Annotated in this window: 42 protein-coding genes, 1 tRNA gene, 1 other RNA gene and 3 pseudogenes (1 of these 47 only partly in view); 31 read left to right on the forward strand and 16 right to left on the reverse strand. The window is 64.8% G+C overall.

Going from position 1 to position 46,823, the window contains the following annotated elements:
• The 3 genes from XBLMG947_RS05600 to XBLMG947_RS05610 all read right to left on the reverse strand — a co-directional run.
• On the reverse strand, window positions 1-111 hold the beginning of the coding sequence (locus XBLMG947_RS05600) for a cupin-like domain-containing protein (RefSeq protein WP_065466773.1). The gene continues 903 nt to the left of window position 1, outside the view; only the first 111 of its 1,014 coding nucleotides appear in the window; its start codon is at window positions 109-111; its stop codon lies beyond the left edge, outside the window.
• Complete coding sequence (locus tag XBLMG947_RS05605; RefSeq protein ID WP_065466774.1) at window positions 101-802, reverse strand: SapC family protein; 702 nt, start codon at window positions 800-802, stop codon at window positions 101-103. Before XBLMG947_RS05605 ends, XBLMG947_RS05600 begins: the two co-directional genes overlap by 11 nt.
• Window positions 803-993: 191 nt before the next feature.
• Complete coding sequence (locus XBLMG947_RS05610; RefSeq protein ID WP_065466775.1) at window positions 994-4,008, reverse strand: TonB-dependent receptor; 3,015 nt, start codon at window positions 4,006-4,008, stop codon at window positions 994-996.
• A 388-nt stretch (window positions 4,009-4,396) separates the two neighbouring features.
• Here XBLMG947_RS05610 and XBLMG947_RS05615 point away from each other — a divergent pair, with 388 nt between their 5' ends.
• Together XBLMG947_RS05615 and XBLMG947_RS05620 are read left to right on the forward strand one after the other, a co-directional pair.
• Window positions 4,397-5,086, forward strand: coding sequence for a glutathione binding-like protein (locus tag XBLMG947_RS05615; RefSeq protein WP_065466776.1), 690 nt, complete (start codon window positions 4,397-4,399; stop codon window positions 5,084-5,086).
• Between the two features lie 473 nt (window positions 5,087-5,559).
• The gene (locus XBLMG947_RS05620; RefSeq protein ID WP_065466777.1) at window positions 5,560-7,797 is read left to right on the forward strand and encodes a S9 family peptidase; all 2,238 of its coding nucleotides are present in this window, start codon (window positions 5,560-5,562) and stop codon (window positions 7,795-7,797) included.
• A 4-nt stretch (window positions 7,798-7,801) separates the two neighbouring features.
• On the opposite strand, the gene XBLMG947_RS05625 is transcribed toward XBLMG947_RS05620, so the two are convergent.
• Window positions 7,802-7,877, reverse strand: a non-coding RNA gene (locus XBLMG947_RS05625) — sX9 sRNA.
• Window positions 7,878-8,187: 310 nt separating this feature from the next.
• On the opposite strand from XBLMG947_RS05625, the gene XBLMG947_RS23495 reads away from it, so the two are divergent.
• Together XBLMG947_RS23495 and XBLMG947_RS05635 are read left to right on the forward strand one after the other, a co-directional pair.
• Window positions 8,188-8,349, forward strand: coding sequence for a hypothetical protein (locus XBLMG947_RS23495; protein WP_245228108.1), 162 nt, complete (start codon window positions 8,188-8,190; stop codon window positions 8,347-8,349).
• Between the two features lie 187 nt (window positions 8,350-8,536).
• The gene (locus XBLMG947_RS05635) at window positions 8,537-10,321 is read left to right on the forward strand and encodes a DUF885 domain-containing protein (protein ID WP_065466778.1); all 1,785 of its coding nucleotides are present in this window, start codon (window positions 8,537-8,539) and stop codon (window positions 10,319-10,321) included.
• A gap of 210 nt (window positions 10,322-10,531) precedes the next feature.
• Here the strand turns inward: XBLMG947_RS05635 and XBLMG947_RS05640 are convergent, their stop codons facing one another.
• Both XBLMG947_RS05640 and XBLMG947_RS05645 read right to left on the reverse strand, forming a co-directional pair.
• A complete protein-coding gene (locus XBLMG947_RS05640) occupies window positions 10,532-10,885 on the reverse strand; it encodes a hypothetical protein (protein ID WP_065466779.1) in 354 nt (117 codons plus the stop codon).
• Between the two features lie 259 nt (window positions 10,886-11,144).
• Window positions 11,145-11,591: a hypothetical protein gene (locus XBLMG947_RS05645; protein ID WP_065466780.1), complete on the reverse strand. Its 447-nt coding sequence runs from the start codon at window positions 11,589-11,591 to the stop codon at window positions 11,145-11,147.
• A 338-nt stretch (window positions 11,592-11,929) separates the two neighbouring features.
• Between XBLMG947_RS05645 and XBLMG947_RS05650 the strand changes: the two genes are divergently transcribed.
• The 3 genes and pseudogenes from XBLMG947_RS05650 to XBLMG947_RS23500 all read left to right on the forward strand — a co-directional run.
• Window positions 11,930-12,172 (forward strand): hypothetical protein, encoded by a 243-nt coding sequence (locus XBLMG947_RS05650; protein WP_181093127.1) that lies wholly within the window; start codon window positions 11,930-11,932, stop codon window positions 12,170-12,172.
• Window positions 12,173-12,398: 226 nt separating this feature from the next.
• A complete protein-coding gene (gene hemB, locus XBLMG947_RS05655; protein ID WP_065466782.1) occupies window positions 12,399-13,391 on the forward strand; it encodes a porphobilinogen synthase in 993 nt (330 codons plus the stop codon).
• Window positions 13,392-13,444: 53 nt separating this feature from the next.
• A pseudogene (locus XBLMG947_RS23500) lies at window positions 13,445-13,687 on the forward strand (LysR family transcriptional regulator); the annotation flags it as partial.
• Between the two features lie 113 nt (window positions 13,688-13,800).
• Here the strand turns inward: XBLMG947_RS23500 and XBLMG947_RS05665 are convergent.
• Window positions 13,801-14,553 carry a DNA/RNA non-specific endonuclease gene (locus XBLMG947_RS05665; protein WP_065466784.1) on the reverse strand — a complete coding sequence of 251 codons (753 nt, stop codon included), beginning with the start codon at window positions 14,551-14,553 and terminating at the stop codon, window positions 13,801-13,803.
• Between the two features lie 232 nt (window positions 14,554-14,785).
• Here XBLMG947_RS05665 and XBLMG947_RS05670 point away from each other — a divergent pair, with 232 nt between their 5' ends.
• Window positions 14,786-17,320, forward strand: a complete 2,535-nt coding sequence (locus XBLMG947_RS05670; RefSeq protein ID WP_065466785.1) for a PepSY domain-containing protein — start codon at window positions 14,786-14,788, stop codon at window positions 17,318-17,320.
• 753 nt (window positions 17,321-18,073) lie between these two features.
• Here XBLMG947_RS05670 and XBLMG947_RS05675 read toward each other — a convergent pair.
• The gene (locus XBLMG947_RS05675; protein ID WP_065466786.1) at window positions 18,074-18,955 is read right to left on the reverse strand and encodes a TolB family protein; all 882 of its coding nucleotides are present in this window, start codon (window positions 18,953-18,955) and stop codon (window positions 18,074-18,076) included.
• Between the two features lie 52 nt (window positions 18,956-19,007).
• Here XBLMG947_RS05675 and aroE point away from each other — a divergent pair, with 52 nt between their 5' ends.
• From aroE to dinG, 4 genes are all read left to right on the forward strand, one after another.
• Window positions 19,008-19,859 (forward strand): shikimate dehydrogenase, encoded by an 852-nt coding sequence (gene aroE / locus XBLMG947_RS05680; RefSeq protein ID WP_065466787.1) that lies wholly within the window; start codon window positions 19,008-19,010, stop codon window positions 19,857-19,859.
• Window positions 19,860-19,869: 10 nt separating this feature from the next.
• On the forward strand, window positions 19,870-20,223 hold the full coding sequence (locus XBLMG947_RS05685; RefSeq protein WP_065466788.1) for a hypothetical protein: 354 nt from the start codon (window positions 19,870-19,872) through the stop codon (window positions 20,221-20,223).
• On the forward strand, window positions 20,220-20,447 hold the full coding sequence (locus tag XBLMG947_RS05690; RefSeq protein ID WP_065466789.1) for a hypothetical protein: 228 nt from the start codon (window positions 20,220-20,222) through the stop codon (window positions 20,445-20,447). Before XBLMG947_RS05685 ends, XBLMG947_RS05690 begins: the two co-directional genes overlap by 4 nt.
• A gap of 269 nt (window positions 20,448-20,716) precedes the next feature.
• Window positions 20,717-22,852, forward strand: a complete 2,136-nt coding sequence (dinG, locus tag XBLMG947_RS05695) for an ATP-dependent DNA helicase DinG (RefSeq protein WP_065466790.1) — start codon at window positions 20,717-20,719, stop codon at window positions 22,850-22,852.
• 127 nt (window positions 22,853-22,979) lie between these two features.
• On the opposite strand, the gene XBLMG947_RS23140 is transcribed toward dinG, so the two are convergent.
• A complete protein-coding gene (locus tag XBLMG947_RS23140) occupies window positions 22,980-23,201 on the reverse strand; it encodes a hypothetical protein (RefSeq protein ID WP_167352004.1) in 222 nt (73 codons plus the stop codon).
• A gap of 143 nt (window positions 23,202-23,344) precedes the next feature.
• Here XBLMG947_RS23140 and katB point away from each other — a divergent pair, with 143 nt between their 5' ends.
• The 9 genes from katB (at window position 23,345) to XBLMG947_RS05740 (ending at window position 33,860) form a co-directional block, all read left to right on the forward strand.
• On the forward strand, window positions 23,345-24,850 hold the full coding sequence (katB, locus tag XBLMG947_RS05700) for a catalase KatB (protein ID WP_181093113.1): 1,506 nt from the start codon (window positions 23,345-23,347) through the stop codon (window positions 24,848-24,850).
• Between the two features lie 57 nt (window positions 24,851-24,907).
• Complete coding sequence (locus XBLMG947_RS05705; RefSeq protein ID WP_065466792.1) at window positions 24,908-25,483, forward strand: ankyrin repeat domain-containing protein; 576 nt, start codon at window positions 24,908-24,910, stop codon at window positions 25,481-25,483.
• A gap of 926 nt (window positions 25,484-26,409) precedes the next feature.
• Complete coding sequence (locus tag XBLMG947_RS05710) at window positions 26,410-26,634, forward strand: hypothetical protein (protein ID WP_065466793.1); 225 nt, start codon at window positions 26,410-26,412, stop codon at window positions 26,632-26,634.
• Between the two features lie 352 nt (window positions 26,635-26,986).
• Window positions 26,987-27,991: a tRNA dihydrouridine(20/20a) synthase DusA gene (gene dusA / locus XBLMG947_RS05715; protein ID WP_065466794.1), complete on the forward strand. Its 1,005-nt coding sequence runs from the start codon at window positions 26,987-26,989 to the stop codon at window positions 27,989-27,991.
• Between the two features lie 336 nt (window positions 27,992-28,327).
• Window positions 28,328-28,630, forward strand: a complete 303-nt coding sequence (locus XBLMG947_RS05720) for a hypothetical protein (protein ID WP_065466795.1) — start codon at window positions 28,328-28,330, stop codon at window positions 28,628-28,630.
• Window positions 28,631-28,701: 71 nt separating this feature from the next.
• Entirely contained in the window at window positions 28,702-29,385 is a 684-nt protein-coding gene (locus XBLMG947_RS05725; protein WP_002808458.1) for a response regulator transcription factor, read from the forward strand.
• Between the two features lie 74 nt (window positions 29,386-29,459).
• A complete protein-coding gene (locus XBLMG947_RS05730) occupies window positions 29,460-30,830 on the forward strand; it encodes an ATP-binding protein (protein WP_065466796.1) in 1,371 nt (456 codons plus the stop codon).
• 120 nt (window positions 30,831-30,950) lie between these two features.
• On the forward strand, window positions 30,951-32,540 hold the full coding sequence (locus XBLMG947_RS05735; protein WP_065466819.1) for a DUF1800 domain-containing protein: 1,590 nt from the start codon (window positions 30,951-30,953) through the stop codon (window positions 32,538-32,540).
• Window positions 32,541-32,675: 135 nt separating this feature from the next.
• Entirely contained in the window at window positions 32,676-33,860 is a 1,185-nt protein-coding gene (locus XBLMG947_RS05740) for a DUF1501 domain-containing protein (protein ID WP_065466797.1), read from the forward strand.
• Between the two features lie 142 nt (window positions 33,861-34,002).
• On the opposite strand, the gene XBLMG947_RS05745 is transcribed toward XBLMG947_RS05740, so the two are convergent.
• Window positions 34,003-34,758: a M90 family metallopeptidase gene (locus XBLMG947_RS05745; RefSeq protein WP_065466798.1), complete on the reverse strand. Its 756-nt coding sequence runs from the start codon at window positions 34,756-34,758 to the stop codon at window positions 34,003-34,005.
• 8 nt (window positions 34,759-34,766) lie between these two features.
• Window positions 34,767-35,084: a hypothetical protein gene (locus tag XBLMG947_RS05750; RefSeq protein WP_065466799.1), complete on the reverse strand. Its 318-nt coding sequence runs from the start codon at window positions 35,082-35,084 to the stop codon at window positions 34,767-34,769.
• Between the two features lie 356 nt (window positions 35,085-35,440).
• On the opposite strand from XBLMG947_RS05750, the gene birA reads away from it, so the two are divergent.
• The 4 genes from birA (at window position 35,441) to XBLMG947_RS05770 (ending at window position 38,187) form a co-directional block, all read left to right on the forward strand.
• Complete coding sequence (birA, locus tag XBLMG947_RS05755; RefSeq protein ID WP_065466800.1) at window positions 35,441-36,406, forward strand: bifunctional biotin--[acetyl-CoA-carboxylase] ligase/biotin operon repressor BirA; 966 nt, start codon at window positions 35,441-35,443, stop codon at window positions 36,404-36,406.
• Window positions 36,403-37,131, forward strand: coding sequence for a type III pantothenate kinase (locus XBLMG947_RS05760; protein WP_065466801.1), 729 nt, complete (start codon window positions 36,403-36,405; stop codon window positions 37,129-37,131). Before birA ends, XBLMG947_RS05760 begins: the two co-directional genes overlap by 4 nt.
• A gap of 9 nt (window positions 37,132-37,140) precedes the next feature.
• Window positions 37,141-38,079 (forward strand): SPOR domain-containing protein, encoded by a 939-nt coding sequence (locus tag XBLMG947_RS21170; RefSeq protein ID WP_083992884.1) that lies wholly within the window; start codon window positions 37,141-37,143, stop codon window positions 38,077-38,079.
• 32 nt (window positions 38,080-38,111) lie between these two features.
• Window positions 38,112-38,187, forward strand: a tRNA-Thr gene (locus XBLMG947_RS05770).
• Between the two features lie 402 nt (window positions 38,188-38,589).
• Here the strand turns inward: XBLMG947_RS05770 and tmk are convergent.
• The 5 genes and pseudogenes from tmk to XBLMG947_RS05795 all read right to left on the reverse strand — a co-directional run bounded on the left by tmk (window position 38,590) and on the right by XBLMG947_RS05795 (window position 42,047).
• A complete protein-coding gene (gene tmk, locus XBLMG947_RS05775) occupies window positions 38,590-39,273 on the reverse strand; it encodes a dTMP kinase (protein ID WP_065466802.1) in 684 nt (227 codons plus the stop codon).
• Between the two features lie 461 nt (window positions 39,274-39,734).
• A pseudogene (locus tag XBLMG947_RS05780) lies at window positions 39,735-40,261 on the reverse strand (GTP-binding protein).
• A pseudogene (locus XBLMG947_RS22490) lies at window positions 40,258-41,075 on the reverse strand (hypothetical protein). The pseudogenes XBLMG947_RS05780 and XBLMG947_RS22490 overlap by 4 nt, the downstream one beginning before the upstream one ends.
• A gap of 96 nt (window positions 41,076-41,171) precedes the next feature.
• Window positions 41,172-41,531, reverse strand: a complete 360-nt coding sequence (locus tag XBLMG947_RS05790; RefSeq protein ID WP_065466803.1) for a hypothetical protein — start codon at window positions 41,529-41,531, stop codon at window positions 41,172-41,174.
• Between the two features lie 63 nt (window positions 41,532-41,594).
• Window positions 41,595-42,047 (reverse strand): roadblock/LC7 domain-containing protein, encoded by a 453-nt coding sequence (locus tag XBLMG947_RS05795; RefSeq protein WP_065466804.1) that lies wholly within the window; start codon window positions 42,045-42,047, stop codon window positions 41,595-41,597.
• Window positions 42,048-42,368: 321 nt separating this feature from the next.
• On the opposite strand from XBLMG947_RS05795, the gene rocF reads away from it, so the two are divergent.
• The 6 genes from rocF to XBLMG947_RS05825 all read left to right on the forward strand — a co-directional run bounded on the left by rocF (window position 42,369) and on the right by XBLMG947_RS05825 (window position 46,745).
• Window positions 42,369-43,292, forward strand: coding sequence for an arginase (gene rocF / locus XBLMG947_RS05800; RefSeq protein ID WP_065466826.1), 924 nt, complete (start codon window positions 42,369-42,371; stop codon window positions 43,290-43,292).
• 108 nt (window positions 43,293-43,400) lie between these two features.
• Window positions 43,401-43,553: an entericidin A/B family lipoprotein gene (locus XBLMG947_RS05805; protein WP_065466805.1), complete on the forward strand. Its 153-nt coding sequence runs from the start codon at window positions 43,401-43,403 to the stop codon at window positions 43,551-43,553.
• Window positions 43,554-43,626: 73 nt separating this feature from the next.
• Window positions 43,627-43,761: an entericidin A/B family lipoprotein gene (locus XBLMG947_RS05810; RefSeq protein ID WP_065466806.1), complete on the forward strand. Its 135-nt coding sequence runs from the start codon at window positions 43,627-43,629 to the stop codon at window positions 43,759-43,761.
• A 240-nt stretch (window positions 43,762-44,001) separates the two neighbouring features.
• Complete coding sequence (locus tag XBLMG947_RS05815) at window positions 44,002-44,211, forward strand: CsbD family protein (RefSeq protein WP_065466807.1); 210 nt, start codon at window positions 44,002-44,004, stop codon at window positions 44,209-44,211.
• A gap of 169 nt (window positions 44,212-44,380) precedes the next feature.
• A complete protein-coding gene (locus XBLMG947_RS05820) occupies window positions 44,381-45,670 on the forward strand; it encodes a tryptophan--tRNA ligase (RefSeq protein WP_065466808.1) in 1,290 nt (429 codons plus the stop codon).
• 130 nt (window positions 45,671-45,800) lie between these two features.
• Window positions 45,801-46,745 (forward strand): MBL fold metallo-hydrolase, encoded by a 945-nt coding sequence (locus XBLMG947_RS05825; RefSeq protein ID WP_083992885.1) that lies wholly within the window; start codon window positions 45,801-45,803, stop codon window positions 46,743-46,745.
• Window positions 46,746-46,823 lie beyond the last annotated feature (78 nt).

Genomic DNA, 46,823 nt, shown 5'->3' on the forward strand with positions numbered 1-46,823 from the left:
GCGCACCAGCCCGCGCAGGACCAGTGGCGTGGTGGAGCGAAGGATGGCCGGGTCCAGCTGTTGCGGGTCCAGACCGTGGCGTTCCTCGATGGCGCGCGGCTCAGCCAGCATGACGGCGATTCATGCGTTCGAGCAGATGACGGAATTGCGCGATCGAGGCCACCGCCATGTACAGCGGTTCCAGATCGCCATGCCGGTGCAGTTCGAGCAGCGCGGCCTCATCGAGTGTGCGCAGGCGTTCTTCATGCACGACGTAGAGCCCGGCCAGTCGGCATTCCAGGCCGTTGTTCAAGGTGGCTTCGAACACGAAGGGTTCGAGCAGGTCGTAACCCAGCACACGGTCGACGAACGCATCGCTGGCTGCTACTCCATCGTGCAGCGTGCGCAGCACCTGGCTGATGTGGTCGAGAAAGTCGGTGGTGCCGCCGTGTTCGCGAAACAGCAATTCGCCATCAGTGCGACTGGCGCGTGGGCTGTCCAGATCCACGTGCACCATCGGCCCGTCGGGCTGCTCGCCGATCAGGAACGGTTGGCGCTGAATCGACAGCGGGATATAGGGCGCATCCCAACGCGCACCCTCCAGGAACAGGTTTTCGCCCAGGCGCAATCCCAGCAACGCCAGTGGCTGAAAACTGCGCTCGCCACTGCGATGGAACACGATGGGGTATTGCGCCTGCAGCTGGCGAAATTCCTGTGGAAAGGTCGCAGCCGACATCACGTCATCGCCGTAGGCGGCGCCGTGCGCGGTGATCACGCGCAGATCGCGATGATCGAGATTGTTCAATAACACGGCATTGGTCATGGGGGATTGGCACAGCACGCAGGGCGCGTGGCCCATGCTTCAACGAATCGCCACTGCACGGCAAGCCCTGGACGCAATCGCGTCGTCGGGTCGAGCGCAAGGGCCGTGTCCGTTCCCCGGCAGCCACGCTGCCGGGGAACGGATGGGGTTACTGCAGCGATGCAGTCACGCGTGCATCGCCACAGCGGGTATCACCAGAACTTGTAACGCAGGCCCAGCATGTAGCGCGGGCCGGTCTGGGTGGCATAGATAATCTCGTTTTTCTGCCGGCCATGCTGACGCTGGATTTCGTTGGTGAGGTTAATTGCCTCCAGGCTCAGCGACAGGTTCTCGGTCCACTGGTAACCGATGCTCAGGTCCAGCTGACCATAGGCTTCGGTGTAGACCGGGTTGGGCTGGCCGCTACCGTCGAAACGTGCGGCCAGGAATTGGTCGCGCCAGTTATAGGCCGCACGTACCTGCCACTTGTCCTTGTCGTAGAAGCCGACCAGGTTGGCCGAATCGCTCAGACCTTCCAGCGCGAACTGCTCGCCGATCACATCGTTGTTGTAAGTCAGCCCGGAATCGACCTTGGTGTAGTTGGCCGACACGCCGAAACCGCTGGCGCCGAACATGTGTTGCAGATTGAATTCCCAGCCGTCCAGCGAGGCCGAGCGCTGGTTGGCCGGCGCGGTGATGGCGAAGTTGGCCACCGGGTCGCCCGGCTGCCCACTGATCACACCGGTGGCGTTGCCGTTGGCATCGTCGGCACCGCGCACCACGCCCGGCGAACCGCCGCGGTTGCGGAAGATGTAGTTGCGGATACAGGTCAGGTCGGCCGAGGCGCAGCCATTGCCCAGCGCTTCGTTCCAGTACGTGCCGCCGATCGGCGTGTTCAAGCCCAGCGCCGTATCGTTACGCGTGGTCACGCCGATGTAGTTGTCGATGTTCTTGCGGAAGAAGCCCACCGACGCGTAGCTGGCATCGCTGTAGTACCACTCCAGCGAGACATCGATGTTGTGCGAGAGCAGCGGCTTCAGGCCCGGATTACCTGCCTGTCCGGTGCCGCCTTCGATGCGCGCGATCTGGTTGAGCGTCTGCCCGCCCTGGATATCGCCCCAGCCCGGACGGCCGATGGTTTCGCCGTAGCTGCCGCGCAGCACCAGATCGTCGGTGAGCTTGAAGCTCAGATCCAGGCTGGGCAGCCAGTATTCGTACTTGCCGCTACCACCGGCAAACGCCGAGTCGGCCAGACGGATCGGCAACTCGTTGTTGGCGACCCAGTCGATGCCCACGGCCACCGGCACCAGCGCCTGCGCCTCCACCTTGGTTTCTTCGTAACGCACGCCGGCGGCCAGGCTGATCGGCACGCGCAGATCGTCCCAGCTGTTGTTCCACTGCAGGTAGGCGTTCTTGGACTTTTCGGTCACGCGGCGGTCGGTGGCGAACACCGGCGAGATGCGGTACAGCGCCTCATTGCCAGCGGCTTGCGCGGCGGCCTGACGCACGCGCTCGAAGTCGAACAGGTACAACTGGTTGAACTGCTGTGGATTGCCGCTGCCGTCGATCGCATCGAAGTACTGCGCGAACGAGCTGGGAATCCACAGGTCGTCCGGATAGTCGGCCGCAGTGCCGTTGCCGCCCCAGGTATCGCGCTGCACGTTTGAGAACGCCGAACGGTTCTTGACCTCGGTGCTGCCGATGCCGAACTTCAACTGCGAATAGTTTTCGAAGGTGAAGTCGCCGTTGACCTGCGCCTGATCGATTTCCGACTTCATGTAGCTGTTGCGGAACGCCGAGCCGGTGACCAGCGTGCGCGACGGATCCAGACCGTTGAGCCCGAAGCCCAGTTGCTGCTGCAGCACCGGGAAATCCTTGCTGAAATCCACCACCGAGGTGCCGCGGTAGAACCCGGACACGCCCAGCGAGTTGCTCGACCCGTACGGGCTGTCCGCGCCGGCTTCGGCGGTGGAGCGGTGGATGTCGAAGTTGAGCTTGAACTGATCGTTCACCGCCCAATCCACATTGAAGCCCAGCGACTTGTTCTGGTTGCGCGTGGCGGCATTGGAGCCGGCAGTCGCCAGATCGCTGGTCGCCGGATTGACGATTTCCGAATAGGTCATCGGGCCGGCGACCGGCCCCTTGGTCCAGGCGCTGGCCGACGGGCCATAGTTGAACCACACCGACATTTCGTTGCGCTGCTGCTGGATCTTGTTTTCCGAGTAGGTGTAATCCAGCGTGGTGGTGATGTTGTCCAGCGGCTTGTACTGCAGCACCAGCTGACCGTTGGTGCGTTGGCGTTCGACGCCGACCACGCGGTAGTTGAGGTTCTGCGGCACCGAATAGATATCGTTCGGACCGGGGCGGTTGACGATGTTTTCCGAACCCGGCGCACCCGGCTGCGGGATGGTGCCGTAGGCGGTGGAGTCGCCACGGAATGCGCGCCAGCCATTGGGCACGCCGACCTGGCTGTAGCCGAAGTCGCGTTCCTGGTAGCTGCCGCTCAGCGACACGCCGAAACGTCCATCGGCCGAGGTGGTGCTGAAGATGCCGGAGATTTCCGGCGTCAGCGCATCGCCCTGCAGGGGGCCCGGCAGGTTCTCGTTGGACGCATCGTGCACGCCCTTGAGGCCCACATTGGCATGCATGCCAGGGTTATCTAGCGGACGGGCGGTCTTGATGTTGATGGTGGCACCGATGCCGCCGGTGGGCGTGCTGGCACGGCTGGTCTTGAACACCTCGATACCGGAGATCGACTCGGACGCCAGGTTGGCGAAGTCGAACGCACGCGAGTTGGAGGCGTTGGATTCCTCGATGCTGGCGCCCGGCATCTGCCGTCCGTTCAACAGCACCAGGTTGAAGTCCGGGCCGACGCCGCGCACGGTGACGCGCGAGCCTTCGCCCAGCGAGCGGTCGATTGACACACCGCTGATGCGCTGCAAAGATTCGGCCAGATTGGTATCGGGGAACTTTCCGATGTCCTCGGCCACGATGCCGTCGACGATGCCTTGCGCATCGCGTTTGACGTTCATCGACGAGGTGAGGCTGCCGCGGATACCGCTGACCTGGACGGTATCGAGGGTGGCGGGATCGGCTTGACTGGCGCCCGGAACGGTGGATGCGGACGGCGGTGCCGGCGCGGTCTGCGCAGCCAGCGGAGTCGACAATGCGAACAGCAGGGCAGACGTCAAACGCCGCGTACGCGGCAGGGTGCGAGTCTCTCTCACGGTAGTTGCTTCCCCAAACAAAAAATAAGGCCTGCCCCAGGCGGGACAGGCACAGGTCGATCGAACAATCGAGCATTTGTTAGTGCGGCCTTAACAAAGTCAATTTGCACTGCAGCATCTGCCGCGACCAAAATCGCCTCACACATCGTTCCACTGCGTTCGATATGCAGCCTATGCGCGTGCAATCGCTTGCCCGTACCATCGTGGTTCGATGGCAACGTCTGCATATGCGATGCCACCGACACAGCGAACCCAGGTGGTTGAACGCGCAATGGCAAGCGGATTCGGCAGTGCAGGAGATGTGTTGCCGGCTCCGATGCCTGCCTGCCCGAGACCGCTCATCTGGTTGTGTCTGGCGGTACGACCCTACCTTTGACTGGAGCGCGCGATGATCGATCTGTACTACTGGCCCACGCCCAATGGCCACAAAGTCACCTTGTTCCTGGAAGAAGCCGGGCTGAAGTACACGCTCAAGCCGGTCAACATCGGCAAAGGCGAACAATTCGAGCCGGCGTTCCTGCAGATTTCGCCCAACAACAAGATGCCGGCCATCGTCGACCATGCACCGGTCGACGGCGGCGGCGCGCAGAGCGTGTTCGAATCCGGCGCGATCCTGCTGTACCTGGCCGAGAAGACCGGCCGCTTCCTGCCGCGCGATGCCCGCGGCCGCATCGCCGCGTTGGAATGGCTGTTCTGGCAAATGGGCGGGCTGGGCCCGATGAGCGGCCAGATGGGCCACTTCAACGTCTATGCGCCGGAAAAGATTCCTTACGCGATCGAGCGCTACAACGCCGAGGTGCGCCGCCTGCATGGCGTGCTCGACAAGCGTCTGGCCGACCATGCGTTCCTGGCCGGCAACGACTACGGAATCGCCGACATGGCCAGCTATCCGTGGATCGAAGTGTATGGCGACCTCAAGCCGGACTACGCCGCCTTCCCGCATCTGAAGCGTTGGCACGACGCCGTCGCCGCCCGCCCGGCCACCCAGCGCGCCTACGCGCTCAAAGAACAGGTCAATCCCAATGCCGGCAAGCCGCTGAGCGATGAAGAGCGCAAGCACCTGTTCGGCAAGCGCTGAGGCAAAGCGGTAGGAGCGGTTGCGCAACAGTACACGCGGCGAAAGCTGCTGCTGTTGCGACTGCGCAGCAACAGCAAGCAGCAACGCCAAGCAGCAACGCCATCATCATTCGCAGTAGTAGCAGTAGCGGTTAGCGAGCGCAGTAACCGCACGCGACATCATCGCGGCGGCTCAAGCCCGTCTCCCTCCGGGAGAGGGGTTGGGGTGAGGGTACGCACGTAGCGCCAGACCCACCGCGCCCTGCAATCCGCTTCGCATGAAATGCGCATGCACCATCCGCACCGCGCCCCTTGCAACCAACTCGCGCGCACTGCTGCCCGCCCAAAGCAGTGCGGCCACACCCTCAGTACACCGCCTGTCTCACACGCACGCAACCACGCGCCCGGCGCTGATCGCGCACATGCACCATCGCCACACTTCTCAAACACTCTACGCACCCGCATCCTGTGCGCAGCCTTCAGACAGGACCATCGATGCGCGCCCTGTTCGTCGCCCTAGCCCTCATGCTCAGTACCGTTCCCATGGCCCGCGCCGAAAAACTCACCCTGGAAGCCATCACCGGCCCGTTGCCGCTCGCCGGCCCCACGCTGATGAAGCCCAAGGTGGCGCCAGACGGCTCACGCGTGACCTTCCTGCGCGGCAAGGACAGCGATCGCAATCAGCTGGACCTGTGGGAATACGACATCGCCAGCGGCCAGACCCGCTTGCTGGTCGATTCCAAGGTGGTGCTGCCCGGCACCGAAACGCTCAGCGATGTCGAAAAAGCCCGCCGCGAACGCCAACGGATCGCCGCGCTCACCGGCATCGTCGATTACCAATGGGCGCCGGATGCGCATGCGCTGCTGTTCCCGCTCGGTGGCGAGTTGTATCTGTACGACCTGCGCAAGACCGGTGCGGCGGCGGTCCGTCAACTCACCCACGGCGAAGGCTTTGCTACCGACGCCAAACTCTCGCCCAAGGGCGGCTTCGTCAGCTTCGTGCGCGAACGCAATCTGTGGGTGATCGATCTGGCCAGCGGCAAGCAGGTGCAGCTGACCCACGATGGCAGCGAGACCATCGGCAATGGCGTGGCCGAATTCGTCGCCGACGAAGAAATGGATCGCCACACCGGCTATTGGTGGGCGCCGGACGATTCGGCCATCGCCTTCGCGCGCATCGACGAAGCGCAGGTGCCAGTGCAAAAGCGCCCGGAAGTGTATGCCGACCACACCGAGGTGATCAGCCAACGCTATCCGCAAGCCGGCCAGCCGAATGTGGTGGTGCAACTGGGTGTGATCGCACCGCGCCCCAAGGCTGCCCCGCGCTGGATCGACCTGGGCAAGCACCCGGACATCTATCTGGCAAGGGTGGACTGGCGCGATGCGCAGCGCTTGACCTTCCAGCGCCAGTCGCGCGACCAAAAGACCCTCGAACTGATCGAAACCACGCTGGCCAGCGGCGCGCAGCGCACGCTCATCACCGAAACCTCGCCCACCTGGGTGCCGCTGACTCACGATCTGCGTTTTCTCAAGGACGGCCGCTTTCTCTGGAACTGCGAACGCAGCGGTTACGCGCATCTGTATCTCGCATCCGAAGACGGTCGCACGCTGACGCCGCTGACCTCCGGCAACTGGGTGGTCGATGCCTTACTCGCCGTCGACGAGCAGGCTGGCATGGTGTATTTCGCCGCAAGCAAGGACGCGCCCACGCAGACCCACATCTACGCCGTGCCCCTGGCCGGCGGCACGATCGAAAGGCGTTCCAACATCCACGGCACGCATGCAGCGAGTTTTGCCACCAACGCTAGCGTGTACGTCGACACCTGGTCCAACACCACCACGCCGCCGCAGATCGAGTTGTTCTTCGCCAGTGGCGAAAAAATCGCCACGCTACTGAAGAACGACCCGAGCGACCCGCAGCATCCGTACGCCAACTACCGCCACGCACAGCGCCCGATCGAATTCGGCACGCTCAGTGCTGCCGACGGCAAGACACCGCTGCACTATCGCCTGACCAAGCCGGACAACTTCGACCCGGCCAAGCGCTATCCGGTGATCGTCTACGTATATGGCGGCCCAGCGGCCCAGACCGTGCTCGATGCCTGGCCCAGCCGCGGCGATGCCTTGTTCGATCAATATCTTGCGCAGCGTGGCTATGTGGTGTTTTCGCTGGACAACCGCGGCACCCCGCGACGCGGCCGCGACTTCGGTGGCGCGCTGTACGGCAAGCAGGGCACGGTGGAAGTGGACGACCAGCTACAAGGTGTTGCCTGGCTCAAGCAACAACCTTGGGTCGATGCCAAGCGCATCGGCGTGCAGGGCTGGTCCAACGGCGGCTACATGACGCTGATGTTGCTGGCCAAACATAGCGATGTCTATGCGTGCGGCGTGGCCGGCGCACCGGTCACCGATTGGGGCCTGTACGACACGCACTACACCGAGCGCTACATGGACTTGCCGGCTCGCAATCCTTCAGGCTATCGCGACGCACGCATCGCCACCCATCTGGATGGTCTGCACGCCAAGCTCCTGCTGATCCACGGCATGGCCGACGACAACGTGTTGTTCACCAATTCCACCGCGCTGATGAGCGAGCTGCAGCAACGCGGCACTGCGTTCGAATTGATGACGTATCCAGGCGCCAAGCACGGCTTGTCGGGCGCCACCGCGCTGCATCGTTACAAGACCGCAGAAGCGTTCTTGCAGCGGTGCCTGATGCCGATGCACGACTGAGAGTGGCTAGGACACCGTAGCCGTCAGTCGACAGATGGATGTGGATAGCGCGGACGCACCGGAGTGTGCGAGTGGTGCATGCCGATACCGGGCCAGGCTTCCCGTGCATGCGGCTACGCAAGCGGATTTTCGTTGCTCTACGCCCAGGCAGGCGTTGCACCGATCACCCACTCTTCCAGGTGTTCGCACAAGGAGTGCCATGTCCCTGCCGCCATCGATTCCCGCCGCCTCACCGCAGCGCCAGCATGCGGCCGACCTCTGGAGCCGGCACTGGAAGTGGGCCGTCCCAGGCACCGGCATCGCGCTATTTCTGCTGCTGGCGCTGCTGATCGGTGGCGTGCTCTACGCGATCACTGCAGCGATGAAACCAGCGATGTCTATCGCAACGCGTTGCAGATCGCCAAGAGCGATGCGCAGGTCGTGCAACGGCTTGGCACGCCGATCACCGAGGACTTCCTGCTCAATGGCAGCCTCAGCTATTCGGTCTTACCGGCTAGGCGCATTTCAGCGTTGGGCTGCAGGGCCGGCGCGGTAGCGGCAGCGTCCAGGTGAATGCCGCGCGCAGGCATGGCTGCTGGACCTACCAGACACTGACCTTCGCCGGCATCTCTGGCGAGCCGATCGATGTGTTGCCCGCCACGGTATCGCCCCCGCAGCCCCACATGCCATGACCTAAGGCGGATTGCCGCGGCCGTTGCAGATGGGTAGGGTCGCGCTACTCACTTCGCGGATCCGCCTCATGAAGCCACTCGTTCTCGCCGTTGCGCTGGCGCTCGGTTCCTCGTTGCCGTTGCAGGCACAAACCGGCAAGGCAGCACCGACACAACCCGCCAGCCCGGCCTGGGTGCAGACCAGCAACGGCTATGCGCAGATCCTGCTCAACGCGCAGGCACCGTTCCAGCCCGAATACGCCAGCTTCTTTGGTGTACCCGGCTATGACGATCAGGTCGTCGATCTGGGTCCCGACAACGCCGCACGCTATCGCGATGCCATGCGCAATGCGCGCGCCACGCTGCAGACCAAGCTGGCCACCGAGCGCGATGCCAACGTGCGCCAGGACTTGCAGATCATGATCGGCGCGGCCGAGCAGAACATCGAAGGCAGCGAGCTCAACGAGCGTTATCTGCTGCCGTGGAGAGACGCCCCGGAGGCGGTCTTCAGTGGCCTCAATGGTCTGTTGTCCGACCAGACCGTGCCCGAGCGCCGCGCCAAGGCGTTGGACCGCCTCAAACGTTACGTTGGCCTGGTGCCGGGCAGCGCGCCGACCACCACGCTGGCGCGCCAGCGCTACGAGGAAAAGCTGAGCAACAAAGCGCTGCTGCAGCCGACCCAGCGCGAAGTGGAGCAGGCGCTGGCGAATGTGGACACCTACGTCGCCGGCATCGGCGAGTTGTTCGCCAAGTACAAGATCGCCGGCGCCGACGAAGCGCTCAAGGCCATGTCCACCCAGCTCAAGGACTACGCCAACTGGACCCGCACCACCGTGCTACCCAAGGCACGCAAGGACACCCGCCTGCCGGAACCGCTGTACGCGTACCAACTCAAGCAGGTGGGCATCGATATCGCCCCGCAGCAGCTGATCCAGCGCGCGCAACTGGAATTCATGGAAACCCGCTCGGCCATGCGCCAGCTGGCCCCGCTGGTGGCCAAGGCCAAGGGGGTGAAAGGCGATGATTACGTGCAGGTGATCCGCGCGCTCAAGGGCAACACCATCGCCGACGACCAGCTGGAAACCCACTACCGCGGCGTGATCGATCGGATCGACCCGATCATCCGCAGGCAGCGCATCGTCGATGTGCCCAACCGCCCGATGCAGATGCGCCTGGGCAGTGCCGCCGAAAGCGCCGCGCAACCGGCGCCGCACTTCCTTCCCGCACCGCTGATCGGTAACACCGGCCAGCAAGGCCAGTTCGTGCTGCCGTTGGGCAATCCGACCGCCGACGGCGCCAAGAAGGAGCAGTACGACGACTTCAACTTCGGCTCGGCCGCCTGGACGCTGAGCGCCCACGAAGGCCGCCCCGGTCACGAACTGCAGTTCACCGCCATGGTCGAACGTGGCGTCTCGCTGGCGCGCAGCATGTTCGCCTTCAACTCGGTCAACGTCGAAGGCTGGGCGCTGTATGCCGAAGCGGAAATGGTGCCGTACGAACCGCTCGACGGTCAGCTGATCGCCCTGCAGTTCCGCCTGCTGCGCGCCGCCCGCGCCATGCTCGACCCGATGCTCAACCTGGGCCTGATCGACCGCGAACGCGCGCGCCAGGTGCTGGAAGACGATGTCGGCCTTTCGCCCGCCATGACCCGCCAGGAGCTGGACCGCTACACCATCCGCGCGCCCGGCCAGGCCGGCAGCTATTTCTACGGCTACACCCGCATCCTCGAACTGCGCATGCGCACCGAACTGGCCCTGGGCAAGAAGTTCGACCGCCTGGCGTTCAATAACTTCCTGCTGGACCAAGGCCTGCTCCCACCGGATCAGCTGGCCAAGGCGGTGGAAACGCAGTTCATTCCCGCGCATGCCAAGTAGAGGCAGAAGCGGCCGCCGGGTTCAGCTGCTCAGTACCCTGGTGCACTCTCCAAATTAGCTGGAGTATCGAATGCTGTAGTGCGTCAGCATTGCGACATCAAACAGTCGATGGGGGTGCGTTTGCGCAAATATGCGTTAACGCGCCTTCGTCAGCGTTGTTTTCTGGAGTAGGTAGGCAAGGTTTTTGGGCTCATACCGCCCGGGTTGAAATCAATGCTTGAACGGAACCATGTCCGCAGGCTTTTTACCGGTCCAGTCGCCCGTCTTTTTAGCCTTTGGGCAGACATCGACGTACTGGAAATACGCTGTGAAGGCACGTTGCGACCAGCCCTTGCAGTAGTTCGTATCCGCAGTCGTCGGAAACGGGCAATAGGGCGCAACGGGCTTTATGGTGGCCTGGATTGGGTCCAGCGGTGCCCAGTGGTGGTCTGGGTCTGCACAGCCGTCCGAGCAGAAAAGGAAAGGATCGTTCATGCGACATACCAAAGTCACACCCGTGGTCTCTGCTGCCGCCTGTCCAGCAAAGCATCCCGCCAACATCAATATCCCTATCCAGCTTTTCATGGCTATTCCTTAAGGTGATTGAGATCAAGGTTGTGCTTTGCCAAGTGCGAGTGATGTCTTGCGAGTCAGCAGCAACCCTCTGGTGAACTATCGCCTGGCCAGCTCAACCTGTCCGCCGGCGGAGGATACTGCATCCGATTTGGCGTTTCACTACAAGCTGGCCTGGAGTGCTTTCCGGCTAAAAGCAGCAAAAAGGCTGGTCTCTAGTTTGGTACTGGCCTCTTGCCGGTCGAAAGCGTCCGAATCCAAGTCGAGCGGTTTATTGGTTAGGCGGTGAGCGAGAGGCATCGCTCGCCCCCGCCGGCACCCAGATCGCCACACCTGCCGCACGCTTCTGGGTGGTCGGGATACCAATACCCAGGCCGCCGCCGACGTGGCCGCCGTAGCTGCCACCGCCGACCGACAGGCCGCCGCCGGAGCGTTCGGAGCCCACGCCGACGATGACCACGCCGTTGGCGCCCAACTTTGCGGCTTCGCGCTTGAGGCGTTGCACGGCGGCGTCGGTCTGGCCCTGGGTGCCGAAGCCGGCGGCGCTGGTCGATTCGAGCTGGGCGATTTCCACCGAGCCAACCGGGGCGTGGGAATACACCTGCACTTGCGCGGGGTTGATCGGTGCGCGTGCCTGGCCGAGCATCACCTTGGAGCTGCTGGCGCAACCGGCCAGCAGCAGGGCCAGTGCGGCGCCGACGACAAAATGCCTGTTCATGATATGGCCCCCTTGGATGATGGTGATGACGGCGATGATCCTGCGCCCGGACTGAAGAGCGGCTAACACGCGGTAGCGCGCCGCCGTCAGGCCAGTACTGGCGACGCGGAGTAGCCGCGATGTACGAACGGTCCAGTCCGCGCGAGCACCCGCCGCGCCAACTGGCGGCGGCTGCGCAATGGGTCGCACTGCGTCGCCCCGGACCTTGTCGCACCCTAGCCACGCCCATGTGAGGCTGCCGCCAAACCGCCATTGGTCACGATGACCACCCGCCCACGGCGTGAGGACGGCCGCGCCGGTAAGCTCGTGCTTTCTTCAAGACGAGGTGGCACGTGGGAGTGATCAGTCTGTTGTGGGGCATCGTGGCGTTGCTCTGGATGGTCCTGGCCTTCATCCCGCTGCTGGGCTGGGGCAATTGGTTCCTGATTCCGTTCGCGGCGGTGGGTGCTGTGATCGCTGCCATCGCGCTGTTGTTTACCTCGGCCGGCAATCGCGGTCGGGCCAAGACCGGTTTGCTGCTCAACGGCTTGGTGATCGTGGTCGGGGCGATTCGCCTGAGCCTGGGCGGCGGCATCGTCTAGGCTAGGACGCCTTCGATAAGGCGGCGATGCGTACGTGCGTCTGCGGGTGTCGGGTGCGCGCGTCGGGCAGGGTCGGCCTCGCTAGCCTTGGATGCGCTGTGCGGCCTGCCGTTGGCAGGACGCAAGCAGCAGCCCTCGTTCCGTTGCAACGCTGCGACAGTGCGTCGCAGCGCGCTCTGCGTGGGATGGCGGCGTAGACTGATGCGCTGTCTAAAGGAGCCTTGTCATGGCCCATCCGCACTACCGCCCCCGCCGCATGCGCCACGACGCGTTTTCGCGTCGGTTGATGCGCGAAAACACGCTGACCACCGATGACCTGATCTGGCCGGTGTTCGTGCATGAGTTGTCCGGCCGCGCGCCGATCGCGTCGATGCCGGGCGTGGAACGGCTGTCGCTGGATGAGCTGCTGCGCGAGGCAGAGAACGCGCTGGAATTGGGCATCCCGGTGATCGATCTGTTCCCGGTCATCGACCCGGCCGGCAAAAGCCTGGATGCGGCCGAGGCCTGGAATTCGGACGGTCTGGCGCAGCGCGCGGTGCGTGCGTTGAAGTCGCGCTTCCCCGAACTGGGCGTCATGACCGACGTGGCGCTGGACCCGTACACCACCCACGGCCAGGACGGCATCATCGACGACACCGGCTATGTGCTCAACGAGATCACCGTCGAGGCGCTGGTCAAGCAATCGTTGTCGCATGCGCAGGCCGGCGTGGACATCATTTCGCCGTCGGACATGATGGACGGCCGCATCGGCGCGATCCGCCGCGCGCTGGATGCCGACGACCATCTCAACGTGCGCATCATGGCGTATTCGGCCAAGTACGCTTCGGCGTTCTACGGCCCGTTCCGCGATGCAGTGGGCAGCGCCGGCAATCTGGGCAAGGCCGACAAGACCACCTACCAGATGGATCCGGCCAACGGCGACGAGGCCATGCGCGAGATCGCGCTGGACCTGGAAGAGGGCGCGGACATGGTGATGGTCAAGCCGGGCATGCCGTACCTGGATGTGGTGCGGCGGGTGAAGGAAGAATTTCGCGTACCGACCTTTGCGTATCAGGTCAGCGGCGAGTACGCGATGCTCAAGGCGGCAGCGGCCAATGGCTGGCTGGATGAGCGCAAGTGCGTGCTCGAGGCGTTGATGGCCTTCAAGCGTGCCGGTGCCGATGGCGTGCTGACCTATTTCGCCCCGCAAGTGGCGCGCTGGTTGCGCGAAACGCGCTGAGTGCGAACGCCTGCGGCCACCTCGCCGCAGGCGCCGCTGCGTGCTGACAGCGTCTGGCACAGCTGGCGCTGATCCGTGCCGGATGCGGCATCGACTTCTGTCAGGCCGCGCTGGCGCAACGCACGCTATGCCTGCTGCCGGTGTTGCCACGGCAGGTTGGCATTGCCCTGGACGTCTGGGTCACGATGCATCAGGACGTGCGCGCCAGTGCCGCCTGCAGTGCGGTGTTCGCGGCCCTGGCGGAAGGATTGGCCACGCACTGCGCCGCGCCAGACGCTGGCATCGGCAGCAACTGACAGCGGCAGTGTGCGTGCGCCCCGCATGCACACTGCCGCTGCGATTGCCGTCTGCATGCCACGTCCACCAGCTTGCTGCGCGTGCAGCGGCCTGCTGCGCGGCAGCGTGGAAGTTACGGCAGCACCAACGCGATCGCCTGCGACTTCATGCTCGCGTTGAGCGACGGGAACGGGTCGACGTTGGTCATCATGACCAGGTCGTTGATCGACACCACGTCGCAGCTGATGCTGCTGTCGTTGACGCACAGATACGCGCCCGCGCCCACGCCCGGCTCGTAGATCGCTTTCCATACATACGCCGGCACGGCGACCTTGTCGGTGCCGACGGTCGGTGCGGTGCCGCTGTCGAACGCCGGGCCGGTCACCACATACAACTCGCCGTGCTGCTTGGCCAACTGACGTACCTGTTCTTCGATGTGCGCCCACTCGCCGGTGTTGAGCTTGTGGTCCTGCGGGACGACGTTGGCCATGGAAAAGGTCTCTTTCTCCGAGCTTTCGGTCGATGCATCGCCGGCCGGCGTCATGTGCCCGCGGTCGTAGCCGGTGTTGGTGTAGTCGGAACTTTTCGAACGGTCGGCGGCCGGGATCCCGGTTTCGTCGTGAAACGAGCCGACCCGGCCGATCGCCTCGGCGCCGGCAACCTGCTGGTCGGTCAGATGCTCGGCCGAATACACCGGGTCCTTGGTCACGCCCAAGGCCAGCAGCACGTATTCGGTGTGGCACACCTCGGTGGTACGACTGGTGGCGCTGCTCACGGCAGGCGGGGTGCCGTTTGCGTAAAGCGTGGGACAACGGCTGGCGGCCACCGCCACGGAGGTGGTGCACAACACTGCCAGGGCCACACAACCGCGCAAGAAAAAGGACATTGCAGAGCTCGCTTGCCTAAGGGAGCGAGGAAGGTGGCAAGGTGCGATGTCCAAACGATGACCGCGCGATGTGCGACAGATGACGGTGCGCTGCAGGCGCATGAGACAGGGCGGGCCGTTCCGAGCACGCGGCACGTGAGGCTGCCGCAGAACGCCATCAGCGGTGGCGACGCGCGGTTGCGAGACTCATTCTCATCTACAATGGTCGGCCGCCCTGTTTCGTGTCCAGGTCTTGATCAAGACGCTCCTGTTCCAGCTGCACTGGCTGCTCGGCATCACAGCCGGGCTGGTGCTGTCGGTGATGGGCCTGACCGGCGCGTTGATGTCCTTCGAAAACGAGATCGTACGCATGGCCAACCCGGCCATTGCACAGCTGGCGCAGCGGCATGCGGCGGGAGAGCGGCCATTGCCCGTGGACGTGTTGCTGCAACGGCTCGCTCTGGCCCCAACCGATGGGCGGCAGAAGCCGGCGGTCACGCGCCTGTTGATCGACCCCACCGGCGCGCGTCCATCCGCCGCCCGCCTCCCCGGCAAGGGCGTTGGCCGGGTGTACTTCGATCCTTACACCGGTGAGCGGGTCGCGCCGCCACGGCTGAGCGCTGCATTTGCCTTCATCGAAGACCTGCACCGCAATCTGACGGCCGGCAAGCGCGGGCAGGCGGTCACCGGTGCGTGCGCCTTGATTCTGCTGTTCTTTTGCGCATCCGGGCTGTATCTGCGCTGGCCGCGTCGGTGGTGGAGCCCACGCACCTGGTGGGTGGTGGAATGGCGACGGCAGGGGCGCAGTTTTTTGTGGAGCCTGCATGCGGTGTTCGGTACCTGGTGCCTGCTGGTGTATCTGCTGGTCGCACTGACCGGGCTGACCTGGTCCTACACCTGGTATCGCGATGGCATGGTGGCCTTGCTCGGCAGCGCGCCGACGATGCGCGGCAACGGACACGATAACCGCCCGGCCACCGTGGATTTCGCACACGTGCAACGCACGCTCGATGGCATTCCGGCCACGCACAGCGCTGCCTTGGATCTGCGCATTCCCACGCGCGCCGGGCAGCCGTTGAATGTACGGTTCCTGCCTGACAATCCCGATCACGATCGCGCCTACAACAGTCTTGATATCGCGCCGGACAGCGGAGCACTGCTGCAGCGCCAGGACTACGCGCTGCTGCCGCGCGGACAACAATTGCTGGTGAGCATGTTCCCGCTGCACTCGGGCAGTTTTTTCGGGCTGCCCGGGCGCATCGTGGTGATGTTGGCCAGCCTTGGCATGTCGGTGTTTTTCGTCACCGGCTGGATGTTGTATCTGGATCGGCGCCGCAAGAAACGCGAGCTGCGTGCCGCGCGGATGGTCTTGCAGGGCGCAGCGCCGGCGTCGCAAGCCGCACCGTGGTTGATTGCGTTTGCCAGCCAGAGCGGTTTTGCCGAACGGTTGGCCTGGCAGGCCGCTGGGCATCTGCAGGCCGCTGGCTTGTCGGTGCAGGTGCGCTCGCTGGCGCAAGTGGATGCGCAGGAACTGCAACGCGCGCGGCACGCGCTGTTGGTGATCAGCACCTTCGGTGACGGCGAGCCACCGGATGCGGCACGCGGCTTCGAGCGCGAACTGCTGCGGCAACGCCTGGAACTGCCGCAATTGACTTACGCGGTGCTGGCGCTGGGCGACCGCCAATACGCACAGTTCTGCGGATTCGCGCGGCGTGTCGAACAGTGGCTGGAGGCACAGGGCGCACGTGCGCTGTTTCCCGCGGTGGAAATGGACAACGGCGATCCGCAGGCGCTGGCGCAATGGCATGCGCAGCTGGGCCAGATCGCCGGTGCACCAGTGAGCGCTGCGCCCCTGGCACGGCCCATGTTGAGCGAATGGATGCTGTCCTCGCGCACGCATCTGAATCCGGGCAGTGAGGGGGCGCCGATCTGGCGCATCGATCTGCAGCCGCCGGCTGATGCGCAGTGGCAAGCCGGCGACATTCTCGAAGTGCAGCCTGCGCATGACGCAGCGCAGGTGCGAGCTTGTCTGGCCGCCTGGGGCCTGTCGCCCGACGTGCTGGTGCACGTGGACGCGCAGTTGCTGCCGCTGCAGCAGGCCGCCGCCGAGCGCCTGCTGCCGGAGCCGCCCGCAACGCCGCCTGCCGATCCCCCGGATCCGCAGAGCTGGCTGGACGCCTGCGCCTGGCTGCCCACACGCGATTATTCGCTTTCCAGCGTGCCGGCCGATGGGACGGCGACGGTGGTGGTGCGCCTGACCGCGCGTATTGATGGCAGCCCCGGTCTGGGCTCAGGGTGGTTGATCTGCCATGCGGCGATCGGCACGCCGGTGCGCGCGCGGTTGCGCACCAATCCCGGGTTTCATCGGGTCGAAACAATGCCGATGGTCTTGATCGGCAATGGCACCGGCATTGCCGGCCTGCGCGCGCTGCTACGCGAAGCCGAGTTGGCCGGCGTGCATGGGCACTGGTTGTTGTTCGGCGAACGACAGGCGATGCATGACCGTTTGTTCGCAGAGGAGTTGCAGGCCTGGCAGGCGAGCGGGCATCTGCAGCAACTGCACTGGGTGTTCTCGCGCGATCAACCGCAAAAACGCTACGTGCAGCATCACCTCCGCGACGCAGGCGACACGCTGCGGCACTGGATCGACCGCGGCGCCGTGATTTACGTCTGCGGCAGTCTGGACAGCATGGCGCGCGAAGTCGATGCCACCTTGCGAGAACTGCTCGGCGATACGCGGCTGGAATCGTTGACCGCAGCGGGCCGTTATCGGCGCGATGTGTATTGAGTGTGGTGATGTGCGCTGCATTCCAGACTTACATCGGCTAGCAAAACGCGGTGCGTGAGCGTCAGGCGGGCGCGGAGGGTCCAGAACCGCAGGTCGCCACGCACGACTGATAGGTGCCGATTTTGAGCACTGCTTGCTCGCTGCTCGCGCGATGGCGACACAGCGCTTGGTTATCCGCATCCTGGTCGATGCAATCGAAAAGCCCAGCTGGTCGAGCGCGCGGTGTCCTCGCCGCTCGCGGGACACGCCGTGAACCCATCCATGGGGGGCTCAATGGCGGCATGCATAGCGCCGACGGTCGCGCAAGCGGCGAGGGTAACGCGCGCGCGCTGGCTGGCATCTAGCTAACGCAGCTCACTGCTACGGACAGATCGCTGCACTTTTCGATTGGGTTGTTGCTGCGAATTGCGCGGTCATGACAGCAGCTAGCCGCTGCGGCAAGGCATCCACTGAGCTAACGCGTGATTCGTCTAATGAATCGCGCAATGCACACCGAACAACGCGACTGGTCCTTGCCCGCCCACCGTCGCGGGACCCGTGGCGGCATGGGTCCCGCCAAGGAGCTCACAAGGACGTACTTGCAGCGTGTGCTGCGGGCAAGGACCGCCCAGCCCAGTTGCAGATCAAGTGCTCTGCAGCCAGATCTCAGATAAGCCGGCCTGCACCGAAGCCCAGATTATCCGCCCTGCAATAAACCGGCATGCCATAAATGAGACCAGCCGGTCTGCGTCTGACATTGCGACTCCCTCCACCTCAACGGCAACGCGCATCGCCATCGGCTGCCGGTGCCTTCATGCGGTAGATATCCAGCTGCCCTGCGCGCGGCGCACGCGCACTGCCGGTCACCAGCAATTCGCCGGGTTTTGCCGTATCCACGACCGCGCCGAAGGTGCGCTCCTGTGGTCCGTTGAATGACAGCGGCAACGCCTGGCCCTGTGCAAAATGCCCGTCCTTGCAGACGGCCAGCAGCAACTGGCTGGGGCCATCGATGTTCCCGCGGGCCCAGACCAGTGCGCGTTCGTCGCCGAGCCAGGCTGCGTCCAGTTCGTCGGCTGCGCTGTTGATGTCGCGTAAGGGCATGGGCGCAGTGAATGCCTTTCCATCCCAGTGCGCCACGAACAGGTCCATGCCGCCGGCGCCGCCATGTCCGTCGCTGGCGAACAGCAGGCGCTTGCCGTCCAGCGACAGCGTCGGCGCGCGCTCGTTGCCGTCGCTGTTGATCGCCGCCCCCAGCGATTGCACCGCGCCCACGACGCCGTGCGCATCCACCGCCGCCCGGTACAGGTCGCTGCCGCCGGCGCCGCCTGGTCGGGTGGAGGCAAACAGCAGCCAACGGCCATCGGTACTGAACAGCGGGGTGGTCTCGTCCCGGGCGGTGTTGAGCGACAGCGGCTGCGTGTCCTGCCAGCGCCCGCCACGCAGCTGCGCCTGCCACAGGTCCCAGCCGCCGGCGCCGCCGGCACGGTCGCTGGCCCAGACGATACGCTGCCCGTCCGGGCTGAGCGTGGCGCGCGCCTCGTTGGCCGGCGTGGAGACCACGCCCATGCCCTCGATGCCGAATTCGGCAAGCCCCGAAGCAGACGGGACGCAGAGTAAACTTGCCGCCAGCGTGAGCAGCGTCCATCGAAATTGCATGCGGTGTTCCTGCCTCAAGTCGCGCACAGTCTAGTCAACCAGAGAGCGTTTCATGCCCGTATCCCGTTATGCCGTGTTCGGTCACCCCGTCGCCCATTCGCTGTCGCCGGCCATCCACGCCGACTTCGGGAAGCAGACCGGCATTGCGCTGGACTACACCGCCATCGATGCGCCGCCGGAGGACTTCAGTGCCGCGCTGCAACGCTTCGCCGACGAAGGCGGCAAGGGCGCGAACGTTACCCTGCCGTTGAAGGAAGCGGCGTGTGCGCTGGCCAGTAGCCTGAGCGATCGCGCGCGATTGGCCGGGGCGGTGAACACACTGGTGCGTCACGATGGCCAGTGGCAGGGCGACAACACCGACGGTATCGGCCTGGTGCGCGACCTCACCGATCGCCACGGCCTGGATCTGCGCGGTCGCCGCGTGCTGTTGCTGGGCGCCGGCGGTGCTGCCCGCGGGGTGGCGCCGGCGCTGCTGGACGCAGGGATCACCGAGATGGTGGTGGTGAATCGCTCGCCCGAGCGTGCCGACGCGTTGTGCGATGCGCTGGGCGAACCCGGCCGGGTGGTCTCGCGCTACATCGAAGACCTGCGCGAACTGGGCGACTTCGAACTGATCGTCAACGCGACCGCTGCCGGTCGCGACCGCGATGCCGGTGCGTTCTCGCTGCCGCTGGGCCTGGTCAACAGCCTCACCGCCGCGGTGGATCTCAACTACGGCGAAACCGCCATCGCGTTCCTGGCCTGGGCGCGCGCGGCGCATTGCCGGTACGCCATCGACGGCCTGGGCATGCTGGTGGAACAGGCGGCGGAAAGTTTCGCGCTGTGGCACGGCGTGCGCCCGGACACCGACCCGGTCTATGCCGCGCTGCGCGCGCGCGATGCCGTGCTGGTCAGCGCGGACTGAGCCGGTGGCCATGACCACCACCGACATCCTGCTCAGCCTGATCACCAGCCTGCTGTCGCGGGCGCCGATGCTGATCGCCTTGTTGCTGGGGCTGGTGTTGCTGTGGCGCGCCCCGCACGGGCCGCTGCGGCGCGCCGCGCTGGTCGGGCTGTGGTTGCTGCTGGGATGCCTGCTGGCCGAGGTGGCCCTGCAGGCGATTCCGATGCTGTTGATGCAGCAAGGCAACGTGCGCCAGATCGGTCTGGTCATGGGCGTCGGCCGCTTCGTGCTGACGGCGGTGCAAGGCGTGGGCATCGGCGTGCTGGTGTGGACCCTGGCGCGTAGCCTGCAACGGCTGCCGCCGGCTGCGGGTCCGCGCGCATGATTCCGCTCAAGGCGCTCGCGCTCACCCTGGTCGGTCTGATCTGCGCAGGGCAGGGCGGCTGGACGTTGCTGCATCCGCAGGCGCTGGCGGCGGTCAACCGGGGCGGCCTGCTGTACGAACGCTTCGGTCCGGCCGGTGTGGGCGTCGGCATGTTGGCGGTGGGCGTGATGATGGCGGTGATCGGCGTGGTGTGGACCCGCTACGCCTGGCCGCGACGCGCTTGATCGTCAGGTTCTGAACGTCTGGCAGTGCCTGGCGGTGGCCTGGCTTCGAGTGCGCCTATGCAGCGCTGCATGGCATTCAGAACGCTCAGGTTTGCTCGACAACGACAAGCGCAGCCCACACGCGGCCGCCGACCGCAGCATCCGCCTCCATCCGTCGTTCGTCCGTCACAGGCGCTGGTCCCAGGCGATGCAACGGCAGCAGACAAACAGGTTCAGCTGCCGCGCGGATCGGTCGCAGGCGCTGCGCCGGTCCGTGCGAAAATGGCGCGATGAGTGACCTTGCCCCACCGGCCGCACCGTCCGCGCCCGTCCCCCCCCAGCGCGTGCTGACCGACCCGATCAAGGCCGGCATCCGCGACGCCTACGCCAAGCTGCAGGCCAACACGCCCGGCTTTGCCACCCGCCGTGCGCAGAGCCAGATGATCGGGCTGGTCTCGCGTGCGCTGGCCACTTCCGGCGGCATCGGCATCGCCGAGGCGCCCACCGGCGTCGGCAAGAGCCTGGGCTACCTCACTGCGGGCGTGCCGATCGCCCTGGCCACCAAGAAAAAACTGGTGATCAGCACCGGCACTGTGGCGCTGCAGTCGCAGCTGGTGGAACGCGACATCCCGGCCTTCCTCAAGGCCACCGGGCTGGAAGCGACCGTGGCGCTGGCCAAGGGCCGCACCCGCTACCTGTGCACGCGCAATGCCGCCGAGCTGGAAGGCGACACCAGCCAGAACGCCATGTTCGAAGACGAGCAGGCGCTCTACGACCGCCCGCTCAGCCCGGTCGATGCGGATCTGGCCAAACGGCTGGCCAAGGCCTACGCCGCGCGCACCTGGAACGGCGACCTGGACGATGCCCCCGAGCAGGTCTCGGTGCCGCTGCGCATGCGCATCACCACGCCGGCTTCCGGCTGCGCGGGACGCCGCTGCAGCTACGCCGCGCAATGCCCGGTGCTCAAGGCGCGTACCGATGTGCGCGAGGCGCAGATCGTGGTCACCAATCACGCCCTGCTGCTGTCCTCGTTGTCGCTGGGCGATGCCGAAAATGGTCAGCCGCTGATCGCCCCGCCATCGGACATGCTGCTGGTGCTCGACGAGGGCCACCACATCGCCGGTGTGGCAATCGACCAGGGCGCGGCCAATCTGCCGCTGGACGAGATGGCCAAGCGCACCGGCCGCATGCAGATCCTGATCGCCGCCGCATATCGCGCGGTGGACAAGGACAAGATCGGCAACCTGCTGCCCAACGAAGCCATCGAGGTGGCGGCGCGGGTGTCCAAACTGCTCAAGGCCTTCCATGCCGAGGTCGAACGTGTGTGGAAGCCCGAGCCCGGCGAGCGCGATCCGTTGTGGCGTGCCGCCAACGGCAAGTTGCCGCCGCAATGGGGCCCGGCCATCGAGGAGCTGGGCGAAGAAACCCGCGCGCTGTTCAACTGGGTACATGCCGCGCATGGCGCGGTTGCCAAGGGCAAGCAGGACGATGCCGCACGCGAACGCCTGCAACGCAACCTGGGCCTGGCGCTGGAAATGGCCGAGCAGCAGCACAATCTGTGGAGCGGCTGGCGGCGCGAGGACAAGGAAGGCCAGCCGCCGATGGCGCGCTGGATCACGCTGTCGCGCGATGGCGATCTGATCTGCCATTGCTCGCCGGTGTCGGCGGCGCAGGTGCTGCGCACGATGATCTGGAACGAAGTGGATTCGGTGGTGATGACCTCGGCCACGCTCACCGGCGGCGGCGATTTCCAATCCTTCGCCATCGATAACGGTCTGCCCGAGCACGCCGAAATGGCCTCGTTGGCCTCGCCGTTCGACCTGCCCAATCAGGCCGAATTGATCGTGCCCAATTTTCCGGTGACCCCGGACGATCGCGAAGGCCATCCCAAGGAAGTGGCCAAGTACTTGGTGCGCGAGCTGGATTGGAACGCCAAGGGCAGCATCGTGCTGTTCACCTCGCGCTGGAAGATGGAAAAGGTGGCCGACCTGATGCCGTTGGCGCAACGCAACCGCGTGCTGGTGCAGGGCGAAGGCAACAAGTCGCAACTGATCACCGAACACCTGCGCCGCATTGCCGCCGGCGAAGGCTCGGTGTTGTTCGGTTTGAATTCCTTCGGCGAAGGCCTGGATCTGCCCGGCGAGGCCTGCACCACGGTGGTCATCACCCAGGTGCCGTTCGCGGTGCCCACCGATCCGCAGACATCGACCTTGAGCGAATGGCTGGAAAGCCGCGGGCACAATGCCTTCAACCTGATCGCGATTCCGCATGCGCTACGCACGCTCACCCAGTTCGCCGGCCGTTTGATCCGCAGCTCCAACGATCATGGCCGCGTGATCATTCTCGACTCGCGCCTGCTCACGCGTCGCTACGGCAAACGCATCATCGATGCCTTGCCGCCGTTCAAGCGGGTGATCGGGCGCTGAGGACATCGGCACGTCGTGTGCCACTGCGGCGCTCAGTGATCCCAAACAAGTAGTGATATCGACCGCCTGGTCTCGGTCGACAAGGCGCAGGCGGCCAGTGCAGCGACCGCCACCTACGTCCGCGTCGTCATCCCTCATCCGCATGCCGCCGCGGGCAATCATGCGCGCGGGCGACTCTGCTGGCCAGGCTATCGAGTTGGTGGATGCGGAGGCAGTGCGTTTTTTCGCATGGCATTGCTTCGCAGCGCAGCATCAGTGTGAGGATTTCAGCGGCGATGGCATGCAGCGCGATCACGAGCGACGTGCTTGCAGATAGAAAATACGCGTTATCTGCAACGCGCTGCCACATCGAACGCGATGCATATCACGCAACGCGGTCATCATCATGTTCCCCTATCGCAGCGATCGTAACTAACGACTTCTCACGCTTCGGCCTGCTGGCCATGATTCAGCCTCCTCAAACGAGCTGACGCCATGCGCCCTGGATCCCTCATGGTGCTAGCCCTGCTAGCCCCCACGCTGATCGCACCGCCGGTCTTCGCCCAATCCGTTCTGACCCGCGACAATGGCGCCAAGGTCGGCGACAACCAGAATTCGCAGACAGCCGGTGCCACCGGCCCGACCCTGCTGCAGGACGTGCAGTTGATCCAGAAGCTGCAGCGCTTCGATCGCGAGCGCATTCCCGAACGCGTGGTGCATGCGCGCGGCACCGGCGTCAAAGGCGAGTTCACCGCCACCGCCGATCTGTCCAGCCTGACCAAGGCCAAGGTGTTCAGCGCTGGCGAAAAAACCCCTGTTTTCGTGCGCTTTTCCTCGGTGGTACACGGCAATCATTCGCCGGAAACGCTGCGCGACCCGCATGGTTTCGCGACCAAGTTCTACACCAGCGAAGGCAATTGGGACTTGGTCGGCAACAACTTCCCCACGTTCTTCATCCGCGATGCGATCAAGTTCCCCGACATGGTCCACGCGTTCAAGCCGGACCCGCGCACTAATCTGGACGACGATTCGCGTCGCTTCGATTTCTTCTCGCACGTGCCAGAAAGCACGCGCACGCTGACCCTGCTGTATTCCAACGAAGGCACGCCCGCCGGCTATCGCTTCATGGACGGCAATGGCGTGCACGCCTACAAGCTGGTCAATGCCCAAGGTGAAGTGCATTACGTCAAGTTCCACTGGAAGTCTCTGCAGGGCATCAAGAATCTCGATCCCAAGCAGGTCGCTGCCGTGCAAGCCAAGGACTACAGCCACCTGACCAACGATCTGGTCGGCGCGATCAAGAAGGGCGACTACCCGAAATGGGACCTGTACGTGCAGGTGCTCAAGCCGGAAGAATTGGCCAAGTTCGATTTCGACCCGCTCGACGCCACCAAGATCTGGCCGAACGTGCCGGAGCAGAAAGTCGGCCAGATGGTGTTGAACAAGAACGTGGACAACTTCTTCCAGGAAACCGAGCAGGTGGCGATGGCGCCGGCCAATCTGGTGCCGGGTATCGAGCCGTCTGAAGACCATTTGTTGCAGGGCCGTATTTTCTCTTATGCCGATACGCAGCTGTATCGCATCGGGACCAACGGCCTGAGCCTGCCGGTCAATCGCCCGCGTGTGGCGGTCAACAACGGCAACCAGGATGGCGAAGCCAATACCGGCCACACCACCAGCGGCGTGAACTACGAGCCAAGCCGGCTTGAGCCGCGTGCGCAGGACACCGCAGCGCGCTACAGCGTGTTGCCGCTGTCGGGCACTACCCAGCAGGCCAAGATCACCCGCGAGCAGAATTTCAAACAGGCCGGTGAGTTGTACCGCTCCTACAGCAAGAAGGATCGCGCCGATCTGGTGCAGAGCTTCGGCGAGTCGCTGGCGACCACCGATACCGAAAGCAAGCACCTGATGCTGTCGTTCCTGTACAAGGCCGACCCCGAGTACGGCACCGGCGTCACCCGCGTGGCCAAGGGCGACCTGGCGCGTGTCAAGCAGCTGGCCTCCAGCCTGCAGGACTGATCCGCACGACGACATCGCGGCCCGCGCCGCGATGTCGTCTTATTTCGGGAGATCTCCATGCGCACTCTCTTGTGTTCGATGCTAATGAGCCTGTCTGCAGTTGCCAATGCTGCTTCACCGGTATCCGTGCCCGCTGCCAACACGACGGCCACCGCCACACCCGAGCAGATCAAGCTGCAACTGCGCGCGTATTTCTTCGACGCCGCACGCGAAGGCCGCCAGGACATGCTGGCCGAATTCATTCGCTCGCATTACGACCTCAACACCCGCGACGAGAAGGGCTACACCGCGCTGATCCTCGCCGCGTACCACGGCCAGCGCCCGGCGGTGGAGCAATTGCTAGTCGCCGGAGCCGACCCCTGCGCGCAGGACAAGCGTGGCAACACAGCCCTGATGGGCGCCATCTTCAAGGGCGAGCTGGGCATCGCCAAACGTCTGATGCAGGCCGACTGCGCGCCGGACCAACGCAACAATGCCGGTCAGACCGCGGCGATGTATGCCGCGTTGTTCCAACGCACCGATGTGCTCAAGGACTTGGCCGCCAAGGGCGCAGATCTCAGCCTCAAAGACGGGCAGGGCAACGACGTGACGAAACTGCAACGCGGCGAATTCGCCACCGCTCCGGCGCGCTGAGCGCACGTTCTTGCGTGCCGGTTGGGCCCCCGAGTGCTGCGTTGTGCGTGTCATGCGCGTCGAAGTGCCGGTCGTTCCGCTTCGCATTGCGCATGCCGGCGCGAGGCGCGTCTGGTCGCCGATAGCGGCTGTGCGCCATGTAACGCGATTACTCAATCGCTCTTTTCCCCAAGCACTCCAGCATTGGCAATAGACGCGACGTGCGATCACGAATGGCCGCCCCGACCAAGCCGGCCGGCCCAGTAACGCAGGCTAGCTGCGACGGGGTGCACTGCGTCCGGCGCGCATCGGGTGGGTTCTTTGTTGCGGCGAAGGATTGATGGGCCTGGGCCATGCGTTGTCGCCATGTCTGTTGCGCGGCGCTTGCCTTTGTGGTCCATCTCTCACGTCAAAGTATCAGCCGCAGATCTGGATGCAGCTTCCATGTCCTGTGCGGGCGGGCCATTGCCTGGAGCACATCTCCGGCCCTGCCCCACATGAGCCCTGCGCGACCATCTTCACCGCAGCCTGGCCTGACGGGTACCTAGAGGCGCCGTACCAGCGGGTGCCCCGCATGTGCCAAGTGAAGGCTTCCGGCATCTGTCGCGCCGCGCTTCCCGCATCCGTAGTCCACTGCATCGACTCAGCAGCGTGACAACCAGCGCAGCTCGGAAACCTCCACTACGGCAGGCGCAAAAAGCGCCCCGCGCCACCCGTCGGTTTTCCGCCACGGCTGCGTTGGAACTCTGGCGCAGGTGGTGATTTTTTCGCCAGTGCGTCAGGATTTCTCTGACACGCAAACCCTTGCGCGCCAAGGCTTTGACAGAAAACTGAGTGCTTCCTGACTTGCTCAAAATTGCCTGAAAAAAAGCGCAGGAAACAGTTCAAGAAAGCGCCGGGAACGCCGATGCTGCAGCTATCGCACCGCACCTTGGAACCCCCGGACCATGAAGCTCGATCCTTCCATCCCTTTCCTGATGTCTCTGCTGGCCATGGTGTTGTGCACTGCCACTGCCGTTGTCGCACTGGTGTTCGGCCAAGTGCACGTGCTGGCCAAGTCGTGGAGCTTCTACACGGTCATGGGCACTGCCCTGATCACGCTGGTCGCCTCGTACCACGCCCTCGGCAAGCCGCTGAGCGCCGAAGAGCGTGTCGGTGTGCGTACCCCGTAAGTTTCGCTTCCGTCCGGGCGCAGTGGTTACTGCTGCACTGGACTTAGAAAGCCCCGCTCGTCACGAGATGCAACGCGTTCGCTCCGCAGAGGCGAACGCAGACGGGAGACCACAGTCGTGATGCTGGCGACCGAAGCGCGTCACCAGCGGGATCCACAACGCGCATCATGCTCGAATTCGATCGGTTGATAGGGGGCGATCGCCTCGCGCAGCGCGCACGCAATCCTGCAGCCAGGTCCGAAAGCAGGCGCTTCAGCATGCCATGCCGCACCGCCGCAGATTCATCGACACCCGTGTAAGCTGTTGATCCTGCTTCGCATTCCCATGGCCGCTTGCTGCGGCCACCCTGTCGATGACCGCCTCCACCGATCGCTACACCGCCTCCTTGCGCCTGTCCGTGGCGCCCATGATGGACTGGACCGACCGCCATTGCCGCGTCTTCCATCGCCTGTTGGCGCCGTCCGCACGCCTGTATACCGAGATGGTGCATGCCAATGCGGTGATCCACGGCGATCGCGCGCGACTGATCGGCTTCGATGCGGTCGAACATCCGCTGGCGCTGCAGCTGGGCGGTAGCGATCCGGGCTTGCTCGCGCAGGCGGCGGCGATTGCGCAGGAGTGGGGCTTTGATGAGATCAATCTCAATTGCGGTTGCCCGTCCGATCGCGTGCAGGCCGGGCGGTTCGGCGCCTGCCTGATGCGCGAACCGGCGCTGGTGGCCGAGTGCGTCGCTGCCATGTGCGCCGCCACCCACTTGCCGATCACGGTCAAATGCCGTCTCGGCGTGGACGACGATGACGATTACGCGGTGTTCGCCCGCTTTGTCGACCAGGTGGTCGCGGCCGGCGCGGCGATGGTGGTGGTGCATGCCCGCAACGCCTGGCTTAAGGGCTTGTCGCCGAAGGAAAACCGCGAGGTGCCACCGCTGCGGTACGACTGGGCCTACCGGCTCAAGCAGGAGCGACCCGGCCTGCCGGTGGTGCTCAATGGCGGCATCACGGCGGTGGACACTGCAATGGCGCATCTGCAGCACACCGACGGCGTCATGCTCGGTCGTGCGGCCTACCACGACCCGTACGTCCTGCATTGTCTGGACGCCGCCCTGAACCAGCAGCCCGAGCAACCGCGCGAGTCCTTGCTGCGCGCATTGCGGCCGTATGTGGAATCCCAGTTGGAGCAAGGTCTGGCCTTGAAGCACATGACCCGGCACGTGCTGGGCTTGTTCCACGGGCAGCCTGGAGGAAGGGCGTTTCGGCAGGTCTTGAGCGAAGGCGCACATCGCCCGGGTGCCGATTGGGACCTGGTCGAGCAGGCGCTGCAGCGCACCGATACGCGGTCCTGGCGGGTGGTCGCCTAGTTTTGGCCCACCGCTTGCCTTCCTGAACAGGTTGCTGGAATAGGTGGCTTCGAGGGGCGTTCCGCAGCGTGCGCGTTCGCCACAACCTGCACCCATCGTGGCTTCGCGGCCTAGCAATATTCATTTTACTGAACGTCGTTAACTCGAAGCTAAAAAGTTCAGATCGGATTCACCCTGAAAAATCAAGAATTTGGCTCGCTTCCGGGACTCGGTCATCTGCAACGCGTGGCCGATTTCACGAATTTTGAGTGTTCCTGAACAACCCGCTAGGATTCGTTTGTGACCCAATCGCTCTGCCGCGCTCGCACAGTTGCTCTGGTTGCCCTATGGGCAGCCATGGTCGCGCCGTCGGCCTGGGGCCAGGGCTACCCGATGGTGCAAAACGGGCGCGAGGGATTGCCCCCCTCCGCACGCGGCAACAGCCGCACCTTGTCGGACACCATTCGACACGTGCAACGGTCTACCGGTGGACAAATCCTCGGTGCCGAGCGCGTGCCGTTCGATGGTGGCAATCTCAATCGGGTCAAGTACATGAAGGACGGGCGCGTGCACACGGTGTACGAGCCGGAGCAGACGCAGGCGGCACCGCCGCGTGATGCGCCGCCACCGGACGCGCCACCACGCGACGATAACCACTGAACGTAGATAGTTCTGCGTTCAGTCTTATAAATTCCCCGGCCACTGGCCGACAACGTAACTAGGGAGAGTGCATGCGTATCCTTTTGGTCGAAGACGAAGCTCCGCTGCGCGAAACGCTTGCGGCGCGTCTGAAGCGTGAAGGCTTTGCGGTTGACGCTGCACAAGACGGCGAAGAAGGCCTCTACATGGGCCGAGAAGTGCCGTTCGATGTTGGCATCATCGATCTTGGCCTGCCCAAGATGTCGGGCATGGAGTTGATCAAGGCCCTGCGCGACGAAGGCAAGAAATTCCCGGTGCTGATCCTGACCGCGCGTTCGAGCTGGCAGGACAAGGTCGAAGGCCTCAAGCAGGGCGCCGACGATTATCTGGTCAAGCCATTCCACGTCGAAGAGTTGCTGGCGCGCGTCAACGCGCTGCTCCGCCGCGCTGCGGGCTGGAGCAAGCCCACGCTCGAGTGCGGTCCGGTCGCGCTGGACCTGGCGGCACAGACGGTGAGCGTCAACGGCGCCAACGTCGATCTGACCAGCTATGAGTACAAGGTGCTCGAGTACCTGATGATGCATGCCGGCGAACTGGTCTCCAAGGCCGATCTCACCGAGCACATCTATCAGCAGGACTTCGACCGCGATTCGAATGTGCTGGAAGTGTTCATCGGTCGCCTGCGCAAGAAGCTCGACCCCGATGGTGAGCTCAAGCCGATCGAGACCGTGCGAGGCCGTGGTTACCGCTTCGCCATTCCGCGTACCGAAGGCTGAGTCCGCGCGTCAACGAACAGGAAGACCAGGTGCCGTGCCGCTCCAAGTGGTATAGACGCTGGCGGCCGCGCTCCTTGCAGGCCCGCCAACTGCTGGCCGCCAGCCTCAGCCTGGTGGCCTTCCTGGCGTTGGCCGGTTACGCGCTGGATGTGGCGTTCGCCGACACCGCCGAAAAGAATTTGCGCGAGCGGTTGAAGAACTACGCCTCCGCGTATGCGGCCAATATCGATTTCGTGCGTGACGGGTCGCTGTATATCGGCGGACAACCGCCAGACCCGCGCTTCGATGTTCCCGGTGGCGGGCTGTATGTGGAAGTGGTGCGTCCGGACGAAAGCTGGACCTCGATGTCGGCCGAAGGTCCGAATATTCCGCACGGCCGTATGCTGGAGCCGCGCCAGGAAGAATTCATCGGCCCGCTGGAGATGACCCAGATCGACGGCAGCCTTGGCCAGCTGTATCGCTATGGCCTGGGCGTGAGCTACGTCGAGCGCGAACATGGCGGCGAGATTCCGTACACCATCTATGTGATGGAAGACGCGCGCTCGATGGGCGCGCAGCTGCGTGTGTTCCGCAGCGCGGTATGGTTCTACCTGGGCAGTGCCGGCGTGGTATTGCTGGTGCTGCAGGCGTTCATCCTGCAATGGAGCCTGCGCCCGCTGCGGCGGGTGATCAACGAGCTCTCTAAAGTGCAGCGCGGTGAGATCCAGCGCATGAGCGAACAGCATCCGCGCGAGCTGGAGCCGTTGACCGACAGCATCAATGCCTTCATCGAGAGCGAGCGCGATAATCTGGAGCGCCAGCGCAATACGCTGGCCGATCTGGCGCACAGCCTCAAGACCCCCATCGCCGTGTTGCGTACGCAATTGGATAGCGGTGCGTCCGAGCGTGACCTGCACGAAGAAATGGATGTGCAACTGCGCCGCATGAACGATCTGGTGTCCTACCAGCTGGCACGCGCGGCTTCCAGCGGGCACAAATTGTTTGCGGCACCGTTGCCGATCGAGCCGACCGCCGAAGAAATCGTGCGTGGCCTGGAGAAGGTGTATTCGGTCAAGGGCGTGTTGTGCGAATTCGATATTTCGCCTGATGCGCGCTTTCACGGCGAGCCGGGCGATTTGCAGGAACTGCTCGGCAATCTGCTGGAAAACGGCTTCAAGTGGGCGCGCAGCCGCGTATTGCTGACCGCACAACCAGGCCCCACCACCGGTAGCCGTCGTGCCGGGTTGATTCTGTCGGTGGAAGACGATGGTCCCGGCATCGCTCCGGAAGACGTGGCCAAGATCCTGCAACGCGGCGTGCGTGGGGATGAGCGCGTGCAAGGGCACGGCATCGGCATGTCGATCGTGCAGGATCTGATCAAGGCCTACCGCGGCGAACTGCAGGTAGTGCGCTCGCAGGAACTGGGCGGCGCCCGCTTTGATGTGACCCTGCCGCCGGGATTGTGATCGTCGGTAACGGCCCGATGAACCCGTGGTCAATGTCCGCAGACCTTCCGACAACCGTTTAACCGCTCATGCGTTGGCTTCACCATACTGAGTCGGTAAGCCGTTGCGATGGAGGGCTGCATGTTCGAGCAAGTTAGCCAGGCAGTGTGCGTGGAAATGCATGTGGCGCACGCACGGCACAGGCGCAGATGGCGTGTGCTGCCGCTGTTGATCGGCAGCGTCTGCGCGCTCAATTGCACGGCGGCCGACGCGCCGCTGACACCCTCACAGACGCGCTGGTTGCAACGCGCCACCTATGGCGTGGATGCCAACAGTGCGACGCAACTGACACGGCTTGGCCCCAACAGGTTCGGCGCGCTGTTATTGCAGCCCAGCGATGACGCCGCATTGCCCATGCCGGTGCGTGCGCAGCTGCAGCGCTTCGATGCGCTGCACACCCCCTTGGTGGATTTGCTGACCCAATACGAGGCCGACAAGCTCCGCCTGCAGGTCATGCCCGATGGCGATGAAAAGGTTGCCTTACGTAAGGACTGGCGTGCGCGCGGTGGTCAGATGCTGGTGCAGGCGCGCCAGGCGCAATTGTTGCGCGCGGTGTATGCGCCGGATCAGCTGCGCGAGCAACTGGTGTGGTTCTGGCTCAATCATTTCAGCGTGTATGCCGACAAGGCGCGGGTGAAGTGGATGGCGGCCGACTACATGGAAAACGCGATCCGCCCGAATGCCACCGGCAAGTTCGCCGACCTGGTGATGGCCACGCTGGAAAGCCCGGCGATGCAGGAATACCTGGACAACGCCAAGAACGCCAAGGGCAAGGTCAACGAGAACTACGCGCGCGAGTTGATGGAACTGCATACGCTGGGAGTGCATGGCGGCTACAGCCAGCAGGATGTGCAGCAGTTGGCGCTGATCCTCACGGGCGCAGGCCTGGTGCCGATCAAGGCCAATGGCCCACCGCCGTTGCCGCCCGCAGCGCCGGGGCAGCCGCAGGTCGTGCGCAAAGGCGTGTTCGAATTCAACCCGGCGCGTCATCAACCCGGGGACAAGATGCTGCTTGGTCAGCACATCGCCGGGGGTGGTCTGGATGAGATCGAACGTGCCGTGCAGTTGTTGGTGCGGCAGCCGGCCTGCGCGCATTTCATTTCGCAACGCCTGGCTGAATATTTCGTCAGCGACATCCCGCCCACTGCGCTGGTTGCGCGCATGGCCAACACCTTCCAGCGCAGCGATGGCGATATCGCCAAGGTGATGCAGACCATGCTGGCGTCGCCGGAGTTCGCGCAGGCACAACCGCGCAAGTTCAAGGACCCGAACCGGTTCGTGGTGTCGGCGATGCGGCTGGCGTATGAGGATCAACCGGTGATCAATGCGGCGCCGATGGCCAGTTGGGTGCAGCAGCTGGGCGAGCCGTTGTTTGGGCGCATCACGCCCGACGGGTGGTCGCTGCAGTCGCAGGCCTGGACCAGTTCCGGGCAGTTGGCCCGACGGTTCGAGGTGGCGCGTTCGATCGGCGGCGGCCCGAAGCAATTGTTTCGTCTGGATGGCGACAACGACACGCCGATTCCGGCGCTGGTGCAGATCGATACGCGCCCCTCCTACCGGTGGCTGGCGCCGTCGCTGTCGGCCGCGACGCGGCAGGCGCTGGACCAGGCGCGTTCGCCTGCCGAGTGGAATGGGTTCTTGCTGTCGTCGCCCGATTTCAACTATCGCTGACGCAATGGCGCCGATTCAGATCTGCTGATGCAACGCCAACGACGCAACGCCAGCGATTCAACGCTCGCAGATCCAAAAACAACCGATCCACCGATCTAGCGAAGACCAAGCGGTCATCGCCGCGGGAGTGCAACCATGCAACGACGTCAATTTCTGCTTGCTTCTGCAGCCGCTGCAAGCATGCCGTGGGCCGGTCGTCTGTTCGCGGCGCCACGCGATAGCGCACGCATGCTGGTGGTGTTTCTGCGCGGCGGTTACGACAGCAATAATCTGCTGGTGCCGCATGGCAGCGATTTCTATTACCAGTCGCGGCCGAGCCTGGCGATTGCACGGCCGGATCCTGCCAATCCACACAGCGCTGTCGCACTGAATGCGCAGTGGGGTCTCAACCCGGTGATGCGCGATGCGCTGCTGCCGTTGTGGGAGCGCAAGCAAGTCGCCTTCGTGCCGTTCGCCGGCACAGACGATCTGTCGCGCAGCCATTTCGAAACCCAGGACGATATCGAATCCGGCCAGGCCGGCAAGCATCGCGATTACCGCTCCGGGTTCATGGCACGCCTGTCGGGCGTGCTGAGTGGCGTGCCGGCCATCGCGTTCACCGATTCATTGCCGCTGACGTTTCAAGGCGGCGGCGATCTGCCCAACGTCTCGTTGCGGGGCATCGGCAAAGGCGGGCTGGACGCGCGGCAGGCGCAGATCCTGTCGCAGATGTACGACAGCACGCCGCTGGCCGCCGCCGCACACGATGGCTTGGCGCTGCGGCAGCAGGTCACCGCGCAGTTGCGCGAAGAGATGGAGCAGGCCGGCCGTGGCGCCGCCAGTGCGCGCACCTTCGCCGATGAAACCCGGCGCATGGCGACCCTGATGCGCGAGCGCTATCGCCTGGGATTCGTCGATGTCGGTGGCTGGGACACGCATGCCAATCAAGGCAGTGTGGAAGGCGGCCTGGCCACTCACCTGCGCAATCTCGGCGAAGGGTTGGCTGCCTATGCCGATGCCTTGGGCCCGGCCTGGAACGATACCGTTGTGGTGGTGATCTCCGAATTCGGCCGCACCTTCCGCGAAAACGGCAGCAAGGGCACCGATCACGGCCATGGCACGACGTACTGGGTGCTGGGCGGAGGCGTGCACGGCGGCCGCATCGCTGGCGAACAGGTGGCGGTCGATCAGGCGCAGTTGCTGCAGAACCGTGATTACCCGGTGCTCAACAATTACCGCAGCCTGTTCGGCGGGATGCTGAGTCGCCTGTGGGGCCTGTCGCCAGCGCAATTGGAGCGGGTTTTCCCGGGTGCCAAGCCGCGCGATCTTGGATTGGTGTGAGGTTGGAGAGCGACCGATCGCACGTAAGACCATGTGCGGGGATGGCTGCGGATTTTCTTCACTCCAGCGGTAGTGCTTCTAGCGACGGCTGCAGCGGCTGTTTGATGGGGCCACAGCAACGTAGTCTGCCTGTGCAGCACACTCAACGCTGCACTGCAGCTGCAAATGGCGAGGGTCCGTAAAACCGTTCCAAATGCACGGCGACCTGCGGCATCGCACGCGCAAGCACCTGCGGCGCGGATAAGTGATACTGGCTGACCACCGCGAAGAATTCTTCCGGCGCCTCGGCGGCATACGGGTCGATCTCGGTGTCTTCGCTGGCATCGACGCGTTGGCAAAAAAGAGCGTAGGCATGCTGGAAATCCCGTGCCCAGGCGCGTTGCGCCGCGCGTGGCAGTGGCGGTGTGCCATCGAGCGCGCCATCCAGTGCATCGAGCTTGTGCGCCATCTCGTGCACGATCACGTTGAAGCCTGCCTGCGGGTCGTCCAGGTCGGCTTGCACATCGGCCCAACTGACGATCAGCGGGCCTTGCTCCCACGCTTCGCCGATCAGGGTGTCGTCCCATGCATGCATCACCCCGGCCGCATCCATGTGCGGGCACTGCACGCGGAACGCATCCGGGTACACAATCAGCTGCGACCAGCCGCGCCAACCGGCGGTGCCGATTTCCAGCAGCGGCAGGCAGCAGATCGCTGCCAGAACCAGCTGATCGTGCGGTTGCAGCGCCAGCCTGCCGACAGGCGAAATGGTTTTCTGATGCAAAAATTGCGCGGTCAACGCACGCAGGCGTTGCTGGCGAGGCGGATCGAGCGCGGCGACCCACGCGCAACGGCTGCACAGCGGCTGCCACAGCGCATCGGCTATTTCGGGAGGCGGTCGGCGCAGCCAGCGCGTCAACTACTGGATCAGCGGAACATGCCCGGCAGGAAACTGTGCCAACGCGGCATCGTGCGCATGCGCGGGAATAACGAATCGCCATCGCTGCCCCCGCCCCCGCCACCGTTGGACGGCGTTGCTTTGTGGGGGCTGGTGCGTGCCGGTGCCGCCTCGGGGGCCGGCGTCCTGCCGCGTGCGGCCGAGTTGGTGCTGACGCAGCTCTCATGATCGCCGTCGATCAGTTGGTCCGATGCCAGGGCGGCAAGCGGAGCCAACAGCATGAGCAAGCAAACCGTGAGTCGGCGCATCGTCCACATCCAGGGCAAGCGGCGGGAACCCCGGATCATAACGCGCTTTTCACTCCCTCACGCAACCCGCGCTGGGCGCCCGGGAGGGCTTGGCGCATACTTTGGTGGATGGTTTCGGGACTTCGGGCGTGCAATGCACTTTGAGATGACAGGCGCCGGCGGCCAGCGCTGCGGCGTAGGCGCTGCGGGGCATTGGGCTGGCTCGTGCGATGGCCAGCCACACGATGTCCTGCCTGCGCTGCCGGCCGCCAACCCGGCGGCACGCCTCGGACGGGGCGCTGAGGCCGCGTTACGCGCGTTGCCTGGCCGACCTACCGGATGCACAACGCAGGCCTCATCTCGGCATGCCGCCGCCCGCACCGCCGCCGCCTCACGCCTGATCGCGCGCCGCAGCCGTGGATGATCGTGCATTGCTGGCCAGGCTTGCCGGTGGCCGGCTGTCCGGCGATGCGCTGGCACGCGATGCCGGCCTGACCCGCGCCGCGGTCTGGAAGCGCATCCAGAATCTGCGCGCGGCCGGGGTCGACATCGAAGGGCGGGCCGGCGACGGGTATCGCCTGGCCACGCCACTGGACCTGCTGGATGCGGCGCGTATCCGCGCCGGTATGGCACCCGATGCGGCGGCTGGCCTGGCGGCGCTGGACGTGGCCTGGACGCTGGAATCCACCAACACCACCCTGCTGGCGCAGCCGGCGCCCGAACAGGGCGTGGCGGTGCTGCTGGCCGAGCGCCAGACCGGTGGCCGCGGCCGCCGCGGCCGCCAATGGACCTCGCCGCTGGGCGCGCATATTTATCTGTCGGCGTCGCGCCGGTTCAGTGGCGGGCTCGGCCAGCTGGCGGGTCTCAGCTTGGCTGTCGGCGTGGCCGTGGCCGAAGCCTTGCGTGGTTGCGGATTCGCCGATGTCGGCCTGAAGTGGCCCAACGACCTGCTGGCACGCGGGCGCAAGCTGGGCGGCCTGTTGATCGAAGGTGGCGGCGAGATGGCCGGCAATGCGTGTGCCGTGATCGGGCTGGGCTTGAACGTGCACATGCCCGTGGCGGCAGCGGCCAGCATCGACCAGCCTTGGGTCGATCTGGATACCTTGGCTGGCAGCCCGGTGTCGCGCGACCGCGTCACGGCGGCGGTGCTGTCCGGTTTGCTGCCGGCACTGGACCTGTTCGAGGCGCAGGGACTGGTGCCGTTCCTGGGGCGCTATGCGGACCTGGATGTCTTGAGCGGGCGTGCGGTGCAGGTCGAAGAGGCCGGTACCCGACATCATGGCGTCGCGCTCGGCCTGGCGGCCGACGGCGCGTTGCGGGTGCAACTGGGCGACACGGTGCGCCTGTTCCACTCCGGAGAAGTGAGCGTGAGACCTGCATGAGCGAGTGGTTGTTCGACCTGGGAAATTCGCGGTTCAAGTACGCCCCGCTGCATGGCGACCGTGCCGGCGAGGTGCAGGCCTGGGCGCACGGCGCCGAGGCCATGGATGCGACCGCGCTGGCGGCGCTGCCGTTCGGGCGTATCGCGTATGTCGCCAGCGTGGCGGCACCGGCATTGACGCAGCGCATGATCGCCTGCCTGCAGCAGCGCTTTGCGCAGGTGCACATCGTGCGGACCGCCGCCGAATGCGCCGGCATCCGCATCGCCTATGCCGAACCCAGCCGCTTCGGCGTGGACCGCTATCTGGCGCTGCTGGGCGCGCGTGGCGACGCGCCGGTGCTGGTCGCCGGCGTTGGCACCGCACTGACCATCGACGTGCTCGGCGCCGATGGCCTGCATCACGGCGGTCGCATCGCCGCCTCGCCAACCACCATGCGCGAAGCGCTGCATGCGCGCGCGGTGCAGCTGCCGGCCAGCGGCGGCGACTACGTCGAACTGGCCACCGACACCGACGATGCCTTGACCTCCGGCTGCGATGGCGCGGCGGTGGCGCTGATCGAGCGCAGCCTGCAGCACGCGCAACGTCGCCTGGGCGTGCCGGTGCGGCTGCTGGTGCATGGCGGTGGCGCTCCCCCGCTGCTACCGCTGTTGCCCGATGCCAGGTTCCGCGCCGCCTTGGTATTGGACGGTCTGGCGACGTGGGCGGCCGCTGCAGCGTCCCCGTAGAATCGGCGCATGTATGTCCGCGCGCTCATCGTCGTTTTGATCGTCCTCAATGCCGGGGTGGCGTTGTGGTGGGCCTTGCAGCCGCCACCGGCACCGCCGCCGCCGGCGCCGGCGCCGGCGCCGCAACCGACCGGTATCGCGCGGCTGGAGCTGCTACCCAACCCGACGGGTGCTGGCGGGACTGCGCCGCTAACTGCAACGGCAAGTACGGGATCGGTGCCGGCAGTAGAGAGTGGATCGACTGCATCGGCCGCGACAGCAGCGACACCGCGGTCCGCATCGCCGCTACCCGTGCCAATCCCGGCGGACGTTGCCGGGCCATCCACGCCGACCTCGGCAGCGACGACATCGGCCACCGCTGCCGCAGCGGAAGCGTCGCGTGGCGCGTCCGAGACATCGGCAACGGCGAACACTTCTGCAACATCCGCCGATCGCGTCGCCGCTGCGGCTGCAAAACCATCGTCAACCACGCCACCGCCAGTGCCAGTGCCTGCACCGGAGCGCTGCGCCAGCCTGGGACCATTCGCGGCACGCGCCGATGCCGATGCGGCGCTGGCGCGCGTGCGTGGGCAGGTCAGCCGCGCCAGCGTGCGCGAGGACACCGACGCCGGCATCGGCACGTTTCGGGTGATGTTGCCCAACGTGGGCGATCGCGCGGCAGCGCAGGCCCTGGTCAAGCGCATTGCCGCGGCTGGTATGGGCGACTACTACGTGATCGCGCAGGGTGAGGACAACACCGTGGCGCTAGGCCAGTACCAGAGCCGCGAGCGCGCCGAACGGCGCCAGGCGAGTCTGGTCGGCGCAGGTTTTCCGGCGCAATTGGTGCCCAGCGGCAGCGGGCAATCGCGGTGGTGGATCGATGTGCGCAGCAGCGCGGCCACCGGTGCATTGCAAGGTGCTGCCGGTGCCACGCGCCAGCGGTCGCTAGATTGCGCCGCGCTGCGCTAGAATGCGCACCGGCGCGCAACGCGCCTGCCTTCGCCGGCATAGCTCAGTTGGTAGAGCAACCGCCTTGTAAGCGGTAGGTCCCCAGTTCGAATCCGGGTGCCGGCACCATTTTCGATTCACGCGTCTGCGGCAATCTGATTCGGCGTGCTGCTGTTCGAGCAGCTTGGGCCTTGCGTGGAATGTCTCGTTCAACCCGCCACCCACGATGGAATGCGACGAACGCAAGCTATTCAAAGTGACTCAAAGTGACGCCGTTGCAGGCAGCTTCAGGTCAACAAGCGCTGCCGTCGAGAATGGCCGCTTGCCTTACCCGCACTCCAAGCCCACTGCCCGGCGCGCGCTTGCGATGCCGGCACTCCAATGTAAGCGCCTCTATGACCTGCCAGCCGTGCCTTCTTTGCCCGAAGGTGAGCGGCCTTGAACTGCGTGCGCCGAGCGGTTGCGGCAACGTTGCCTGCACCGTGCCGCCTGCATGGCGCGACATCTAGTCGCGTCAGGACACCCAGCCGATCAGGCCGGGCGGCCGGCCGATAGCAGTTCCAGCGCGGCCTTGCCGGTGTCTGCTTGCGCTGCGTCGTCGCTCAGTCGTTCGGCTAATGCAGCCACGATGATGGCGTGGGCCTGGCGTAGCACGCTGTCGGCGTCGGCGCTGGCGTCCACCACGTGTTTGCCTGGCAATTCCAGTCCGGCAAAGATGGTGCGGCAGCGTTCCAGGTTGTCCTGGGTTTCGAAGTGGTTGGGCGCATCGCCGCGGGCACGAATGCGGGCCAAGCCGGTGGGCGGGGGCAGGTCGAGCAGCAGCAGCACGTCCGGGCGCGGCGCGAAAGCGTTGCGCTCCAGCAGATCGTCCAGCGGTAGACCGGCGGCGCCCTGGTAGGCGACCATCGAGGGGAAATAGCGGTCCAGAATCACGATGTCGCCGCGTGCCAGCGCGGGCGCGATCAGCGTGTCCACATGTTCGTGGCGGTCGTGGATCAGCAGTTCGGCTTCTTCGTCCGCACTCAGGCGGCCGGTGGCGGCGGACTGGCGCAGCTTGGTGCCCCACGGGCCGTTGGTCGGCTCCTTGCTCAGCACGACGCGTGCGCCGGCGGCTTCCAGCGTGGTGGCCAGGCGGCGGGCGAGGGTGGTCTTGCCGGCGCCGTCGATGCCTTCGATGGCGATCAGCAATCCGCCGGGCTTCAGTTCGATTGTCATCGCGCTACTTTATCTGATCGTGGCGATAGACCCCTAGCCAGCGGCATCGCGATGGTGCGCGTGCAGCGGCAGCGGATGCGCTCGATGGCGAACAAGCAGCGGCCGAGCGAGGTGCATCCGCAAGCACGCATCGCGAGCGCTGCCGCAATGTGATGGGCCGCCATGCCGTGTGCATGGACACCCAAGGTCACGTATGGCGACATACCGCAAAAAAATTATCGCGGGTATGTCCTGTGTGATGTCGGAAACGTCCCGATGCCCTGGCCACTGACCGCCCCCCATACTTGATAAGTCAGACATCCGACACATTCGAATTACGACTGAGTCGCGTTTCTGGCTTCAAGGAAAACGGACGCGTCGCCGCCACCCTAGAGGCGGCATCCCCCGCGTGACGCCCTTTCAGGCATCGTCGTGACCGGATTTCTTGTCTTGCTGGCCGTGCCGGCCGCACGCGCAGGCGATCATGTGGTCGCCGACGTGTAGCGATAGGACAGCAGCGACTTCACCAAGAAGGTGATCTGGGTGGCCGAGCGCGCATCCACGCGCATGACCGGGATGCGGAAGCCTTTGGCCACCAACGCATCGCGAAATGGCGGCACCAGGAAATCCTAGACTTCATCGGTCATGGTGATGCCCACCGCCAGGCTGGCCCGGGCGCGATATGCGAAAACTCGCGCAACAGCGCCAGCGTGGCACTGAGCATCTGCGGGTCGCGCGCGTTGGTCAGCACGATCACGCCCAGCGCGCCGTCGCACACCAGCGGCCACATGAAATCCAGGTATTTCTGGCCGGGCACGCCATAGACGTGCAGCAGCTCGCCGTCTTCCAGCTCGATCGAACTGTAGTCCAGCGCGACGGTGGTGTAGGTCTTGTCGTTAAGCGGCATTTCGGTGCTGACCGGCTCGACATCGGAGATGGCGCGCACTGCGGTGGTCTTGCCGGCGCCCATGCCGCCGACGAACACCAGCTTGTTGGCCGGAAGGCTCATGACTGCGCCTGGAAGAGGGAAAGGCCGAACCGACATGCGACCCAGGAAAAGAATCGCGTGTTGCCGCTGTCCGGGCGATGCTGCGTTGCAGGCACAGGAATCTCCGCAGTCTGGGCAAGGCCGCTGGCGAGTGCAGCGGCGAACAGGCATTCCACCGTTTGCAGCGGCAGCTTGCAAGCACTGGCCAGCGCCTGCGGGCGCCACGGGCGCGCATGCAGGTGGGCAATGGCGAGCAATCGGGCCGGCGAACTGGTTTCTGCGCTCAGCTCCGGCCATTGGCGCAGTTGCAGCGCATGGCTGGGCTCCACTGCCGGCAGTGCCCGGCGCAGATGCTCGGGCAGGGCGAAAAACAGCGCTTCGAATGAAAGACGTTGGGGTAACGCAGTGCCAGCAAGGTCCGGCACGGCTTGCCAGTCCGAGCGGTCCAGCGCGGCGATCACGTCGGCCAGCGCCACGCCAGCCGGTAACTGTACGCAGCCATTGATCGGGTCCACATGCACCTGCAATTGCGCATGCTGCAGCATCACGGCGCCGGTGCCGAATTCGCCGCGGCAATGCCGCAGCAACAACGCCGGCTCCGCCACCGGGGTGGCGTGCGGCGAGGACAACAGCATGCGCACCTGTTCGTTGAGGTCGCGCACGGTGGCGCCGTGCTTGATCCACGCGCCGGCCATGGGCGTGCGCGACACCACCAGCACACGTACCGGTTGGCCCTGCAGCGCCTGCCAGGCGGCCAAGCCATCGGCGCTCGTGTGGTGTGCAGCAGGTCCAGGCCGGCCGTGGCGACCCGCATGGCGTCGATGGGTGTGGTCATGAGCTGGCGCCAGGGCGGCACAGTGAGAGCGGGATACCTGCCGGTACGCACCGCCAGACGGGGGGCAGGCGATGCGTTTGCACCGCGCTGCAGGCATCAACCGAAATCGAGGGTCTTTTCGAACGCCTTGAGCTCGTGACGCGCGATGGCCAGATTGGCCTTGGCACGGTCCAGCACCACGTACAAGAACAGCGTGTCGTTGCTTTCGAGCGGACGCAGCAGGTGGTACTGGCGCGCAAGCGTGATCAGGATGTCTTCGATGGTGTCGTTCAGACAGAGCTGTTCGGCGATGCGGCGTTTGGCACGCACCACTTCGGTATTGCCGGCCGCCGCCAATTCCAGGTTGAGCTCGGCACCGCCGGTCATGCCCAGTGCCATGCCGCTGTCGCTATCGACCAGCGCTGCGCCGACGAAGCCGGCCAGCGAATGCAGGTGTTCCAGATTGAGTGTCGACACGGGTCGTCCTTACAAGTGGTGAGTAAAGCGTGCCTTGCGGAATGTACGAACAGTGCCAGGCGCTCAGCCTTGCGGCGGCGTCAACACGGTGGCGAGGCGGCCGGCGCAATCGCGTGCGTTGAACAGCAGCGCAGCGGCATTGATGTCGCTGCCGCCCACGGCGGTGAGGGTCAGCGGTTTGTCGGCGCGGATGCGGATCAACACCAGCTGCCCGGCACGCGTGCTGATGGTGGCGTAATCGGCGTCCTTCAGGCTGGATTCGCGCGCCAGGGTCTCGCCCAGGGTCAGGAACGAATCGGCCATGGCGGCAAGCCGGCGACCGTCTACATCCAGGCTGGATTGCTCGGTAATGGCGCGCCCGTCGGCGGTGGAGAGCATCAACAGACGGATACCCGGCTCACGTTCGATGGTCTGCGCAAACGCCTGCCCGATGCGCTGCAGATCGTACAAATGCGACGCCTGCGGGACTTCGCCCACGGCAGCCTTGACGACCTGGTTGACGGCGTTATGCGGCATGAAATCTCCCTGTTGCGTGATGGGCCGAACGCTTGCATGAGCGGTGTGCTGCACCGGGCGGCGCACCCCACCACCCGGATCCGCGCAGGCCGTCACGCCCGCCGGTGTCGCTTGACGGGACGGTCCGACAGACACGATCTGCAACGTCCGGTGCGCCACAACCTGCGATGGCACGTCACGGTAGCGGTGTGGCGAGGCAGATCTAAACCTCCGCCTTGGGTCGCACCGTTCAGCACAAGCCGCAGGCCGTGCTGCGCTGCCGCGCGTCACTGTGCGGGCGGGCCATTAGACTGCTAGGTTTTATCGATGCTGGAGCAATGCATGGCAACGCAGTACCTGCCGGTTTCCTTGATTGGCGTTCCTACCGACATCGGCGCCGGCCACCGTGGCGCGCGCATGGGGCCGGAGGCGCTACGCATCGCCGGTCTGCAGGAGGCGCTGGTCGGTCGTGGCGTGGAGGTGCGCGATCTGGGCAATCTGGATGGTCCGCGCAACCCCTGGCAGGCGCCACAGGCCGGCTACCGGCATCTGGATGAAGTGGTGGCCTGGAACCAGGCGCTGATGGATGCCAGCTACGCCGAACTGCATGCAGGACGCATGCCGATCATGCTGGGGGGCGACCACTGCCTGGGCATCGGCTCGATTACGGCGGTGGCCAACTATTGCCGCGAGCAGGGCCGGCCGCTGCGGGTGCTGTGGCTGGATGCGCACTCGGACTTCAACACCAGCGAGGTGACGCCCTCGGGCAACGTGCACGGCATGCCCGTGGCCTGCCTGTGCGGGCTGGGCCCAAAGGCGCTGACCCATCTGGGAGGCAGTGCGCCAGCGCTGTTGCCTGAGCAGGTGCGCCAGATCGGCATCCGCTCGGTGGACCCGGAGGAGAAGCGCCTGATCAAGCAGCACCGCATCGATGTGTACGACATGCGCTACATCGACGAAGCCGGCATGAAGCGCACCATGGAAGCCGCGCTGCAGGGCATGAGCGCCGACACCCATCTGCATGTGAGTTTCGATGTGGATTTCCTCGACCCCAGCATCGCGCCGGGCGTGGGCACCACGGTGCCCGGTGGCCCCAACTACCGCGAGGCGCAGCTGGTGATGGAGATGATTGCCGACACCGGGCGCATGGGGTCGTTGGATATCGTCGAGCTCAACCCGGTGTTGGACAACCGCAATGCCACCGCCGAACTGGCGGTGGATCTGGTCGAAAGCCTGTTCGGCAAGTCGACCCTGATGCGGGATTGATCCAGCGCTGAACGCGGAGCGCTGCCGTTCACATCAAATCCACGTCCGCGCAGTCAGATTTGGCGCCAAGCGAGGTGCGCTGGCACCGTTACACAACGAGGACAAGCGATGAAGCGACTGCTGACACTGATGGTGCTGGGCCTGTTTTCGGCCGGCGTGATGACGGGCTGCAACACCGTGGCCGGCGCCGGCAAGGACATGCGGGGTGCGGGCGACAAGGTCGAGAAAACGGCAGAAAAATGCAGCGACGGTAAGTGCTGATGCGTCACATCGCGTTTCCTGTTGAACTGATTGATCTGCGGCAATGCGCCGCTTTACCCATGAGGAGTCTGTTATGAAGCGTGCAATTGTGCTGCTGGTGCTGTCGATGTTGTCGGTTGGCATGCTGTCGGGTTGCAACACCGTCGCAGGTGCCGGCAAGGACGTGCAGGGCGCTGGCGAGAAAGTGGAAGACGCAGCGCGTAAGTAATCTGACGCCGCATGCAAGAAAAACGGGCCGCAAGGCCCGTTTTTTGTGGGCGATTGCCCGTCGGGCCTGACGTCGGACCACGGTGCATTCGGCAGTTCGCGTGCTGCAGGGCAGGCCGGGTCAATCGGTAACGGTTCAGTGCAGTGATCGGCGGCTTGACACCTTTTGATCCATCACGAACGCCGACTTGGTCAGTCTGGTACCACGGTCAATCGCGGCCGCATCAAGCGGAGTCATCGCATGAACACTGACATCATTTCCGGCAAGTGGACCCAGCTGAAGGGCAAGGCGCAAGCCAAGTGGGGCGACCTCACCGACGACGATTTCAAGGTTGCCGAAGGCAATGCCGAATATCTACAAGGCAAGCTCCAGGAGCGCTATGGCTGGGATCGCGACCGCGCCCAGACCGAAGTGCGCGCGTTTGAAAAGTCGCTGCACGACGAGCCCTGACGGCGCGCTGTCCTGCTGCCCGATGAGGCGAGCAGGGTGCAGACGACGGGCCGCCCAGTGCGGCCCGTTTTGCGTTCCGGCGCCGGGAGCGCCATCTGAGGGGAATGTGCGGCGATGGTGGACGTGCGGAACCGCTAAACTTGGGGGCTGACTCCCTGGCAATACGCAGATGACCACTCGTGTCCTTACCGGCATCACCACGTCCGGCACCCCGCATCTGGGCAATTACGTCGGTGCGATCCGCCCGGCCATCCAGGCCAGCGCGGGCGCCGACACCGAGAGCTTCTATTTCCTCGCCGACCTGCACAGTCTGATCAAGGCGCAGGACCCGGCGCGGACGCAGCGTTCGACGCTGGAAATTGCGGCCACCTGGCTTGCCTGCGGTCTGGACCCGGACAAGGTGTGGTTCTATCGGCAATCCGACGTGCCCGAAACCACCGAGTTGATGTGGCTGCTGACTTGCGTGGCCGGCAAGGGCATCCTCAACCGCGCGCATGCCTACAAGGCGGCGGTGGACAAGAACCGCGCCGAGGGTGAGGACGAAGATGCCGGCGTCACCGCAGGTTTGTTCATGTATCCGGTGCTGATGGCGGCCGATATCCTGATCTTCAATGCGCACAAGGTGCCGGTGGGGCGCGATCAGATCCAGCACATCGAAATGGCGCGCGATTTCGCGCAGCGTTTCAACCATGTTTACGGGCGCGACTTTTTCACCTTGCCCGAAGCGGTGATCGACGAGCAGGTCTCCACCTTGCCGGGCCTGGACGGCCGCAAGATGAGCAAGAGCTACAGCAATACGATTCCGCTGTTTGCACCGCGCGAGGAATTGCGCAAGCTGGTGTTTTCTATCCTCACCGATTCGCGCGCGCCGGGCGAAGCGAAGGATACGCAGGGATCGGCGTTATTTCAGCTGTATCAGGCATTCGCCACGCCGCAGGAATCTGCGGCATTCGCGCAGGCATTCGCCGACGGCATCGGCTGGGGCGACGCGAAGCAGCAGTTGTTCGAACGGATCGACCAGGAGATTACGCCGCTGCGCGCGCGCTACGAGGCGTTGATGGCAGAGCCGGCCAAGATCGAAGCGATTTTGCGTGCCGGCGGCGCACGCCTGCGTGCGCGCCATGCCACCCCGCTGCTGGCCGAGCTGCGCGATGCGGTGGGCCTGCGCGATCTGTCCAGTCAGGCCGGCTCAACGGCGAGCGAGGTTGGCGAAAGGATCGTGCTGCCGATGTTCAAGCAATACCGCGAGAGCGATGGCCAGTTCTATTTCAAGTTGAACGACGGCGCGGGTGCATTGCTGTTGCAGAGCGATGGCTTCGCTTCGCCACGCGATGCCGGGCAATTGATCGGGCGGCTGAAACAGGCCGTGCAGGCCAGCGACCTGCAACTGCCTGGCGTGCATGCGCAAGTGGATGCGGACGTGATTCTTGCTGCGATGCGCGCCTTGCGCGAGACATGATCGACATGACACTGCAGGCGTAGCTGTTCGCTATGGGGAGCTGCGTTCTGTTGTGCCAGTGGCGACATGTACGACAGCGACGCACTGCTTGGGCCTACACTGCAGTCCCTACAGCAGCTGCGGGGTGCGAATGACAGCAATGGCCGAGTTCAACATCCACACCATCGATACCGGCTTTGGTGGCGTGCAATTCGATGCGGCGTATTTGATCGTCGAAGCGCAACGGGGTGCCTTGATCGATTGCGGCACCTCACTGTCGGTGCCGCATTTGCTGGCCGCAGTGCACGCGGCCGGGTTGGCGCCGGCGCAGGTGGAGTGGTTGATCCTGACCCATGTGCATCTTGACCATGCCGGCGGTGCAGGGGCCTTATTGCAGCACCTTCCCAATGCGCAGGTGCTGGTGCATCCGCGCGGTGCGCCGCATTTGATCGATCCTGCTCGGCTGATTGCCGGTGCCACTGCGGTGTATGGCGAGGCGGAAATGGCGCGCAGCTACGGCGTCATTGAGCCGGTGCCGGCCGAGCGTGTCATCGAGGCGGCCGAGGGTCATACCGTGATGCTGGGCGAGCGCGCGCTGCGCACCATCGAGACCCCGGGGCATGCGCGCCATCATCTGTGCGTGTGGGATGCGCGTAGCCGTAGCTGGTTCACCGGCGACACCTTCGGCCTGTCGTATCGTCAGTTGGACAGTGCGCGTGGCGCCTTCATCCTGCCGACCTCTTCGCCGGTGCAGTTCGAGCCCGAGGCGATGCTGCAGTCGATCGCGCGGCTGATGGACACCGCGCCGGAGGCGATGTACCTCACCCATTACGGCCGTGTCGCATCGCCGGCACCGTTGGCGCAGGCGTTGGGCGAGCAGATTCATGCGATGACCGAGATTGCGCTGGGCTGCGCGCAACGTCCGGACCGGCATCGCTGCATGGTGGCGGCGTTGACCGCGTTGTATCTGGAACGTGCGCGCCAACATGGATGCCGGTTGGACGATGCGGCGGTGGAGCAGTTGCTGGCCATCGATATCGAACTCAATGCGCAAGGGCTGGGGTGTTGGCTGGATCGTGCAGCGCGCACGCGTTAGCGTTCCCGGAGCGGCTGACAATTTCTCTCGAACGCTTTAGGGAAGGCCTGAACAACTCACCGAACCCCTCAAATCCAG

It is taken from the genome of Xanthomonas bromi (genome assembly GCF_900092025.1).
Lineage (GTDB): Bacteria > Pseudomonadota > Gammaproteobacteria > Xanthomonadales > Xanthomonadaceae > Xanthomonas > Xanthomonas bromi.

Bases quoted from the DNA above. Each gene is read 5' to 3' on its own strand.
- XBLMG947_RS05685 (WP_065466788.1), top strand. From the start codon at position 19,870: ATGACCACCACCGACATCCTGCTCAGCCTGATCACCAGCCTGCTGTCG.
- XBLMG947_RS05810 (WP_065466806.1), top strand. From the start codon at position 43,627: ATGAAGCGTGCAATTGTGCTGCTGGTGCTGTCGATGTTGTCGGTTGGC.
- rocF (WP_065466826.1), top strand. From the start codon at position 42,369: ATGGCAACGCAGTACCTGCCGGTTTCCTTGATTGGCGTTCCTACCGAC.
- XBLMG947_RS05720 (WP_065466795.1), top strand. From the start codon at position 28,328: ATGGTCGCGCCGTCGGCCTGGGGCCAGGGCTACCCGATGGTGCAAAAC.
- XBLMG947_RS05760 (WP_065466801.1), top strand. From the start codon at position 36,403: ATGAGCGAGTGGTTGTTCGACCTGGGAAATTCGCGGTTCAAGTACGCC.
- XBLMG947_RS05815 (WP_065466807.1), top strand. From the start codon at position 44,002: ATGAACACTGACATCATTTCCGGCAAGTGGACCCAGCTGAAGGGCAAG.
- hemB (WP_065466782.1), top strand. From the start codon at position 12,399: ATGGCCCATCCGCACTACCGCCCCCGCCGCATGCGCCACGACGCGTTT.
- katB (WP_181093113.1), top strand. From the start codon at position 23,345: ATGGTGCTAGCCCTGCTAGCCCCCACGCTGATCGCACCGCCGGTCTTC.
- tmk (WP_065466802.1), bottom strand. From the start codon at position 39,273: ATGACAATCGAACTGAAGCCCGGCGGATTGCTGATCGCCATCGAAGGC.
- XBLMG947_RS05750 (WP_065466799.1), bottom strand. From the start codon at position 35,084: ATGATCCGGGGTTCCCGCCGCTTGCCCTGGATGTGGACGATGCGCCGA.
- XBLMG947_RS05710 (WP_065466793.1), top strand. From the start codon at position 26,410: ATGAAGCTCGATCCTTCCATCCCTTTCCTGATGTCTCTGCTGGCCATG.
- XBLMG947_RS05735 (WP_065466819.1), top strand. From the start codon at position 30,951: ATGTTCGAGCAAGTTAGCCAGGCAGTGTGCGTGGAAATGCATGTGGCG.
- XBLMG947_RS05725 (WP_002808458.1), top strand. From the start codon at position 28,702: ATGCGTATCCTTTTGGTCGAAGACGAAGCTCCGCTGCGCGAAACGCTT.
- XBLMG947_RS05675 (WP_065466786.1), bottom strand. From the start codon at position 18,955: ATGCAATTTCGATGGACGCTGCTCACGCTGGCGGCAAGTTTACTCTGC.
- XBLMG947_RS05795 (WP_065466804.1), bottom strand. From the start codon at position 42,047: ATGCCGCATAACGCCGTCAACCAGGTCGTCAAGGCTGCCGTGGGCGAA.
- XBLMG947_RS05820 (WP_065466808.1), top strand. From the start codon at position 44,381: ATGACCACTCGTGTCCTTACCGGCATCACCACGTCCGGCACCCCGCAT.
- XBLMG947_RS05690 (WP_065466789.1), top strand. From the start codon at position 20,220: ATGATTCCGCTCAAGGCGCTCGCGCTCACCCTGGTCGGTCTGATCTGC.
- XBLMG947_RS05645 (WP_065466780.1), bottom strand. From the start codon at position 11,591: ATGAACAGGCATTTTGTCGTCGGCGCCGCACTGGCCCTGCTGCTGGCC.
- XBLMG947_RS21170 (WP_083992884.1), top strand. From the start codon at position 37,141: ATGTATGTCCGCGCGCTCATCGTCGTTTTGATCGTCCTCAATGCCGGG.
- XBLMG947_RS05665 (WP_065466784.1), bottom strand. From the start codon at position 14,553: ATGTCCTTTTTCTTGCGCGGTTGTGTGGCCCTGGCAGTGTTGTGCACC.
- XBLMG947_RS23140 (WP_167352004.1), bottom strand. From the start codon at position 23,201: ATGTGGCAGCGCGTTGCAGATAACGCGTATTTTCTATCTGCAAGCACG.
- XBLMG947_RS05640 (WP_065466779.1), bottom strand. From the start codon at position 10,885: ATGAAAAGCTGGATAGGGATATTGATGTTGGCGGGATGCTTTGCTGGA.
- XBLMG947_RS05615 (WP_065466776.1), top strand. From the start codon at position 4,397: ATGATCGATCTGTACTACTGGCCCACGCCCAATGGCCACAAAGTCACC.
- dinG (WP_065466790.1), top strand. From the start codon at position 20,717: ATGAGTGACCTTGCCCCACCGGCCGCACCGTCCGCGCCCGTCCCCCCC.
- XBLMG947_RS05605 (WP_065466774.1), bottom strand. From the start codon at position 802: ATGACCAATGCCGTGTTATTGAACAATCTCGATCATCGCGATCTGCGC.
- XBLMG947_RS05740 (WP_065466797.1), top strand. From the start codon at position 32,676: ATGCAACGACGTCAATTTCTGCTTGCTTCTGCAGCCGCTGCAAGCATG.
- XBLMG947_RS05825 (WP_083992885.1), top strand. From the start codon at position 45,801: ATGACAGCAATGGCCGAGTTCAACATCCACACCATCGATACCGGCTTT.
- XBLMG947_RS05620 (WP_065466777.1), top strand. From the start codon at position 5,560: ATGCGCGCCCTGTTCGTCGCCCTAGCCCTCATGCTCAGTACCGTTCCC.
- XBLMG947_RS05705 (WP_065466792.1), top strand. From the start codon at position 24,908: ATGCGCACTCTCTTGTGTTCGATGCTAATGAGCCTGTCTGCAGTTGCC.
- XBLMG947_RS05805 (WP_065466805.1), top strand. From the start codon at position 43,401: ATGAAGCGACTGCTGACACTGATGGTGCTGGGCCTGTTTTCGGCCGGC.
- XBLMG947_RS05635 (WP_065466778.1), top strand. From the start codon at position 8,537: ATGAAGCCACTCGTTCTCGCCGTTGCGCTGGCGCTCGGTTCCTCGTTG.
- aroE (WP_065466787.1), top strand. From the start codon at position 19,008: ATGCCCGTATCCCGTTATGCCGTGTTCGGTCACCCCGTCGCCCATTCG.
- dusA (WP_065466794.1), top strand. From the start codon at position 26,987: ATGACCGCCTCCACCGATCGCTACACCGCCTCCTTGCGCCTGTCCGTG.